At 62.1% G+C, this 56282-nt stretch carries 58 protein-coding genes and 2 pseudogenes (1 of these 60 running past the window's edge); 26 read left to right on the top strand and 34 right to left on the bottom strand.

What is annotated here, in order from left to right:
- Positions 1 to 505 carry the 5' portion of a helix-turn-helix transcriptional regulator gene (locus BUA54_RS14270; RefSeq protein ID WP_072857933.1) on the bottom strand. It extends 182 nt beyond the left edge of the window, so 505 of the gene's 687 nt are visible here — the first part of the coding sequence; it begins with the start codon at positions 503 to 505; its stop codon lies beyond the left edge, outside the window.
- A 74-nt stretch (positions 506 to 579) separates the two neighbouring features.
- Here BUA54_RS14270 and BUA54_RS14265 point away from each other — a divergent pair, with 74 nt between their 5' ends.
- Positions 580 to 1218, top strand: a complete 639-nt coding sequence (locus BUA54_RS14265) for a glutathione S-transferase family protein (RefSeq protein WP_072857932.1) — start codon at positions 580 to 582, stop codon at positions 1216 to 1218.
- Here the strand turns inward: BUA54_RS14265 and recQ are convergent.
- The 4 genes from recQ to BUA54_RS20865 all read right to left on the bottom strand — a co-directional run bounded on the left by recQ (position 1188) and on the right by BUA54_RS20865 (position 7913).
- The gene (gene recQ / locus BUA54_RS14260; RefSeq protein WP_072857931.1) at positions 1188 to 3218 is read right to left on the bottom strand and encodes a DNA helicase RecQ; all 2031 of its coding nucleotides are present in this window, start codon (positions 3216 to 3218) and stop codon (positions 1188 to 1190) included. The genes BUA54_RS14265 and recQ overlap by 31 nt on opposite strands.
- A gap of 215 nt (positions 3219 to 3433) precedes the next feature.
- Complete coding sequence (locus tag BUA54_RS14255; protein WP_143155440.1) at positions 3434 to 6313, bottom strand: methyl-accepting chemotaxis protein; 2880 nt, start codon at positions 6311 to 6313, stop codon at positions 3434 to 3436.
- Between the two features lie 20 nt (positions 6314 to 6333).
- Positions 6334 to 7503, bottom strand: coding sequence for an ABC transporter substrate-binding protein (locus BUA54_RS14250; RefSeq protein ID WP_072858046.1), 1170 nt, complete (start codon positions 7501 to 7503; stop codon positions 6334 to 6336).
- Positions 7504 to 7685: 182 nt separating this feature from the next.
- Positions 7686 to 7913: a hypothetical protein gene (locus BUA54_RS20865; protein WP_143155439.1), complete on the bottom strand. Its 228-nt coding sequence runs from the start codon at positions 7911 to 7913 to the stop codon at positions 7686 to 7688.
- Positions 7914 to 8134: 221 nt separating this feature from the next.
- On the opposite strand from BUA54_RS20865, the gene BUA54_RS14245 reads away from it, so the two are divergent.
- On the top strand, positions 8135 to 8902 hold the full coding sequence (locus BUA54_RS14245) for a carbon-nitrogen hydrolase family protein (RefSeq protein WP_072857929.1): 768 nt from the start codon (positions 8135 to 8137) through the stop codon (positions 8900 to 8902).
- Here the strand turns inward: BUA54_RS14245 and BUA54_RS14240 are convergent.
- The 7 genes and pseudogenes from BUA54_RS14240 to BUA54_RS14210 form a co-directional block, all read right to left on the bottom strand.
- Entirely contained in the window at positions 8858 to 9583 is a 726-nt protein-coding gene (locus tag BUA54_RS14240; RefSeq protein WP_072857928.1) for an aspartate/glutamate racemase family protein, read from the bottom strand. The two genes, BUA54_RS14245 and BUA54_RS14240, sit on opposite strands and share 45 nt — an antisense overlap.
- Positions 9580 to 10857 carry a TRAP transporter large permease gene (locus BUA54_RS20590; protein WP_072858045.1) on the bottom strand — a complete coding sequence of 426 codons (1278 nt, stop codon included), beginning with the start codon at positions 10855 to 10857 and terminating at the stop codon, positions 9580 to 9582. Before BUA54_RS20590 ends, BUA54_RS14240 begins: the two co-directional genes overlap by 4 nt.
- A gap of 204 nt (positions 10858 to 11061) precedes the next feature.
- Positions 11062 to 11505: pseudogene (locus BUA54_RS21565) on the bottom strand (TRAP transporter small permease); the annotation flags it as partial.
- An 82-nt stretch (positions 11506 to 11587) separates the two neighbouring features.
- Entirely contained in the window at positions 11588 to 12562 is a 975-nt protein-coding gene (locus BUA54_RS14225; protein ID WP_072857927.1) for a TRAP transporter substrate-binding protein, read from the bottom strand.
- Between the two features lie 163 nt (positions 12563 to 12725).
- Positions 12726 to 14372 carry a flavin monoamine oxidase family protein gene (locus BUA54_RS14220; protein ID WP_072857926.1) on the bottom strand — a complete coding sequence of 549 codons (1647 nt, stop codon included), beginning with the start codon at positions 14370 to 14372 and terminating at the stop codon, positions 12726 to 12728.
- 64 nt (positions 14373 to 14436) lie between these two features.
- On the bottom strand, positions 14437 to 15711 hold the full coding sequence (locus BUA54_RS14215) for an NAD(P)/FAD-dependent oxidoreductase (RefSeq protein ID WP_072857925.1): 1275 nt from the start codon (positions 15709 to 15711) through the stop codon (positions 14437 to 14439).
- A gap of 212 nt (positions 15712 to 15923) precedes the next feature.
- Positions 15924 to 17261: a FliI/YscN family ATPase gene (locus BUA54_RS14210; protein ID WP_072857924.1), complete on the bottom strand. Its 1338-nt coding sequence runs from the start codon at positions 17259 to 17261 to the stop codon at positions 15924 to 15926.
- 29 nt (positions 17262 to 17290) lie between these two features.
- Between BUA54_RS14210 and BUA54_RS14205 the strand changes: the two genes are divergently transcribed.
- From BUA54_RS14205 to flhB, 8 genes are read left to right on the top strand one after another with little or no spacing between them, the layout of a single operon-like run.
- Positions 17291 to 17734, top strand: a complete 444-nt coding sequence (locus tag BUA54_RS14205; RefSeq protein WP_245810688.1) for a flagellar basal body rod protein FlgB — start codon at positions 17291 to 17293, stop codon at positions 17732 to 17734.
- Positions 17735 to 17743: 9 nt separating this feature from the next.
- Positions 17744 to 18154 (top strand): flagellar basal body rod protein FlgC, encoded by a 411-nt coding sequence (flgC, locus tag BUA54_RS14200; protein WP_072857922.1) that lies wholly within the window; start codon positions 17744 to 17746, stop codon positions 18152 to 18154.
- A 7-nt stretch (positions 18155 to 18161) separates the two neighbouring features.
- Positions 18162 to 18488, top strand: coding sequence for a flagellar hook-basal body complex protein FliE (gene fliE / locus BUA54_RS14195; protein ID WP_072857921.1), 327 nt, complete (start codon positions 18162 to 18164; stop codon positions 18486 to 18488).
- Between the two features lie 3 nt (positions 18489 to 18491).
- A complete protein-coding gene (gene fliQ / locus BUA54_RS14190) occupies positions 18492 to 18761 on the top strand; it encodes a flagellar biosynthesis protein FliQ (protein WP_072857920.1) in 270 nt (89 codons plus the stop codon).
- Positions 18758 to 19582: a lytic transglycosylase domain-containing protein gene (locus BUA54_RS14185; protein ID WP_072857919.1), complete on the top strand. Its 825-nt coding sequence runs from the start codon at positions 18758 to 18760 to the stop codon at positions 19580 to 19582. The genes fliQ and BUA54_RS14185 overlap by 4 nt, the downstream gene beginning before the upstream one ends.
- Positions 19579 to 21660: a flagellar biosynthesis protein FlhA gene (gene flhA / locus BUA54_RS14180; RefSeq protein WP_072857918.1), complete on the top strand. Its 2082-nt coding sequence runs from the start codon at positions 19579 to 19581 to the stop codon at positions 21658 to 21660. Before BUA54_RS14185 ends, flhA begins: the two co-directional genes overlap by 4 nt.
- Positions 21661 to 21663: 3 nt before the next feature.
- A complete protein-coding gene (locus tag BUA54_RS14175; protein ID WP_178352756.1) occupies positions 21664 to 22419 on the top strand; it encodes a flagellar biosynthetic protein FliR in 756 nt (251 codons plus the stop codon).
- Positions 22420 to 22423: 4 nt separating this feature from the next.
- On the top strand, positions 22424 to 23542 hold the full coding sequence (gene flhB / locus BUA54_RS14170) for a flagellar biosynthesis protein FlhB (RefSeq protein WP_072857917.1): 1119 nt from the start codon (positions 22424 to 22426) through the stop codon (positions 23540 to 23542).
- Positions 23543 to 23545: 3 nt separating this feature from the next.
- Here the strand turns inward: flhB and BUA54_RS14165 are convergent, their stop codons facing one another.
- The 4 genes from BUA54_RS14165 to BUA54_RS14150 are packed head-to-tail and all read right to left on the bottom strand — an operon-like array spanning position 23546 to position 25938.
- Complete coding sequence (locus BUA54_RS14165; protein ID WP_072857916.1) at positions 23546 to 24175, bottom strand: MotE family protein; 630 nt, start codon at positions 24173 to 24175, stop codon at positions 23546 to 23548.
- Entirely contained in the window at positions 24172 to 24561 is a 390-nt protein-coding gene (locus BUA54_RS14160; protein WP_072857915.1) for a hypothetical protein, read from the bottom strand. The genes BUA54_RS14165 and BUA54_RS14160 overlap by 4 nt, the downstream gene beginning before the upstream one ends.
- Positions 24542 to 25489 carry a flagellar motor switch protein FliM gene (locus tag BUA54_RS14155; protein WP_072857914.1) on the bottom strand — a complete coding sequence of 316 codons (948 nt, stop codon included), beginning with the start codon at positions 25487 to 25489 and terminating at the stop codon, positions 24542 to 24544. Before BUA54_RS14155 ends, BUA54_RS14160 begins: the two co-directional genes overlap by 20 nt.
- Positions 25486 to 25938, bottom strand: a complete 453-nt coding sequence (locus tag BUA54_RS14150) for a flagellar basal body-associated FliL family protein (RefSeq protein WP_178352755.1) — start codon at positions 25936 to 25938, stop codon at positions 25486 to 25488. The genes BUA54_RS14155 and BUA54_RS14150 overlap by 4 nt, the downstream gene beginning before the upstream one ends.
- A 272-nt stretch (positions 25939 to 26210) precedes the next feature.
- Here BUA54_RS14150 and fliF point away from each other — a divergent pair, with 272 nt between their 5' ends.
- Genes fliF through BUA54_RS14125 form a run of 5 tightly spaced genes read left to right on the top strand, consistent with a single transcriptional unit; the run spans position 26211 to position 30863 of the window.
- Positions 26211 to 27899 (top strand): flagellar basal-body MS-ring/collar protein FliF, encoded by a 1689-nt coding sequence (gene fliF, locus BUA54_RS14145; protein WP_072858043.1) that lies wholly within the window; start codon positions 26211 to 26213, stop codon positions 27897 to 27899.
- The gene (locus BUA54_RS14140) at positions 27896 to 28543 is read left to right on the top strand and encodes a FliH/SctL family protein (protein ID WP_072857912.1); all 648 of its coding nucleotides are present in this window, start codon (positions 27896 to 27898) and stop codon (positions 28541 to 28543) included. Before fliF ends, BUA54_RS14140 begins: the two co-directional genes overlap by 4 nt.
- A 1-nt stretch (position 28544) precedes the next feature.
- Entirely contained in the window at positions 28545 to 28967 is a 423-nt protein-coding gene (locus tag BUA54_RS14135) for a FliM/FliN family flagellar motor switch protein (RefSeq protein WP_084114423.1), read from the top strand.
- Positions 28954 to 29784, top strand: coding sequence for a flagellar type III secretion system pore protein FliP (gene fliP, locus BUA54_RS14130; RefSeq protein ID WP_072857911.1), 831 nt, complete (start codon positions 28954 to 28956; stop codon positions 29782 to 29784). The genes BUA54_RS14135 and fliP overlap by 14 nt, the downstream gene beginning before the upstream one ends.
- 26 nt (positions 29785 to 29810) lie before the next feature.
- Complete coding sequence (locus BUA54_RS14125) at positions 29811 to 30863, top strand: flagellar motor switch protein FliG (protein WP_072857910.1); 1053 nt, start codon at positions 29811 to 29813, stop codon at positions 30861 to 30863.
- A gap of 12 nt (positions 30864 to 30875) precedes the next feature.
- Here BUA54_RS14125 and BUA54_RS14120 read toward each other — a convergent pair whose 3' ends face one another.
- The 11 genes from BUA54_RS14120 to BUA54_RS14070 all read right to left on the bottom strand — a co-directional run bounded on the left by BUA54_RS14120 (position 30876) and on the right by BUA54_RS14070 (position 41198).
- Positions 30876 to 31706: a DUF1217 domain-containing protein gene (locus BUA54_RS14120; protein WP_072857909.1), complete on the bottom strand. Its 831-nt coding sequence runs from the start codon at positions 31704 to 31706 to the stop codon at positions 30876 to 30878.
- Positions 31703 to 32137 (bottom strand): flagellar biosynthesis repressor FlbT, encoded by a 435-nt coding sequence (locus tag BUA54_RS14115; protein WP_072857908.1) that lies wholly within the window; start codon positions 32135 to 32137, stop codon positions 31703 to 31705. The genes BUA54_RS14120 and BUA54_RS14115 overlap by 4 nt, the downstream gene beginning before the upstream one ends.
- A 1-nt stretch (position 32138) precedes the next feature.
- Complete coding sequence (locus BUA54_RS14110; protein WP_072857907.1) at positions 32139 to 32543, bottom strand: flagellar biosynthesis regulator FlaF; 405 nt, start codon at positions 32541 to 32543, stop codon at positions 32139 to 32141.
- Between the two features lie 302 nt (positions 32544 to 32845).
- Positions 32846 to 33787 carry a flagellin N-terminal helical domain-containing protein gene (locus BUA54_RS14105; RefSeq protein WP_072857906.1) on the bottom strand — a complete coding sequence of 314 codons (942 nt, stop codon included), beginning with the start codon at positions 33785 to 33787 and terminating at the stop codon, positions 32846 to 32848.
- 108 nt (positions 33788 to 33895) lie between these two features.
- Complete coding sequence (locus BUA54_RS14100; RefSeq protein ID WP_072857905.1) at positions 33896 to 34273, bottom strand: hypothetical protein; 378 nt, start codon at positions 34271 to 34273, stop codon at positions 33896 to 33898.
- Positions 34270 to 34566, bottom strand: coding sequence for a rod-binding protein (locus BUA54_RS14095; RefSeq protein ID WP_072857904.1), 297 nt, complete (start codon positions 34564 to 34566; stop codon positions 34270 to 34272). Before BUA54_RS14095 ends, BUA54_RS14100 begins: the two co-directional genes overlap by 4 nt.
- A gap of 11 nt (positions 34567 to 34577) precedes the next feature.
- A complete protein-coding gene (locus tag BUA54_RS14090) occupies positions 34578 to 35678 on the bottom strand; it encodes a flagellar basal body P-ring protein FlgI (RefSeq protein WP_072857903.1) in 1101 nt (366 codons plus the stop codon).
- Between the two features lie 15 nt (positions 35679 to 35693).
- A complete protein-coding gene (locus BUA54_RS14085) occupies positions 35694 to 36722 on the bottom strand; it encodes a flagellin (protein ID WP_143155437.1) in 1029 nt (342 codons plus the stop codon).
- Between the two features lie 56 nt (positions 36723 to 36778).
- Positions 36779 to 38188, bottom strand: coding sequence for a flagellar hook-associated protein FlgK (flgK, locus tag BUA54_RS14080; RefSeq protein ID WP_072857901.1), 1410 nt, complete (start codon positions 38186 to 38188; stop codon positions 36779 to 36781).
- 14 nt (positions 38189 to 38202) lie between these two features.
- The gene (locus BUA54_RS14075; RefSeq protein WP_072857900.1) at positions 38203 to 39471 is read right to left on the bottom strand and encodes a flagellar hook protein FlgE; all 1269 of its coding nucleotides are present in this window, start codon (positions 39469 to 39471) and stop codon (positions 38203 to 38205) included.
- Between the two features lie 101 nt (positions 39472 to 39572).
- Positions 39573 to 41198 carry a hypothetical protein gene (locus BUA54_RS14070; protein ID WP_143155436.1) on the bottom strand — a complete coding sequence of 542 codons (1626 nt, stop codon included), beginning with the start codon at positions 41196 to 41198 and terminating at the stop codon, positions 39573 to 39575.
- Between the two features lie 237 nt (positions 41199 to 41435).
- Here BUA54_RS14070 and flgF point away from each other — a divergent pair, with 237 nt between their 5' ends.
- The 5 genes from flgF to BUA54_RS14045 all read left to right on the top strand — a co-directional run bounded on the left by flgF (position 41436) and on the right by BUA54_RS14045 (position 45086).
- Complete coding sequence (flgF, locus tag BUA54_RS14065) at positions 41436 to 42179, top strand: flagellar basal-body rod protein FlgF (protein ID WP_072857898.1); 744 nt, start codon at positions 41436 to 41438, stop codon at positions 42177 to 42179.
- 28 nt (positions 42180 to 42207) lie between these two features.
- Positions 42208 to 42993: a flagellar basal-body rod protein FlgG gene (flgG, locus tag BUA54_RS14060; protein ID WP_072857897.1), complete on the top strand. Its 786-nt coding sequence runs from the start codon at positions 42208 to 42210 to the stop codon at positions 42991 to 42993.
- Positions 42993 to 43652, top strand: coding sequence for a flagellar basal body P-ring formation chaperone FlgA (gene flgA / locus BUA54_RS14055; protein ID WP_084114421.1), 660 nt, complete (start codon positions 42993 to 42995; stop codon positions 43650 to 43652). The genes flgG and flgA overlap by 1 nt, the downstream gene beginning before the upstream one ends.
- Positions 43649 to 44419 (top strand): flagellar basal body L-ring protein FlgH, encoded by a 771-nt coding sequence (locus BUA54_RS14050; RefSeq protein ID WP_072857895.1) that lies wholly within the window; start codon positions 43649 to 43651, stop codon positions 44417 to 44419. Before flgA ends, BUA54_RS14050 begins: the two co-directional genes overlap by 4 nt.
- An 82-nt stretch (positions 44420 to 44501) precedes the next feature.
- A complete protein-coding gene (locus BUA54_RS14045) occupies positions 44502 to 45086 on the top strand; it encodes a hypothetical protein (RefSeq protein ID WP_072857894.1) in 585 nt (194 codons plus the stop codon).
- A gap of 9 nt (positions 45087 to 45095) precedes the next feature.
- On the opposite strand, the gene BUA54_RS14040 is transcribed toward BUA54_RS14045, so the two are convergent.
- The 6 genes from BUA54_RS14040 to BUA54_RS14015 all read right to left on the bottom strand — a co-directional run bounded on the left by BUA54_RS14040 (position 45096) and on the right by BUA54_RS14015 (position 50754).
- A complete protein-coding gene (locus tag BUA54_RS14040) occupies positions 45096 to 45752 on the bottom strand; it encodes a flagellar hook assembly protein FlgD (protein WP_178352754.1) in 657 nt (218 codons plus the stop codon).
- 27 nt (positions 45753 to 45779) lie between these two features.
- Complete coding sequence (locus BUA54_RS14035) at positions 45780 to 47009, bottom strand: flagellar hook-length control protein FliK (RefSeq protein ID WP_072857892.1); 1230 nt, start codon at positions 47007 to 47009, stop codon at positions 45780 to 45782.
- Positions 47010 to 47051: 42 nt separating this feature from the next.
- Entirely contained in the window at positions 47052 to 47771 is a 720-nt protein-coding gene (locus BUA54_RS14030) for a hypothetical protein (RefSeq protein ID WP_143155435.1), read from the bottom strand.
- A 182-nt stretch (positions 47772 to 47953) separates the two neighbouring features.
- Entirely contained in the window at positions 47954 to 48874 is a 921-nt protein-coding gene (locus BUA54_RS14025) for a flagellar motor protein MotB (protein WP_425434972.1), read from the bottom strand.
- 33 nt (positions 48875 to 48907) lie between these two features.
- Positions 48908 to 49342 (bottom strand): Ros/MucR family transcriptional regulator, encoded by a 435-nt coding sequence (locus BUA54_RS14020; protein WP_084114419.1) that lies wholly within the window; start codon positions 49340 to 49342, stop codon positions 48908 to 48910.
- A gap of 200 nt (positions 49343 to 49542) precedes the next feature.
- Positions 49543 to 50754, bottom strand: a complete 1212-nt coding sequence (locus BUA54_RS14015) for a hypothetical protein (protein WP_143155434.1) — start codon at positions 50752 to 50754, stop codon at positions 49543 to 49545.
- Here BUA54_RS14015 and motA point away from each other — a divergent pair.
- The 6 genes from motA to BUA54_RS13985 all read left to right on the top strand — a co-directional run bounded on the left by motA (position 50754) and on the right by BUA54_RS13985 (position 55511).
- The gene (gene motA, locus BUA54_RS14010) at positions 50754 to 51620 is read left to right on the top strand and encodes a flagellar motor stator protein MotA (protein WP_072857887.1); all 867 of its coding nucleotides are present in this window, start codon (positions 50754 to 50756) and stop codon (positions 51618 to 51620) included. The genes BUA54_RS14015 and motA overlap by 1 nt on opposite strands.
- On the top strand, positions 51617 to 51886 hold the full coding sequence (locus BUA54_RS14005) for a hypothetical protein (protein WP_072857886.1): 270 nt from the start codon (positions 51617 to 51619) through the stop codon (positions 51884 to 51886). Before motA ends, BUA54_RS14005 begins: the two co-directional genes overlap by 4 nt.
- A complete protein-coding gene (locus tag BUA54_RS14000; RefSeq protein ID WP_072857885.1) occupies positions 51883 to 52311 on the top strand; it encodes a hypothetical protein in 429 nt (142 codons plus the stop codon). The genes BUA54_RS14005 and BUA54_RS14000 overlap by 4 nt, the downstream gene beginning before the upstream one ends.
- A gap of 88 nt (positions 52312 to 52399) precedes the next feature.
- Positions 52400 to 52825, top strand: a complete 426-nt coding sequence (locus BUA54_RS13995) for a MarR family winged helix-turn-helix transcriptional regulator (RefSeq protein WP_072857884.1) — start codon at positions 52400 to 52402, stop codon at positions 52823 to 52825.
- A 23-nt stretch (positions 52826 to 52848) separates the two neighbouring features.
- The gene (locus BUA54_RS13990) at positions 52849 to 53970 is read left to right on the top strand and encodes an HlyD family secretion protein (protein WP_072857883.1); all 1122 of its coding nucleotides are present in this window, start codon (positions 52849 to 52851) and stop codon (positions 53968 to 53970) included.
- Positions 53967 to 55511 (top strand): DHA2 family efflux MFS transporter permease subunit, encoded by a 1545-nt coding sequence (locus BUA54_RS13985; protein WP_245810686.1) that lies wholly within the window; start codon positions 53967 to 53969, stop codon positions 55509 to 55511. Before BUA54_RS13990 ends, BUA54_RS13985 begins: the two co-directional genes overlap by 4 nt.
- A gap of 252 nt (positions 55512 to 55763) precedes the next feature.
- Here the strand turns inward: BUA54_RS13985 and BUA54_RS20585 are convergent.
- Positions 55764 to 56186 (bottom strand): annotated as a pseudogene (locus BUA54_RS20585) (hypothetical protein); the annotation flags it as partial.
- Between the last annotated feature and the right edge of the window lie 96 nt (positions 56187 to 56282).

Here is a 56282-nt window from a genome sequence, read left to right as displayed (position 1 = left end):
GCCAGATGCGCCGCTTCGTCTCTGCCCCGGCCCGGTCGCGATAGATCATGTCAAGTGCCACCTCCTCCCAACAGGCGTGACGCACGCGCGACATGTCGGCGACGGCCGCGGTGGACCGTTCGTATCTGCGCACCATGACGGCAGCGTGCTGTGCCTGCCGCTGCTGCCTGTCCGGCAGCGTCGCGATGATCTTGCCCAGCGCGGTATCGGCGGCGGCTGCCAGTGCGGCATCGCCACGATGCGGCACCTCGGCCAACCCCAGCATCAGCGCCTCGATTTCTTCTCGCGTGAAGGTCTGGGGCGGCAACGCCGTGTCCTCGGTCAGGGTGTAACCATAGCCCGGCGCCCCATCGATCAACGCGCCGCCCGCACGCAGGGTCTCGATGTCGCGATAGAGCGTGCGTTGTGACACCCCCGTTTCCGCCGCCAACCGCGTTGCGGTCACCGGCGCCGGCAAGCGGCGGAGGCTGTCGATCAGGCGAAACAGGCGGTCGGTGCGGGCCATGGTGATCCTGACGGAATCTGACAGGGGTGGTGCCGTAATATGACCGCAGACTTAATACACAAAGGAGAATTCCCATGCTGACACTCTACCACGCGCCGCAGACCCGTTCGACCCGCATTGTCCAGCTGCTGATAGAGATGGACATTCTCGACAAGATCGACGTGAAGGTCGTGGGCGTCGTCCGGCAAGGCCGCTTCGGCGCGCCCGATCCCGACAACCCCCATGCCGAGGGCAAGGTCCCGCTTCTGGTCCACGACGGCGCGGTCATCCGCGAAAGCAACGCGATCATCCTCTACCTGACCGACCTCTTCGCCGGCCCGATGGGCCCTCAGGTCGGTGATCCGCTTCGGGGGCCCTACCTGTCCTGGCTAGCCTATTACGGCAACGTGCTGGAACCTGTCATGGTCGCCAAGGTCGCCGAGGTCACGCATCCGGCTTTCGCCAACACGTTCCGCGGGCCCGAGGAACTCAAGAACCACTTGGTCGCTGCACTGACGGACAATCCATACCTGCTGGGTGGCAGCTACACCGCGGCCGACCTGCTGATGTCCTCGGCCTTCAGCTGGTTCCCGGCCTTCACGCCCGATGCGGACGTGGTGCGCAACTGGGTGGCGCGCTGTCAGGACAGGCGTTCGGTCAAGGCCGTGGCGGACTACGACGCCGCGCGCCTTCCTGCCGACGCCTATTCCGAAAGCACTGCCAGAAAGGCGTGACCGAAGCGTTCCGCGTGACGGTCGCCGATCACGCGGGCGAGCGTGTCCTCGTCGGCACCGCGAAGCTGCGCGACCTTGGCCAGTTGTGCGGCAGAGCACGACATCGGCTTGTCCAGCCCGTCCGCCCCCCGTGCAAGGTCCGCCTGCACCGCCAGCAGCCGGTCGTAGACCGCGCCTTCCGTCCGCCCCGCCAACTTCAGCCGCGCGGGGTGGACCTCTTCCACGGCACCGGCGATGACCTCCAGAAACGCACGACCGTAGCTTTCCAGTTTCTTCGCACCGACACCGCCGATGCGGGCCATCTGGTCCAGTGTGGCCGGCTTGCGCTCCGCCATCTCGATCAGCGTCTTGTCGTTGAAAATGATATAGGCCGGACCACCTGCAGCCTCTGCCAGCCCACGACGTTTCGCCTTCAGCGCCGAGAGCAGCGGTGCATCCTCCTCGCTGACCATCTGGCGCACGGCGGGACTGAATTTCGCGTTCTGAACGGTATCGCGACGCAAAGTGATCGTCTCCTCACCCCGCAGGATGGGTCTCGCCGCGTCAGTCATGCGCAGGGCGCCGTGACGTTCCGGATCGGGGCGGAACAGGTCACGCCCCATCATCTGCCGAAAGATCGCCTGCCACTGACGCTTGTCCCATTCCTTGCCCACACCATAGGTCGGCAGGCTGCTATGGCCCCGCTCCCGTATCTTGGCGGTATCCGCGCCCATCACGATGTCGATCAGGTGGCCCGCGCCGAACCACTCCTCCGTCCGCAGCGCGGCAGATAGCGCCATGCGGACGGGGGTCGTGGCATCAAAGGTCTCTGCGGGCTTGTCGCAAAGGTCACAATTGCCGCAGGGCTTCGGATTCTCTCCGAAATACCGCAACAGGTTCAGGCGCCGACACTCCAGCGCCTCCGCCAGACCCAACAAGGCATTCAGCCGCCCATGATCGGCAGCGCGCCGTTCCGGCGGGGCCAGCCCTTCGTCGATCTGCTGCCGGCGGTAACGGATATCCTCCGGGCCGTAGAGCGTCAGCGTTTCCGCCGGTTCGCCGTCGCGCCCTGCGCGGCCGATCTCCTGATAGTAGCCCTCGATCGACTTGGGCAGGTCGGCGTGAGCGACCCAGCGAATGTCCGGCTTGTCGATCCCCATGCCAAAGGCGACCGTCGCGGTGACGATCAGCCCGTCCTCCTGCTGGAACCGCCTCTCGACATTGCGCCGCGCCTCGGCGTCCATGCCGCCGTGGTAGTGGCAGGCAGAATGCCCCGCCTGCCCCAACGCCTGTGACAGCGTTTCCGTCTTGGCCCGCGTGCCGCAATAGACGATGCCAGCCTGCCCTTTGCGGGCAGCGGCAAAGCCCAGGATCTGATTGCGCGGATTATCCTTAACTGCAAAGGCCAGATGGATGTTCGGACGGTCAAAGCCGCGCAGGAAGATCGCCGGTGTCGCACCGGCAAAGAGTTTCTGAACGATCTCGACCTGCGTTTCCGCGTCTGCCGTCGCCGTAAAGGCGGCCAGCGGCACGTCCAGCACCTCGCGCAGTTCGCCGATCCGCAGGTAATCCGGACGGAAGTCGTGACCCCACTGGCTGACGCAATGGGCCTCGTCGACGGCGATCAGGGTGACGTTGGCCTCGCGCAGCATACGCTGCGTGCCGAAGGACGCCAACCGCTCGGGCGCCATGTAAAGCAGCTTCAGCGTGCCTGCTGCCAGCTGCGCCCAGACGGCCTCCGTCTCCTCTTCCGTATTGCCGGAGGTCAGCGCACCGGCAGCCACACCGGCTTCCTTCAATCCTCGGACCTGATCTCGCATCAGTGCGATCAATGGCGATATGACGACCGTCACGCCGGGCCGCACAAGGGCAGGCAATTGAAAGCACAGCGACTTGCCGCCGCCGGTCGGCATGATCGCCAGCGTATTTTGCCCCGCCACGACCGCATCGACGATCTCTTCCTGACCGGGCCTGAAGCGGTCGAATCCGAAAACATCGCGCAGCAGCGTGTCGGCCTGCATCGTTCACCCGTTCGTCTTGTGCCTGAAGCTGCACAATTTCATGCCGCGAATCAGTAAACAAGTCCCGAACGACGTGGCTTCCGATACGACAGCGCCCCCGAGAAAGCGCGACAGTACTGAACCGTCGCGCTGCAAACCATTCCGAAGAGGTCGATTACTGTCATGCTTTGACATGATAAAAATCGCTGGGCGCTTCCGCTATCGATGCAGTCCATCTACCCAGCGCGAGTTCCCGATATGTCACGGCGGCCCCCCTGCCGTTGTGGCGGAGAACCCAAGTTGGCCCCCGATCCGCGATGATTGAACCGTTCGAGACTGACGACCAGCGAAACGGCATCCTGGGTCAGGGTTTCGCTTGCGGCGGTTGTCTCTTCCAACCGCGCGGCGTTCTGCTGGGTCGATTGGTCCAGTTGCATCACTGCATCGTTGATGTCCGCCAAGGTGGTCGATTGTCTTTTGGCCGAGGCGGCAATGTCCGACACCTGCCCTGCAATGACCGAGACGGACTCCACGATCTCGCGCAGCGCCGTGCCGGTACGATCCACAAGCTCCACGCCCTTCCGTACCTGATTTCCACTTTCGGCGATCAGGTCGCCGATATCACTGGCAGCCTCGGAAGAACGCTGCGCCAGCGCCCTCACCTCCGACGCGACAACAGCAAATCCACGTCCGGCGTCACCGGCACGCGCCGCCTCGACCCCCGCGTTGAGCGCCAGCAGATTGGTCTGGAAAGCGATATCGTCGATCAGCTTCACGATTGCCGTGATCTTGCCGGAGGATTCGGCTATCTGGTCCATCGCCGCGACGGTTTCTTCAATGATGCCGCCGCTGAATTCCGCATTTCCCTTGGCCGCGGCGACTGAAGCATCGGTCTCGACCGCAAGTCGCGCCGATGATCCGACGGACGACGTCAGCTGATCCATGGCGACTGCCGTCTGCTGCAAGGTGGCGGCGGTACTTTCGGTCCGCCGCGACAGACCGTCAGCGGTGGAGGAAATGTCATGCGCCCCGTTCTTGATGCTCTCGGCATTTTCCACCACCTCGCGCAACGTCGAGGCCAAGGCACTTACTGTGGCATTGAAATCCCGCCGAAGATCCTCATAGGCACCCGCAAAGGGCGTCGAGATCTCCGTCGTCAAGTCACCGGATGCCAATTGCTGCAATGCCTTGGCCAGATTCGTCACGACAAGGGACTGTTCCGCCGCACGTTCGTCGCGTTCCGCCTGCGCCGCGCGCGCCAGTTCCTCCTGCCTTACCTTGGCGGCATCGTCGCGCGCGCGGTCCTCTGCCTCCCGCCGGGCCTGCTCGGCCTGAGCCTTGGCTTCTGCCGCGCGCTTCGCCTCTTCGGCGGCAATGCTCGCGGCGCGGTCGCGGGCTTCCCGCTCTCGCTCCTGCGCCTGCATCGCTTCGCGGTCGATCAGACCGTCACGGAAAACAGCAAGCGCGGCGGCCATTCGGCCGATTTCTCCGCCGGTCCGACCGAAGCCGGTTACCGGCGCCAGATCACCAGTGGCCAATCGTTCCGTTACACGCGTCACGCGCACCATTGGTCGGACGATCCAGAACCATGTCAGGATCGGAGATAGCAGCAGCAATGCGGCGCTGATTGCGCCGATCAGCAGCATTTCTTCACGGGCGCGCGTCGTTTCAGCCAACACGGCATCGCCCGATTCGACCATCGCCTGCATGGCCTCCGCACCCTGTGCCTGTGCTGTCGTGGCAATCTGCGTAAGTTGGTCACTGGCATCGCGGGACAGCGCCTTCGCTGTAATTACCGCATCAAGATACATGCGCCGCGTTGCCAAAAGGCCGTCCTCGGCATCGGCGAAGGCGATGATCTCGTCCAGCCGCGCCGCGAGGTCCGGCGTGACGATTTCATCCGACGCAGCTGCCGCGACTGCGCGTGCCTTTTCGCTCAACACAGCCTGAGCCGCCTCTACCGCGACCGCATCCTGAGCTGCCGCGCCCAGAAGGGCGCTCAGGAAAAGGGCCTGAACTGCGATTTCAATACGCGAGCTTTCGCCAAGGCGGCGCACATCGGTGTCGACCAGTTTGCGGATGGCCGCGTCTGTATCACCAGCGCGATCGCTAGCCATGATCGCCAAAGCGAACGACTGGTCATCGATCAGGCTTCCAAGCGCTGCATCGCTATCCTGGCGCAGCGCCAGCAGCCGTTGGGACAGGCCCGGGCGACGGACAAAGCCGCCGCGGACCAATTGTCCAAGTTCATCTCGGGTTCCCAACAACACGTCTTCGCCGTCGGCCAACCGACCGTTGTCCTTCAGTTGCGTCAGGGCGCGGTCCATCCGGTCGAACGCTGCAGTGACGACGTCACGCATAATTCCGGTCAAGGCAGCGTCCTGCTCTGCATTGATCGCCAAAGCGAGACTGGTCACCAGATTGAGGTCTGCCCGTACCCCAAGGATGGCCTGCATGTATCCGAATTCATCCTCAGTCAGCGTTTGAAGCGCACCACGGACCGTCGTGACCGTGTTTTCGCCTCCGATCGACACATCGAAGAATGCGTTGTCGGACAGTTCGGTCAGGATCTCGCTCGTGGTGACGGCAAGAGACTGGAATGCCTTGATCTGCTCTACCATACGCGCTTCGGCCTGGAACCTCTCGTCCAAGGCCGCGCCCATCCGGTCCACTGCAGCAGCAAGGTCGTCCACCATTTGCGGTAGGCCGTCCACCGTTTCTCCACCCATCGCGGCTACATCGGCGTCCAGTCCGCTCAGCGCTGTGTCGAAACGTTGTCCTGCCGTGTTCACGGCTGCGGCATCGGGCGCCTGCGACACGAGGATCAGTGCATCTCGTGCCGCCCGCGTCCCCTCGATTACCGACTGACTCGCGGCAATGCGCGGGACCTCGGTTGACATCAGGGATTGAACCGAAGCACCGAGCGACGCGAAGACCATTAGTCCGATAATCACGGCGGCCCCGGTCGCGATACCCATGGCGGCGAGGCTGCCCGTCACCTTGAACGCGATGCTGCCAAAGCGGCTGCTAAAGGTCTGTTTCATGTCGTTCCTCGAATCGTGCGAAAGTGCGCGGCGCATGTGACCACTGCCGGCACGAAGGTTGGCAGTGGTCATGGGTTAGAGCGGGGATGACGTCAGTTGCTTGCTTGTTTTTCAGGCACGGCGACGGTTTCAAAGTTGCCGTCATCCGTAATTCGCGTGAGGAAGACGGAGTCCATGCCCTGATTGTCGGACGGACCGTATGCAAAATCGAGCCCGTCCAAAGAAAAGCTGCCGAGGCCGTTCATGGCCGCGAGGAACCCTTCACGGGTCAGGTCCGGCCCGGCAGCGTCGAGTGCGCGCAGGGCGACGCGGCCGGCAAGATAGCCTTCCAGCGTGACGAAGCTGGGTTGAGCTGCCGGATCGACGGCGGCGATCGCCGCGTGATAGTCCGCAACGACTTTCAGTGATGCGTCCCACGGAAAGGGCACGACCTGGCTGATAATGACGCCGGCGCCATCGGGGCCGAGTTCCGCGGCCAGAGCGTCGGAGCCCACGAACGAAATGTTCACGAAGGTCGGATCGAAGTTCAGCGACTTCGACAAGCGAATGAATTCGGCGATGGGCTTGTAGGCCCCGACCATCACCACGGCCTCCGGCGCGGCCTTGCGAATGTCGAGCAGCGCAGATTTTACCGCCACGGTATTGCGGGTGTAAGTGCCCTGCGCCGCGAGGGTCATGCCCCGCCGGTCGAGGGCCTGTGTGACGCCATCCAGACCCACGCGGCCAAAACCATCATCCTGATACAGGATCGCGATCGATGAAAGCCCGAGACCATCGACAAGATAAGAGATCCAAGCCTCCGTCTCGGCCCCGAAGCTGGCCCGGACGTTGACGACGTTTTTCAGCGCGGGATCTCTCAGGAAACCCGCCCCCGTGAAGGGGGCGATGAAGGGCAGCCCGGCCTCGGTTGCAATGGGCTGCGCGGCCTGTGCCGTCGGCGTGCCCACGGCGCCGATGAAACCCAGATGGCTATCGTCCGCGATGACTTTCCGCACCAGTGCGACCGAACGGTCCGGTTCGTACCCGTCATCGAAGCTGTCCAGATTGACCATCCGCCCATGCACGCCGCCAGCCCGGTTCGCTTCTTCGAAAGCGGCGCGAATGCCTTCCCGCATGCCGGTGCCAAGCGCGGCCGCCGGGCCATCCAGAGCTGCAACTTGTGCAAAACTGACCTTGTCCGGCGCGATGCCGCTTTCAGCGTGCGCCTGATTGGCAATGGCCGCCAGGCCCGCCAACGCCAATGTTCTGATGAAGGGTGTCATGACTATCTCCGGGTCTGATGCGTTCCCGGCGAACTTGCGGAACAGAAATGAATTCCAGGTGAACATCAGCCGACTGATTTACGGCAAGCAACCCTCTCGGTGCGCGGGTGCGTTGCCGACGCGCGCATCATGTTCAGGTCGCGGACACGCTCTCGACCTGCCAATATCTTGACTTGAAAACTTTAGTGCGGTGCGCTCTTGCGGCATTCCACGGTCGGCCCTTCCGGCCCGCCATCCTCTGCCGCACCGTTTGGTGTCCGTGCGATCCGAGGAACCGGCAATCCGGATCGCCTTATCGCGACAATCGCCTGACGGGATCGCGCCGCCGCCAAAGCCCGCTCCGCCGGGCTCGCAGCGTAGATGTTATGCAGCAGCTCTGCCACTGCGTCTTCGAAATCTGTCGTCGTCATGGCTACCTCCGTCAACAGGACGTCGTGCAGGATCCTATGTGTATCGTGTGCGAGGATGATGACGGCGATACGACATGCCCTATGGATAAGATCGAAACGCGCAAGAGTCGGCCGGCACGCGCTGGCCCGGAGTGGCATATTGCACCAGTCGACGATTGCGGCACGTTATCCGCTGCACCATGATCACGGATGCCGCACCTACGGCAAGAAAGGCATCCCTGATGAAAATCGCTCTGTTGCAACTAGCCCCGCACGGTCCGATTGCCGCACCGCCAGACATGCTGCGACAGCGGCTTCGCGCGCTCGCCACCGCCGGTGTCGAACTTGCGGTCCTGCCGGAGTTGCTGCTGCCGGGCTACAACCAGCCGCAAGCTCACGCCACATTGCGGGCGGACGCACGGGACGCGATCGTCGCTCTTGCACAGGATGCGGGACTTGCGATCGCGTTCGGCTGGGCCGAACGCGTGGGCAACAGGGTCTACAACGCTGCCTCGCTGATCGACCAAAGCGGGAGGACCCTGCTGCATTACCGCAAGCTACAGCTTTTCGGCCCGATGGAACGGACAAGCTTTGCCCCCGGCACGCAGACCCCGGGGGTAGGCACCTTGAATGGAGTCCGCATCGGCTTGCTGATTTGCTACGACATCGAATTTCCGGAACACGCCCGTGCGATTGCGCGGCAGGGCTGCGATCTGCTGCTGGTGCCGACGGCGAACCCCGCAGGGTTCGAGCACGTGCAACGCCTGCTGGTACCTGCCCGCGCCTATGAAAACTGCGTAACCGTGGTCTACGCCAACTACGCCGGGGCGGACGGCGACATGACATTCGGTGGCGGGTCGGTGATTGCAGGGCCGGACGGCGGGGTGTTGGCGACGGCAGGGCCGGGTCCCGCCACGCTCATCGTCGACCTGCCGGTCGCCGACGCATACGATCCGAATCTGCTGTCAACCCAGCTGGCTGATTTGAATCTGCCCCGAACCGACATCTGACGGTACCAACAGCCGGGCACCGTCGAGGATCGTGAAGACCGGCCGCCCCGTGGCGCGCCGCAGCGCATCTGCATAGGGCGGCAGGTTGCCGCATTCCAGCACGATGGCCCCAATCTTTGGAGTGGCATCGACCAGCGCCCTTGCGACCGTAGCAACGGCCGTGGCTATGGCTGTCTGATCCAAAGTCACGGGTTGCGCGGACTTCGGCGCCAGAAAGGTCGCTGCGAAATCTTGATGGTTCTGCAATCCCGCGATCCGAATATGGCCCGGCTCGATCCCCGCTGCGGCCAGCGCCGCCGAACCGAGAGCCGGGGTAGAGGCGGTGACGATGCCCACAAGCCGCCCGCCTGTCGCGGCCCGGACCAGCGGTACAAGCGACAGGCTCGACACCAGCACCGGAATCCGGACCGCCGCTGCAATCTCTGCCTGTACGGTAACAAGAAAGCCGCAGGTCGAAGTCAGCAGCACCGCTCCTTCGGCTTCCAGCGCGCGGGCAGCGGCAATGAAGCGGTCGGTCAGGGCCTGCGAAGGACGTCCGTCCCGCACGATCTCGGTCGGTCCGGCCCCCGGCACGACGCGGACACGGGCAGTCAGATGGTAACTGTCCGGATGACCGGCATCGCCCAGGATGCGTGGGAACCGGGTATCGAGACTGAGGACCCCGATGAACCCGCGCGTCACGCCGGCACCGGGGCCTGCCGCAGCATGTCAGGCAGCCAAGTGGCGAGGCCCGGGAACAGCACCAACAGGACCACCATCAGCACCATGATCCCGAACATCGGCAGCGCGGTGCGCGCGATGTAGCCCATGTCGTGCTTCGTCATGCCTTGCAGCACGAAGAGGTTGAAGCCCACGGGCGGGGTGATCTGCGCCATTTCCACCACGACGACGATGAAGATGCCGAACCAGATCAGGTCGATGCCGGCGGCGGTGATCATTGGCTCGATGATCGCCATGGTCAGGACCACGGCGGAAATCCCGTCGAGGAACATGCCGATGATGATGTAGAACACCGTCAGCGCCGCGATCAGCGCATAAGGCGACAGGTTCCACGACGCGATGACCCCGGCCAAGGCGCGCGGCACGCCGGTGAACCCCATCGACAGCGTCAGAAAGGCCGCCCCCATCAGGATCAGCGCGATCATGGCAGAGGTGCGGGTGGCGCCAAGAAGGCTTTCCTTCAGGGTGGCGAAGGTGAGCGACCTTTGACCCGCCGCCAGCAGCAAAGATCCAACGACGCCGAAGGCCGCAGCCTCCGTCGCTGTAGCGATGCCTGCGTACATCGACCCGATGACGCAGACGATCAAAATGATGACCGGAATCAGCAGCACCGAATTCTTCAGCGCACCGATGAAGCCGATGCGTGGCTCCGGGTCGGGCGCATCCTGCGGACGGACCACGGACCATAGCGCGATGTAACCCATGAAGAGCCCGGCCAGCACCAGCCCCGGGATCACGCCTGCCATGAAAAGGGCGGTAATGCTCTGCTGAACGCTGACGCCGTAGACGATCAGCGTGAGCGACGGCGGGATCATCAGGCCCAGCGTCGCGGCCCCGGCGAGGGTGCCGACGATCATGTATTCCGGATAGCCGCGCGACCGCAGTTCGGGGATCGACATCTTGCCCACGGTCATCAGCGTCGCCGCCGACGAGCCCGAGACGGCGGCAAAGACCGTGCAACCCACGACGTTGGTGTGCAGCAGACCGCCGGGCAGCCGCGCGAGCCAGGGGGCGAGGCCCTTGAACATGTCCTCGGACAGCTTGGTGCGATACAGGATCTCTCCCATCCAGATGAAGAGCGGGAGGGAAGTCAGCGTCCAGCTCGACGCGCTCGACCAGACGGTGATCGCCATGGAGCTGCCAGGGTTGCGCGGGGTAAAGCCAATCATCCCCATGTAGGCCACGCCCATCAGTGCCAGCCCGACCCACAAACCGGTTCCCAGCAGGAAGAACATGACGAACAGAAAAATGCCGATCTTCAGCCCCGTGGCGTCGCGATCGAAGCCGGTCGTCGCATTTACGGCAGCATAGACCACAAGCAGTGCAAGACCGAACATCGCGGCCCGGGCCTTGGGCCCCGCCAGCGCGTCGCGCAGTCCTTCCGCCGGTGCCACGGGCGCATCGACCCCAAGGCCACGGCCCCATAGAACCTGCACCAGATTGTCGATCATCACGATGGCCAGCAGGCTCGCCCCCACTGCCATGCCCAATTGCGGAATCCAAAGCGGCGTGCCGTCCTGCCCCTGGCTGACGTCGTTGATCCGATGGCTCAGGATCGGTGCCTGTATGGCGTACCACGCAAAGAACAGTGCGATCGCGACGCCCACGGTATAGCACCAGATCTCGAACCCGCGGCGCCAGCGACCGCTTTGTTCCACGAACAGGCCAACGCGGATATGTTCATTATGGGCAAAGGTATAGGCCAGCCCCAGGAACGACGCCGTCGCCATGGCATAGCCGGCATAGCTTGCCCCGCCCGGCAGCAGCAGGCCCAGCCAGCGCGCAACCATCTGCGCGATGACCAGCAGCAGGATCGCGACCAGCGCCGCCGCTGCGGCCAGCCCGCTGATCCGGTAAAGGGAATCGAGACCGCCCCGCAGCATCGCCGTCATGGCACCGCTCCTGCCTGTGAAGTGAATGGTCCGCACCGGGCGCCCCCGCATGTCGCCATGCGGGGGCCTTCGGTCAGTTGGCGCCGTAGGCGTCGAGGATCGCCTTGCCGTCCTCGCCGGTCTGGTCCAGCCACTCCGCCGTCATCGTGTCGCCGATCCCCTTAAGGTCAGCCGACAGCTGCTCTCCGGGTTCGGAGACGGTCATGCCGTTGTCCGCCAGCGTCTTGACGAAGCCGTCAGACAGCTCTGCCGCCTTTTCGGCCCCGCGCGTCCGGGCCGCTTCGGCGGCTGTCGTCACACAGGTCTGAACTTCGGGCGACAGGGCATCGAAGGCGTCGGCATTGGCAAAGATCGTGTTGCGCGGCAGCCATGCCTTCACGTCGTAGAAGTTGCTCACATCTTCCCAGACGCTCTCGTCCACGCCGGTGGAGCCGGAGGAGATCATCGACTCGACGACGCCAGTTGCCAGTGCCTGCTTCAACTCTGCCGCTTCGATCTGGGTGGGCACCATCCCGGCAAGTTCGGCCACACGGGCGGTCGTGGCATTATAGGCGCGGAACTTCACCCCGGACAGGTCGCTCAGGCTATTGGCTTCCTTGTTCAGATAAAGCCCCTGCGGAGGCCATGGCACGGAATAGAGCAACGTCAGGTTCTGATCCGCCATGACCTTCGTCAGGGTCGGCACCGCCGCGGCACGCAACTTTTCCGACGCGTCGAACGACGTCGCCAGGAAGGGTACGGAATCATAGGCAAAGATCGGATCCTCGTTGGCATGGGCCGACAGCAGCCGCTCGCCGATCTCGGCCTCGCCCAGTTGCACCGCGCGCTTGATCTCGTCACCCTTGAACAGCGATCCACCCGGATGCAGCACGATCTCCAGCTCGCCGTTCGAGCAGGTCTTGACCTCGTCGGCAAAGGTCTGGGCGTTCTCGGTATGGTAGTTGTCCGCCGGATAGGCGGTCGGCATGTTCCATGTTTCAGCCAGTGCGGCGGTCCCGGCGGTCGTGGCGATCAGGGCCAGAGCGGACGCGAGTGCGGTGGATTTCATATCTATTTTCCCATGTGTTGGCAGCTTCCCGATGTGGCACTTTCCGCGCTCTTCCGGATGTCGAAGCCCGTTGTGATGCAGTGACGACCGAAACCATTCGGCCAGTCTCCGACCAGACTGTCCGCGATGATCAGGGGTCATGCAAGGCTCTTTCATGCCGGAATCAGGACGGCAGGACGACCGGACCCCAGTCCGCGTACATGTCGCCCGGCCCGGGGTTCGACGCCGGGCTGTGCCCACCGAACTGGGTCATGATGCCCCAGACCGCGTTCAAACCCGTCTGCACGGCCCCTTCGACCCATGCCGGTGTCCAACTGACACCGTCGCCGGCCAGAAAGAGACCGCGCTGGCTGTCCGGCAGGCGGTCCTGCATGAAGTGACCGAAAATTCGGTGGTTGTAACGGTAATGGCCGGGCAGCGCGCCCTTGAAAGCACCAAGGAAATTCTGGTCCGCCTCCCAACTGACGCAGATCGGCGTGCCGCGGATGTGGGACGCGATATTGACACCGGGATAGATCTTGGCCAGCGCCTTCAGTGCCAGATCGACACGCTTGTCCGCAGAGAGTGGCAGGACCTTCAGCGCATCGGTCATCCAGGCATAGGACAGGCAGATGACCGCAGGCTGGTCCGGGCCGTTGTCGAACAGGTACGTACCCCGCGTATGGCGGTCCGTCAGCGTCATCGACAACACCGGCCGGTCGGTGGCCGGATCGAGGTCGTGCCAGAACGGCCGATCCACCATCACGAAGGTCTTTGCCGACTGCATGTAGCGGGTCCGGTCCAGCGCCATCCACAGGTTCTGCGCCAGCAGATCCTCGTCCACCTCGATCGCGGTGGTCAGCAGATGGGTCTGGCACGTGGCCAGGACCGCGTCGTAGGACGCGACGTTCCCCCATTGGTCGGTCACCTGCAGCGCGCCGTCCGTCTGCCGCTGGATGGCTGTGACTCGCGACCGGGTCGTGCCGCCGTTCAGGCTGGCAAGGCTCGTGCCTTCCGGCCAGTGCGCGCAGGGCGGGGCTGCCTTCCACAGCCGCCGCAACACCTGATCCACGCCGCCCACCACCAGATGCTGGTCGTCATCCAGCCCCAGCAAGTTGACCCGCAGGATCTCCAGCATCGAGTTGGGAAAATCCGAATCCCATCCCCCGGTGCCGAATCCCACTTGGCCAAAGACCTCGCGGTGGCGAAAGCTCTGCCCGCGAAATGCCTCCGATCCGGCGATGAAGTCATAGAACGTGCGCTCGTCCCATTGAGAGACGAGCGGGTTCCAGATGGCCTTGATCGCAGCGGGGTCGCGGGCCCTCACGGCGGCCTGCAGGTCCGGAAACGCCGCCTGATCGGTCAGCGCGGCGTCATAGGCACTCGCGATTTCGCGGTAGAGCGGCGGCAGGTCGTCCAGATGCCGGGCAAAGAAGGTCTCGCCCTCCAGATCCACGACGGTAGACCCGGCGGCGATGCTCAACGGGTTCGGAAACGGCCGTGTCTCGCATCCCATCATGTCGAGATAGTGGAAGAATGCGGTCGAGGAGCGCGGGAAGCGCATGCCACCCAGTTCCGCCACGATCCCGTCGGCGCCGTCGAAAGCCTGCGACCGCAGACGTCCGCCAAAGCGAGACGCCTCGTAGACGACCGGGTGCAGGCCCAGCTTCATCAACTCGAAGGCCGCCGTGATGCCTGCGGCACCCGCGCCGATCACGGCGACCCGCGTGCTGTAAGCGTCCTTCGGTATGGAACCCAACCCGTCAGGATGGGCGATCCAGTCATCGTAGGCGAAGGGAAAGTCTGGGCCGAATGCGGTCAGGCGGGACATGGGATAGGGGCTTTCATTATGTCGGCCCCATGCGGTCTGCCCAAAAGCGGCGGCGGACGCAATGTCAGCGGCGGAACCGGGCGGGCGAAAACGGCGACAGATCCAGATCGCCGCTTCGCCCTGCCAGCAAATCCGCCACCGCCTCTGCCGTCCGCGGGGCAGAGACCAGTCCGATGTGCCCGTGGCCGAAGGCATGCACAACATCGGCGCACGCCCTAGAGCGCCCGATCACCGGACGCCCGTCAGGGGTCGATGGTCGGTTGCCCTGCCACCGTTCGACGCTCTGGATGGCGCCGGGCACCGCCAATGCGGGCCACGTGACCTTCAGCGCGCGCAGCAGGATGTCGGCGCGACGCCAATCAGGACTTGCATCCCTCGACGCAAGTTCGACCTGCCCCGACGCCCGGAATCCGCCTTGGGTCGGCGTATTCGCCATCTTGCCGTCTTGCGGCATGACGGGAATTTCCGGCATTGCGACATCGGTCTTCACCTCCACATGATAGCCCCGCTCGCTTTCAAGCGGGATCGGGTCGCCAACCTGACAAGCCAGATCGGCAGAGTGCGCACCGCAGGCAATCACCGCGCCGTCGCAGTCCAGCCTTCCCGCGTCGGTCAGCAATCCAACCAGCCGCCCCTGCCTTACGTCGAACCCTGTGGCGCGACCTTGCAAGAGCTCGGCCCCCTCAACGACCGCTCCATCGACAAGCGCCCTGACGTAATCACCGGGGCTGTGGCAATGGGCGCCGTCCGGCAGGAAAACGCCGAAACGATAGGTCGAAGAAAGACCCGGAGCGCGCTCCTGCAACGCATCTACGGACAGGATGTCCAAGCGAACGCCATGACGTTGTCGCAAGGACCAGACGGTGGAATCGGCCTCAAAGCTCCTTCGGTCGTGATAGGCATAAATCAGACCTTTCCGCTTGATCAGCTCCGGCTGCCCGATCGAAGTCGCAAGCGCCGCATGCCGGTCCTGCGCCCCGTCCAGCAGGGTCGCAAGGGCTGCGGCCGTACGTTCGACGCGAGCCCAGGTTTCGCCCGCCCTGACAAACCGCCAAAGCCAAGGCGCCAGTCGCGGCAGCGATGCCAAACGTATCGTCAGCGGCCCGTTGCTGTCCAACAGGAACCCCGGCACCTTTTTCCACAAGCCCGGCAAGGACACGGGAATGATCGACGCGGGGCTAAGAAACGCTCCGTTGCCATAGCTGGCCGCCTGCACGCCTCCCGGCTGTCCGGGATCGAGGATCGTCACACGACGGCCAACGCGAACCAGTGCCAGCGCCGTTGTCGCCCCAATGATGCCGGCCCCGATGACCGCGATATGTCGGCCACCATCGGTCACGTTTCGCCAATCCCGTCGACGATTTTACCGGCTGTCGTAAAATGCATAGGGACCCAAGTCATGATCTAGGTTGTTACTGCGCGGTCATTTAGCGCTTTGATATCGCTACGCGGTGGATACGGACAACGTGACAAAGCGATCTTTAGCACCTCAGTTCAATGCAGACATTGAAAGCGGCGAAGGTCTGAAAGACACGTCAAGCGGATCGCACATTACGGCCGGATACCCGCCTGATCCAGCAGGGTCGCGACGTCAGAGAATGCTATGTCCGGCGATGTCTGTTCGTGTTTGCGCTGCGACAGGAACGACTCGCAAGGGCCTGCGAAGGCAATCGAGCAGTCCAGTTCGGGATTGCTGCCGCTGCGATAGGCGCCGATGCGGATCAATTCCTCCATGTCGGCATGGGCGGCAAGCGCGCGATGCGCTGCTTTCAGCAGGGTATATTCGACGTCCGAATGACATTCGGGCAAAGTCCGTGAGACGCTGGCGAGCAGATCGATCGCCGGATAGCGCCCCCGCTCGGCGATGCGGCGATCGAGGACGATATGACCATCGGTGATGCCGCGCACCGCATCGGCGATGGGGTCATTCATGTCGTCGCCATCTACCAGGACGGTAAAGATCGCTGTGATGTCGCCCTTTCCCACGGGCCCCGGACCGGCACGTTCCAGCATCTGCGGCAGCTCTGAAAAGACCGTCGGCGGATATCCCTTCGTTGTCGGCGGCTCTCGTGAGGCGAGACCGATCTCGCGCTGCGCCATGGCGAAGCGGGTCACGCTGTCCATCAACAAGAGCACGTGCTGCCCTTGATCCCTGAAATGCTCGGCCACGGCCATCGCGGTCCATGCGGCCTGTCGCCGGGTCAGGGGCGGTTCATCGCCGGTGGCGACGACCAGCACGGCCTTTTCCATCCCTTCCGGACCAAGGTCCGAGGAGATGAAGTCCTGCACTTCGCGACCCCGTTCGCCCACCAGCGCCATCACGGCCACGTCGCATTCTGTATAGCGGGCCAGCATGGCCATCAGAGTGGACTTGCCGACGCCGGAGCCTGCGAAGATGCCAAGACGCTGACCGCGGCACAGGGGTGTGAAGATATCGAGCGCGCGCACGTGCGTCGCCAGTTTCGGCCCGATCCGCTTGCGGTCGAACGCGCTGGGTGGGGAGCCGCGCAGACGGCGCGGCACGTCGCCTTCGGGCAGATGACCCTTGCCATCGAGCGGCGCGGCGGATGCGCTGATGACGCGGCCCTTCCAGCTTTCATCCGGCCGGATGACATCGCGGCCGGGATCGACCTCGACCCTGTCCCCCGCTGCGACCCCCCGCCAGGATCCAAACGGCAGCAGCTCCGTCCCATGGGTTCCAAGACCGACGACCTCTGCTTGAACCGGGCCGGCAGAACCGTGAACGATGCACCGCTCGCCGATGCCGAGGACGCGCTGAAGACCAACCGCGGTCAAGGTGATGCCGGTGATGGCCTCGACTTCACCGTTGATGGCGGCTTCGCCTGCGTTACGCGCAAAGCTTGTCAGCTCGGAAAAGATCGCTTTCATGAATAAATCGCTTTGAGCTACGTCTATTATTGACTTATACAAGAATAAAAGCGGCGGCAGTAAAAAAAATGAACTTATCCAACATTTCTATTTTTGGCTTGGCGTCGGACCGGATGACGTGGCTTGCCGCACGGCAAAAGGTGACGTCGGAAAACGTGGCCAACGCTGGCACACCAAAGTTTCAGTCGCGCGACGTGACATCGTTTGCCGCGATGATCGATGGCAACCGGACCACCGGTTCCGGCCTCGTGGCGACGGACCCGCGGCATATTCCGGGGCTGAGCACGACTTCCGCTGCGGGCATTCGGGAAATGGACGACCCCACCGCAATCCATACCTCGATCAACGGCAATACCGTCAATCTGGAAGAGCAGACAATCCGCGCCGCCGAGACCAGCGACCAATACCGGATGGCCGCGCAGCTTTATCGCAAGAGCTATGACCTGCTCACGATGGCATTGACCGGAAGGTAAGGAGCACGCATGGATCCGCTTCAGTCTATCGCACGCATCGCGGCCAGCGGGATGACCGCCCAGACCGCACGCCTGCGCATCATATCGGAAAACGTGGCCAACGCGGATTCGACGGGCTCGACGCCCGGCGAGGACCCGTTCCGCCGCAAGACGATCAGCTTTGCCGAACTGATCGACCGCGATAGCGGCGCCACCCTGGTGGAAGTGGATCGGATCGGTCGCGATCAGTCCGATTTCCGGCTGGACTACGATCCGTCCCATCCCGCGGCGGACGAGGCCGGTTACGTCAAGCGGCCCAACGTCGAACCGATCATCGAGATGGCCAACATGCGCGAGGCCTCGCGCAACTACGAAGCCAACATGAACATGTTCGAAGCCGGCCGCCGGATGCGCGGCCAGATGCTCGACCTGCTGAAGTGACCCTGCCATGAGCGACCCCACATCCCTCGTCTCCTCCGCCGCCGTTCGCGGGGCATACCGGACGTCCCAATCGATCACGGGGGAAAAAGGTGCGGCCGCGACCGAAGAGTCCAGCCAAAACAATTTCTCCAACATGGTGCGCAGCGCGTCCGAAAATGCGATCGAGACGCTTCGCACGGGAGAGCAGACCGCACAGGCCGGCCTGCGAGGCGAGGCCGACACCCAGCATGTCGTCGAAGCGATGATGGCCATGGAGTCGACCGTCAAGGTCGCCGTTTCGGTGCGTGACCGGTTCGTCGAAGCCTATCAGGAAATTCTGCGGATGCCGATCTAGGCCATGAACGAAACGCAAGCCTACGACATCATTTCCGACACCTTGCTTGCTGTCCTGCTGGCATCGGCGCCAGTCCTTGGCGTGGCGCTCGCCATCGGGCTCGTGATCGCCTTCTTTCAGGCGCTGACGCAGATACAGGAAATGACGCTGACCTTCGTGCCCAAGATCGCGATGATCTTCGTCACGTTGCTGGTCGCGACACCCTTCATGTACGGTACGTTGAAATCCCTGTCCGACAACGTCTTCGACCTTGTCGAAAACGGCGGCTTATGAAGGGGCTGCGCCGTATCCTTCTGGCCGGGTTGACGGGGCTTTGTTGCAGCACCGCCGCATTGGCCGACGGATGGGGGCAGTTCTACGTCTCGTCCCAGCGTCCGACCGGGTCGACCCGCGGTGCGCCGATTGCCGCCGGCAGCGAGGACGGCATCTGCATCAAGGAAATTCTGGCCGCGCAAGCACGCCACGGCATTCCCGACAACATGCTGCTGGCCATCGGCCTGCAGGAGGCCGGCACGCGACGGAACGGTCAGTTCACGGTCTGGCCCTATGCCGTGAATGCCGAAGGCGAAGGCCGGTTGTTCGACAGTCGCGCCGCCGCACTTGACTGGATTGCAGAGCGACAGCGCGCCGGCGTGCGGTCCATCGACGTGGGCTGTATGCAGATCAACATGCGCTGGCATCCCGACGCATTCATGAACGCGGCCCAGGGCTTCGATCCGGCGGTGAACGTCGACTACGCCGCGCGCTTCCTGACGCAATTATATCGTCAGACCGGCAACTGGATGGCTGCTGCGGGGTCCTACCACTCGCAGGAACCGCAATACCGCGACATCTACCTGTCGCGACTGCACAGCAACATCGCCGCCGCCAACGCAAGACTTCCCGAATTCATCGCCATCGCTGGCGGGTCTCCTCCCCGCCGCGCCGCGCCGTCCCCGCAACGCGATGACGGCGGGAACATCGTCGTTGCCCGCGCGACGTGGGGGGCAAGCCTTGGTGGCGCGTCGAACGCACGCATGTCGCTTTATTCGACACAGACGATACAACCGATCCTGCCGACCTATACTTCCTCGCTGTTCGGGCCCGCAGGATGAGCGGGAAGTCCACCATCCTGCCGCAACTCGGCATCTTCCGCGGCAACAAGGACGTCGGCTTTGCAATCGGCATGGCCCTCGTGCTGTCGATCCTGTTCCTGCCGCTGCCGCCGGTGTTGCTGGACCTTGGCCTTGCCGTGTCGCTGTCGCTCAGCGTGCTGATCTTCATGGTGGCACTCTGGATTCCATCGCCGTTGCAATTCAACTCCTTCCCGACGCTGCTGCTGGTCACGACCATGCTGCGCCTGTCGCTGAACGTCGCTTCGACCCGCCTGATCCTCAGTCAGGGGCACATGGGGATGCAGGCCGCCGGCGACGTCATTCAGGGCTTCTCCAAGTTCATCATCGCCGGCAACTTCGTGATCGGCGTAGTGATCTTCGCGATCCTCGTCATCATTAACTTCGTCGTCATCACCAAGGGATCGACCCGTATCGCAGAGGTCGCGGCACGGTTCTCGCTCGACGCGATGCCGGGCAAGCAGATGGCGATCGATGCCGACATGGGTGCCGGTCTGATCGACGAGGACGAGGCCCGCCGGAGGCGCAAGGAACTGGAGGACGAGACGTCCTTTTTCGGCGCCATGGACGGTGCGTCGAAATTCGTGCGTGGCGATGCCGTCGCCGGGCTGATCATCACGATGATCAACGTGATCGGCGGCATCCTCATCGGCGTCGTGCAGCGCGGCATGTCAGTCGGGGATGCGGCCAGCGTCTTTACCTCGCTCACCATCGGCGACGGACTTGTCAGCCAGATCCCGGCCCTCGTGGTGTCGCTGGCCGCCGGTCTGATCGTCACCAAGGGCGGCACGCGCGGTGCGGCCAACGAAGCGGTGATGCAGCAGCTGTCGAACTTTCCCAAGGCGCTCTACATGTCGTCGCTTCTGCTCTTCGGGATCGGTTTGCTGCCGGGCTTTCCCTTGTTCGTCTTCACCCTCCTTGCGGCGGCGATGAGCGGCCTCGGCTATTTCATCCAGATCAACGCCGCCAAGGCGGCCGACCAGAAGACCAAGGCCGACGCCCTCGAGGAACAGAAGAAGGCGGCACCAGAGTCCGACACCAACCCGATGCGCCTCGACGATCTGCGGCTGGTCCTGGGCGAGGGACTTGTCGGACTGGCCAATCGGCCCGATGCGGTGCTGCCCAGCAAGATCAAATCCCTCCGCAAGCACTTCGCCGAGAAATACGGATTCCCCCTGCCATCGGTCCGGATCAAGGACGACCCCAGCCTGCCAATCAACAGCTACGTCTTTCAGGTGCACGGCGTCGATGTCGCCCGCGGCGATATCCGTTCCAACCAAATGATGGTCATTAATCCCGACGGCATCCCGCTGCAACTGCCCGGAGAGCGGACTAAGGAACCGACCTTCGGCCTCGATGCGCTGTGGGTCGACAATGCTGTGGCAAAACAGGCCGAGGACCGGGGCCTGACCGTGGTGGACCCCGAAAGCGTGATCACCACCCACCTGACGGAAGTCGTGAACGAGAACATGGCGGAGCTGCTGACCTACAGCTGCACCAAGGAGGCGATCGACGGTCTGGATCGCAACTACCAGAAACTCGTCAGCGATTTACCCGTCCCCTCGCCCGCCATCATGGTGCAGAAGGTCCTGCAGGAACTGCTGCTGGAGAGGGTGTCGATCCGGAACCTGCCGCTGATCATAGAGGCGATGGCCGAGGCCACCCGTCATACGACCAAGCCTGCCATGATCCTCGAAAATGTCCGCCGCCGCCTGTCGAGCCAGATTTGCCAGGGCTTGCTGGATGATCAGGGCTTCGTCCCCGTCATCACCCTGTCGCCCGCATGGGAGGTGGAGTTCATCGAGGCCATCAAGAGCGTCGGCGATGACCGCAGCTTCGTCATGTCGCCCAAGCGCGTGCAGGAATTCGTGCTGCAGTCGCGCCAGCAAATCCAGCGGTTTGCCAGCGATGACGTCTGGCCCGCCATCATGGTCAATCCAGAGGCGCGATCCTACATCCGTTCGATGCTTGAACGGGTCAGCCCGATGACACCGGTGATTTCCAATGCGGAGATCCACCGCAAGGTGTCATTGCGGACCGTCGCCACCATCGGATCGTAGCAAGTGGATCTGTCCACCCTGCTGACCGGCACGGTCATGGGCTACTTCGCCGTCTTCGCGCGGATCGGGTCCGCCCTTCTATTCATGCCGGGATTTGCCGAAACCTCTGTTCCCGTCCGCCAGCGACTGCTGTTCGGCCTGATTCTAAGCGCGGCGCTTTTCCCCGCCTCCGGCGTCGGCCCCATCGCAGAGGATCGCCCCATCGCACTGCTGTCACTCTTCGGTGCGGAAATCACCGTTGGCCTATGGATCGGACTGGTCGGACGGACGCTGCTGTCGGCCTTGCAGTTCGCGGGCTACCAGATCGCGCTGATGTCCGGCCTCGCCAATGCCCTTGCCCCCAACACCGGGGCGATGGAAGGCGCCACCAGTCTTGCCGCCATGCTGATCGCGGGGGCTACGGCACTGATCTTCATCACCGATCTGCACCATGTCATCATCCGCTCATTGCTGATGTCCTATCAGGTCTTCGCGCCTGGACGCTTCATGCTGGCGGAACTGACCGATCAATTTGCCCGCGCCGTGCAGGTCAGCCTCTATCTCGGGCTGTCGATCGCCGCCCCGTTCTATATCGCCGGGCTGGTCCTGAATATCGGAATGGGGCTGGCGAACAGGATGATGGCAAGCCTCCAGGTGTTCTTCATCGCGCAGCCTGCCTTGATCTTCGTAGGGCTGGCGCTGATGGTGCTGGCGACCCCGACCATGATGCGCGGTTTTCTGGAACCGTTTGCTGATTGGCTGACGACCTACGAGTTCTGATCAGATGTCGGAAGACGACAAGAGTTCGAATACCGAAGAACCGACCGACAAGAAATTGCGGGACGCACGCAAGAAGGGCGATGTGCCGCAATCAAGAGAGACGGGCACCACCATGGTCGTCTTCGCTCTGCTGATGATACTCGTTTTCATTCTTCCCGCCTCGGCCAGCCGCATGGTGGCCGCCTTGCAGAACACACTGCAATCCGCAAGCTTCACTCAGATCGGAACGGACAACGCCGGGTTGGCAGATACGGGCATCGTGCTTGGGCAGTTAAGCCATACGCTGGGCATGGCGATGGTTCCGATCGCATCCGTCATGGTGCTGGCGGCCCTGTTCGGCGTCATGGTGCAGGGCGACACGGTCGTCGCCGCCGAGCGGATCAGGCCGAAACTGTCGAAGCTGAACCCTTTGGCCGGGTTCAAACGTCTGTTTTCGGTCGATGCCTTCGTCGAGTTCCTGAAGAACACCGCCAAGGTTCTGGCAATCTGCTTCATCACCTATCTCGCCGTCCGGGACATTGCACAATCGCTGGCGCAGACGCAGCGCTTCGTCCCCGAAAGCCTTGCCGTTCTCGCGCTGGACAAGGTGCGCTGGATCTTCCTTGTCACCACCGGGATGCTGATCCCGATCGCGGTCGCTGACATCATCTGGAAGCGTTACCAGTGGAAAAAGAAGCAGATGATGAGCCTGAAGGACATCAGGGACGAGAACAAGGACAGCGAGGGTGACCCGCAGATTCGCGCGCGTCGCGCCGATTTGCGACGGGCCCGTGCGCGACAGCGCATGGCGCAGGCAGTGCCGACGGCTAGCGTCATCCTGACCAACCCCACGCATTACGCCGTTGCGCTCAAGTACGAACAGGGGATGGACGATGTGCCGGTCTGCGTCGCCAAGGGTGCGGACCTGATGGCAAAGCGCATCCGCGAACTGGCGGCAGAGCATGACATCCCGATGATCGAGAACCGTCCCCTCGCCCGCGCCCTGCACGCCGCCGTCGAGGTGGATCAGCGCATACCGGTGGAACACTGGCAAGCCGTCGCCGAAATCATCGGCTACGTGATGGACATGCGTCGCAATGTCCGCCGCAAGCCACCGGCCGGGTCCACCCTGCGACAGGACTAGCGCCTAACGCAGACGCAGCCCTTCGAGGTTGCGGTCCGCGGGCAGCTTGGATCGTTCGAGAAGGATCTTCGTGATCAGCCGCGCCCGGACCAGACTGAACGATCCCATGATCTGCGCGGCGTCACGCTCTGCCATGGCCCCGATCACCTCGACCGCCGTCTCGATGTCGATTTCGTCCATGATACCGGCGGCAACCTGCGGTTTCATGTTGCGATAAAGCTCGACCAGTTTCGCCATGTCCTGGTCTTTGGCGCCCTGAATGACACCCAGCTGTGCGGCAATTTCGTCCCGCGTCTTGGACAGGCGTGTCTGCTCGGCCCGCAGACTTTCTTCTGCCAGCGCAAGGCGCGCCTGTTCGTCCGCGATCTCCTGCCGCTGCGAAATCAGCAGCGCGCGTTCCTCGGCGATCGCGTCGGCGATCACCTGGCTTGGCTCGCAGACATTGCTGTCGATGATGTCGCCGGTGGGTCGTCCGGTCATAGGCAGATCGGCACCGACTTCCGGTGCTGGTACCTCGCTGTCAGTTGCGGCCTCCGCAATCGCGGCCATCGGCATCAGGTCAACCGACAGCTTCATCATGCCCGCAACACCAAGGCCGAGGACGATGACCTTCGGAAGCGAAAGAAATCTCATTTTTTACGCTCCTTGGTGATGTCGAAGAATGTGCGGACAAGGTCGGATTTGCCCGGCACCGGCGTCTGCCATTGCACGGGATCGTTCGCGCGCAATCGGGCCGCGCGCTGCTGCGCCGGGGTCAGTTCCGCCGAGGCGGCAGTGCGGACCGTTTGCGGAACCACTTGCGCGGCAGCCACTGCCTGCCGTGCCGCTTCGCTCAGATCGCGCATATCTTCGACCGACCGGGTCGTCCGGTCGACGGCATTGGAAAAGGCGCTGACCATGGGTTCCATGTCCCGCAGCGTCGCCATCAGCTTGCGCATCCGACGGTCCAGAACCACGGCATAGGTCAGCGTCCCGACCAGCAGGGCCATGATGACGATATCAATCACTGCCGACGTCATCCTGCCCTTCCTTCAATTCCGCCTTCGGCAGCAGTGATCGAATGACGCGCAGCGCCAAGGCGCCGTTGTTCCGCTGCCCGAAGGAGGCATGGAACATCGGCTGTGCGTTGACCATGCCAAAGACCGGCGTGTCGATCGTCATCCCAAGGTCGATCACATCGCCCACGGACCAGTTCAGCACTTCGTGCAGGGGAAGCGAAATTTCCTGCATCATACCGGTCACCGTGACATTCGTCCCCGAAATCTGCGCATTCATGTCGCTGCGCGAACCGCTGTCGCCCCCAAGCCGACCCCCAAGGAACGGTTGACCCAGCTTGGCACTGACATCGTCCAGCGTGCCATAGGGCAGGACGAGGGTGATATGGCCGCTGCGATCCTCGAACTGCAGTTTCAGCCTGATCCGAAGCGTCGCCGTGCGCGGCGCTGCCAACAAGATCGACCGGGGGTTCGATTCAAGCGTCTGGGTCTCGAAGCGCACGGGAATGATGTCGGAAAAGCTGGTCGCAAGCGTCGTCAGGCAGAGGTCGGCAAGCTGCCGTCCCAACTTCTGCTCAATCGCCGTCAGGTTACGGGGTGTCCAGCTGCGAGAGGTTGCACGCCGCCCTCCCAGCATGATCTCGAGGACGGAAAACAGCAGGTCCGGTTCGATTACGCAGGCCAGCTGGCTGTCCCAGGGATCGGCCGCCGCGACGGCGATCAGCGACGGCGACAGGACCGCTTCCATCGCATCCTCGTAAGGAAGGTAGTCCAGCGCGGCCAGCTCGATTTCCGGCGCGATGGTGCAATATGCCTTCATCTGGGGCACGAGCGCAAGCAGGAAGCGATCGACGATGATTTCAAGCGTCGGCAACCGCTCGAAGTTTTCGCGCGCGTGGCGGATCATTGCCTCCTCCAGCGATTCCGCCGCGATGTTCCTTGCCTCGTTCATTGCACCACCATGTCCGCGATCAGGATTTCGACAGGGGCATCCGTATGGCCGACGGCGCGGGCACGGCGCAGCAGTTCGGTCTTGATCATGGCGAGCCCCTGGCTGCCGCGGATGTCGGCAACCTCCAGCTGGCGCAGGAAATCCTGAAACGTATCGCGCAGGTATATTTCGCGGCTGACCAGACGGTCCGCACCGTCCTGCGTGTCGTCGAACACCAGCAGCATGTTTAGCTTCAGGAAACGACTGGTTTGGCGCCCGTTTGCGCCGGTTTCCGTCACGTTAACGATCAGTTCCGGAAAGGGCATGACCGGCATCTGCCCCACATCAGCGGCGGCCTCGACCGGACCGCTGGCGTCTTCGCCGTGCGCGGGCGCTTCCCCATTGTCACCTTCATCGGCGGCAGAGTCAGCCGCCCCCGCATCCGGACCCAGACCGGCAAAATGCATCATTGCGTCCGTCCCGACGGCAAGCGTTGCCCCGGCGATACCGGCAAGACCGCATAGAAGACCGACAGCAAGGATTACCAAGACCTTTTTCATAAGCTAAGCTTTAATAACAACCGCTGAGCATCGCTACCACCAAGAACAAACAAATTTAAAAGCGGACCATACTGCAACAGTAACATGAATAATTGCGTCCGATGACAAGCATAAAATTGAATATGCTTGCAATTTACGCCGCGACGCGGGAACTTCGGCTCAAAACAGCGATGCGAGGGTGCGTGCGTCAGATTATCGACAACCTGAAAGGCCTGGGTCCGCAACGTCTGGCCGTGCTGGGCGGCGTCGGCATTGCCGTCATCGCTGTGGTCATGATCGGGATGCGCACGATCTTCGCGCCGACCTATGTGCCGCTTTACAGCCAGCTGTCCCCCGGCACCGCATCGCAGATGATGCAATCGCTGGAACAGGCAGGGCTGACGGTCGATCTGTCGCGTAACGGCGACACGATCTCGGTTGCCGAAGACGATATCGCGCGCGCCCGGATGGCGCTGGCCGACGCGGGTCTGCCGGGCGAAGGCGTGCCGGGTTGGGAGATCTTCGACAACATGTCCGGCATGGGCATGAACACCTTCATGCAGAACGTGAACCGGCTGCGCGCGCTCGAAGGCGAACTGACCCGGTCCATCCAGACGATCAACGGCATCAAGGCCGCGCGCGTGCACCTCGTTCTGCCGGAACGCGCCGCATTCTCGAGAGAGCGGTCTCAGGCAAGCGCCTCCGTCATCGTGCGCACCGCTGCGAACACGACGCTGTCGCGCGATCAGGCGCAGTCCATCCAGGCGCTCGTCGCTTCCGCGGTGGCCGACCTTGACGCCCAGAACGTGACGATCCTCTCCGCCACGGGCGAGACGATCCTTGCCAAGGAAAATGCGGGCGGATCAGACTACTCCTTGCAAAGTCAGCGTGGCGCGATCGAAGAACAGCTGGCGCAGAAGGTTGAAGCCATCCTGAACGCCCGGGTCGGGACAGGCAATTCGCGGGTGCGCGTCAGCGTCGATCTGACGACCGAACGCGAACGGCGGGTGACCCAAAGCTTCGATCCGGATCAGCAGGTCGCCCGTTCCACCGAAACACGGGCGCGGAATTCCAGCGAAGCCGAAAACGCCGCAGGCACCGTCGATGTCGGCAACAACATTCCGGCCGAACTGCGCGATGCAAACGCAGCGGGTGGCGGCCAGTCGACGCGAAACGAGAACGACGAGATCGTGAACTACGAGATCGGCTCGGTCGAAAGCGAGCTGACCCGCGAACCCGGCGATATCGAACGCGTGTCCGTAGCGGTCCTCGTGAATGGAAGCTACGGGACCCTGCCCGATGGATCGCAGGGGTATATCGAACGATCGCCCGAGGAAATGGCGACCCTGACACGGCTCGTCACGACCGCCGTGGGTTTTGACGAAAGCCGTGGCGATCAGGTGCAGGTCGACAGCCTCGAATTCCTGAATTACGAAACCGACTTCAGCAGTTTCCCCGGGCGTGGTCTGGGCACGATCCTTGCCGACAACGCCATGGCAATCCTGCGCGCCCTGTTCGCGCTCGCCTTCATCGCGATCGTCATGCTGTTCGGCGCCAGACCACTGCGTCTGATCCTCGACGCGACCTCTCCCACGCCAGCCTTGGCCGGTGCAGGCGGCGACGCATCCATGCTGGCCGGCCCCACGGGCAGCGCGCCACGCGCCATCGGCGCGAGCGGTGCACAGGACCGGTTGCCCGCGCCGCAGGCCAGCATGTCGCGCGAGCTCGTCGTGGCAGGGCAGGATGGATCGCATGAGATGGTTCAGCTTGCCTCTGTCGACGGGACGGTGCGTCAAAGCCAGATCAAGACTGCCGTCGTTCTGGCGCAAGAGGATTCCGATGCCGCCCTCCGGGTGCTGGGTCAATGGCTTGCAGAAAAGGATGTCAGATGATCTCTGCCTTGAAGCTTCGCAATTTCGACGACAACGGCTCGACATCCTCCCACGACCCGGATCAGCCCTCCCGCGAGGATGTCGCGAAACTTGTCGCAAAAGCCAGGGAAGAAGGCCGGATCAGCGGCTATCTGGCAGGCGCCGAAGACGGTCGCAACGAAATGCTGCGGACCACCCAGGCGACGCAGGCAGAGATCTGGGACAATCTTGCCCGGCAACTGGCCGATCTGGCCGCCACATCCGCCGCCCAGCAAGAGGCCCTGGTCGGGCAAATCGTCGGCTTCACGCTCCAGACCTGCGAGATCGTCTTTCCGGAACTGATCGAAACCATGTCGGTCGCGCGGGTCAGGAAGATGGCGCTGCAGTCGCTGAAGATGGCCATCGGTTCCACCCGTATACAGGTCCGACTTTCGCCTGCGACGCTCGCCGAAGTCGGACCGGAACTGCAGGCACGGGCGAGCTACTACAGGTGCGCCAACGCGCTGGACCTGAAGGCGGACCCTGACCTTGCCGATGGCGATGCCCGGATGACATGGGACCATGGCAGCCTCGACTACGGGTTCCGCAAGATCTGTGACCGCCTGCTGACCGAATTGCGCGAAACCCACAAGAGAGCAGTAGAAGCTCAGACCAGGAATGACTGACATGCAAAAGCTTGACCGGAAAGATGCCGAGACCGGCGCGCAGACCGATGCGGACGCGACGACATCGGCACCACAGGAAAGCGAAGCGCCCCTTGCAGGCGAAAGCGCGGTATTCCCTCATCTCGACGCCGACGACATCGAAAACGCGCTGACGGCCCTGCCTGAAGAAGGCAGCGCCGGCATGAATGCGATGCTGAACGTTCGTTTGGACGTGCAGGTCGTCCTCGGTCAGGCGCGGATGCCGATTTCCCGCCTGCTGGAACTGACCCGCGGATCGATCGTAGAGTTGAACCGCAAGATCGGTGCACCCGTCGATCTGATGGTCAGCGGCCGTCTGGTGGCGCGCGGCGATCTCGTCAAGGTGGGTGAGGATCGCCTTGGCGTGTCCCTGACCCAGATCGTCAAGGATTATGTCCCTGAATGACGTGCTGAAGCCCCGCTTCGCATGGGCGATGCGTTTGCTGCTGGCGGGCACCCTCGTGCTGGCCGGCGTCGGCATGGCGCACGCTCAGGATGGCGGGTTTCTAAGCACGTTGTCCGACGCCATCGGCAACGCCGATCCCGGAAGCGACGAAAACGCCAACCTGTCCGGCAGGATCATTCAGTTCATCGCACTGGTCACGGTGCTGAGCATCGCGCCCGGACTGCTGGTCGTGATGACCAGTTTCACCCGCTTCGTCATCGTGCTGTCGATGTTGCGTTCGGCACTGGGCCTGAACCAGACACCCCCCAACATTGTCCTGACATCGCTTGCGCTGTTCATGACCTTTTTCGTGATGCAACCGGTCTTCGAGGATGCCTACGACGGCGGCGTCGTGCCGCTTCTCGAAAACACCCTTGCCGAAGAACAGGCCATCGCCCGTATTGCAGAGCCATTTCAGGCTTTCATGTTCGTCAATACGCGGCCCGTGGACTATGCCTTGTTCCAGAACATCGCCGCGGGCGACGACACGGAACCGGTCCTGCCGGAGGTTGCGTCGGAAGCATCGTTCCGCGTCCTTGTCCCCGCCTTCATGATCTCGGAGCTGCGACGCGCCTTCACGATCGGTTTTCTGATCTATCTGCCGTTTGTCGCCATTGACCTGATCGTCGCCTCCGTCCTCATGAGCGCCGGCATGATGATGTTGCCGCCGGTCCTGATTTCGCTTCCGTTCAAGGTCATCTTCTTTGTCCTGATCGACGGCTGGTACATGCTGGCCGGATCGCTCATTGAAAGTTATGCGCCGCTGGCAGGCGGCTGACGTCCCTCATCGATAAGGATTGCCCGATGTCCACCGACACGCAGACCGAAGGACGCAAAGCGCCAGGCACCGTCAGGAAACTGCGCGGTCCGACAAAGGCCGCCATTACCTTCCTATGCCTAGGCGAGGAAGCCGGCTCTGCCCTCATGCAGAAGCTGAGCAGTGCGGAAATCGAGCGTGTCACCATGGCGATGAGCCGGCTGGGGCCAATTCCCGCCAGCATCGTCGAAGATGTCCTGAGCGAGTTTACCGAAGGGGTCATCAGCGGGTCGAGTTCTGTCGTCGGATCGATCTCTGCCGCTGAGTCGATGCTGCGCAAGTTCCTGCCGGACGATCAGGTCGCGACGATCATCAAGAACGTTCGCAGCAATACCCGAGAGACCGAGATCTGGCGCAACCTCGGCGCATTGAACGAGACCGTCATCGCGAACTATCTGAAAGGCGAACACGATCAGACCGCGGCGGCCATCCTGAACAACATCGACACCGGCGTCGCGGCAAAGGTCCTGCCGCTGCTGGGTCCGGAACGGATGCAGGATATCGCTGAACGCATGATCGCGATGGAAGCGGTTCCAATGCATATGATGCAGCAGATCGAAGAGACGCTGAAACAGGACATCATGTCCGATACCGTCCACAAAAGCTCTGCCGAGACGCATCAGCGCATGGCGGACCTGTTCAACAAGCTGGATGTGCAGGCCTTCGCACAACTGGCGATCGCCCTTGATCGCCGCCTTCCCGAAACCTTTCAGTCGATCAAGCAGCGGATGTTCGTTTTCGAGGATCTGATCAAGCTGAACATGCAGGATCTGGCGCAGGTCATGCGCGGCCTCGACGGCAATACCCTGCCACTTGCGATGCGCGGTGCGCAAAAGGATCTGCGCGATCATCTGATGGCCTGCCTGCCGCAACGCTCGCGCCAAATGTTGATGGACGAGATGGAAGCGACCGGCCTCGTGCGTGGCCGCGACGTGCGCACGGCTCAGGCCGCGATGGTGGACTATGCCAAAAGCTTGGCGGACGAAGGCATCATCGAACTGCCGTCCAACTCGGACGAAGAGGATGACGAGCTGTTCTAGGGGCCTGCGCGGTCAGCGATAGGCGTTGTATCCCGTGCGCGCGATGGACGGGATATCGATCGTGACGATGGCGTAGCTGCCACCCTGTCCCGCCGCCACGGCACCCTGCATCAAGGTCAATGCCGGGCTGCTTTGCTGCGGGCCGACCCCCTCGATCACATCGTAAACTGCCGCGAATCGGGAAATGAGCTTGTCGACTTCCGCCGGGTCCTTGAACTTCGCGATGTCGAACTTCTGTGCAAAGATCTCGGCCTGCCGATCGATATCGACGCCGATGACGGCATCTGGCACGCCAAGCGCGCGGCGCATGAACTTGCCAAGATCCCTGTCCTTCAACACGTCGAACCAGCTATTGATCCCGGAGGCCTTGGCCTTGAAATCAAGGGCCAGACCCGCGCCCTCGTTATCCTCGGCTGCATTGTTCAGAACGATGCGTTCCTTGAACCGGTCAATCATGTTCGCCTGCCAGTCGGGATCGGCAAGGTTCGCACTCCCCCCGCCGCCCGGCGCGAAGCCCAGGGTCTTGTACATCGTCTTGATGTTTTGATCCGTCAGCCGGTTCACCAAGGCCCCGCTGTCGCTAATATCGCTTTCCAGCGTCTTCCGGATCAGTGCCTTGCCAAAAATCTGATCTTCGAGGTCGAAAGCCCGCATCACGAAGGTATAGACCTCCGTGTCCGCGATCAGTTCCTTTGCGGACCCGATCGAACCGATCCGCTCGCTGAATGCGGCGATCTGGCGCGCACTCAACGCGTCTCGTGCCACCAGATCGATCTGCTTGTCGCGGGTGGCCTCGAACAACTTGATGCCAAGCTGCGTTCCAAGCCCCCCGAGAGAGATCATGCCTGCGCCATGGCCTGCTGCTGCGGCGGCGCGACACGGTGCACGGGGCGCATCTTCAACAATTCGGCCTCATAACGCAGGACGACGCGCATCTCGCTCATCGCCTTGTAGTAATCGCCGGTGCTGACGTAATTGGCGGCGAACATCACGCGGTTGCACATCTCGGACCCGAAGCAGCAGGCCAGATCGGCCAGACCTTTCTGGATCGCCGTCACAGCCTGATCCCGCGTTTCCGGCCGGATCAAGGCCGTCTGCATCAGGAAATAGACCTTGGACACCGGCGTCGCCTGCGCCTCTGCTTTCAGCAGATCGGACTCCCGCACGATGTCGGCACGGTTCTCGACCGTCAGCGCCTGACGACGATCCCCGTTCCGAATGACGCAACCGTTCACGACGACACGTTCATGTGGCTTGAGTGTCAATTTCAACATCTCACACCTCCCGCACGGCGGGTGCGGCCTGACCGGCCAGCCCGGCTGCGATGTTTGCGTTCACGTCGATCAGCGCCGACAGACGTCCCTGCCCTGCCATCAAGGCAAAGGTCTGGCGGTCGACCCAGAGCGCAAGGGAGATCAACGATGCCTTCAGGGTATCCGGCATCGCATTGCCGGGTTCGGCAAGATCATAGCGCAGGGCCGCCCAGAACCGCTGGTTTTCATAAAGGCTGTCGCGCAGGCCGGCGGCAAGGATCGACAATCGGCCCTCGCTCGACTCGCTGGCATCGAAGCCCTTTCCCGTACGGGTCAGATCGTAGGTCACGCGCGAAAGTATGCGACGCTCGATCTGCCGAGGCGTCTCGCTTTCGCGGATCGTCTTCTTGTAGGCGGCTAAGCTCATCGATGTGCCTCGTTTCTTGTCTTTTTATGTTTGGGGCCAGTCTGACCTGACAACCCTATTGCCCGCAATTGAAATTGGAATCGAAGACCTGAATTTTTCTCTGTTGCGCTGAATGTTCAATGAATTGCGCTTCGACAGATAAGGAGGCCATGATCAACACTTCGCAATTCACGATTCGCGCTGTTGGTCCAACTAGAACATTCAGAGCTTCAATTCCTGAAAGCAGAAAACCATTTTGTCCCTGCCTTCAGTGACCCGGCCCCGATTGAGTGGGGCCGGGCCATTGTGCGGTTCGCCTTGGCTTAGCGGAACAGGCTCAGGATGTTCTGCGGGGACTGGTTTGCGATGGACAGCGACTGCGACGCCAGCTGCTGCTGCACCTGAAGCGCCTGCAGACGTGCCGCTTCCTCTTCCATGTTGGCATCGACCATCGCGCCGACACCGCTGTCGAGGTTGTCCGTCAGCTTGGTCAGGAACGCCTGCTGGTTTTCAACGGACTTCATCCCGACGCCCAAGGTGGTCGAGGATGTGATCGCCTCGTCAAGCAGACTTTCAACGGCCGTCAGCGAGTTTGCGAGGTAGGTCTGACCAGCAGCTTCACTCGTACCGGCGGCCGCGTCGAAGCCGGTCTTGAAGGCTGTGGCGATTGCCTCGAAGTCAGAATAGGTCCGGGTCAGATCGACGCCGTCCACTTTCATCGTGGTGGCCGCAACACCAGATGCGCTACGCGTCAGACCCGTTACGACGGACAAAGAACGCGCCCCCTCGGTCGTAACCGCCGCGGTGCCGATCGTGCCATCGGCAGCAATGGCTGACGCGGTTGCGACCGTGTTGCCGGACCCGATCAGGTCGTCACCGTTAAAGGTCGCCTGCTTGATGGAGGCATTCATTTGCTTGACGATTTCGTCCAGCTCGTTCTTGACGTCATCGACGCTGCCATTGCCGCCTTGAGCAAAGGCAACCCGCTCGGAAAACTGGCGCGCCAGGTCCTTGAAAGAATCGGCGCCGACGTGAGCGGTGGCGAGCGAGTTCTTGGTCAGCGTCAGGCTTTCGTTGATCGACTTCGTCATGCCGCTGTCGCCCTTCATCGTTTCCGAGATGGCGAAATAGGCGGCGTTGTCCTTGGCGGAATTGACCTTCATGCCGGTCGAAATCCGATTCTGGGTTTCACCAAGGTTGTTATTCACACTCCGCAGCGTCTGCAGTGCGTTCATTGCGGAGTTGTTGGTAAGGATCGAAGACATCGTGTATTCCAGACTATTCTTAGTACATCATGTCGTCATTCTGACGACTGCAGTATTTCTACCGCCTGTTCGAACCATCAATTAAGTTTCAGACAAAATTGAGGCAATTTAGAAGTTCTTGTCGACCATTGTGTGGCCTATTGCAGAATTGTCACGCTTTGCGCCGGTCGGACCGTACAGCCCTGCAGCGCTGTGCCGTCTGCGCGTGTGGGTGACCTCCTGAATGATTTCGGCAGTCGCCAGTTGGGCCTGTTGCAGCTGCTCGCTGCCCCGTACGATCAGATCCTTCAGGCCCCGCAGGACCTCCTTGCCGACCGCATCCGGATCATCCTGCAGCTGTTTTTCCAACAGCGCGCCAAGACGTGCCTTTTCGCTAGAAAATGTCACCACGCGGTCGAAATCACCGCTCTCAATCGCGGCGATTTCTTGCCGGAGGACCGATCCCAGCGCGTCGATGGCAGTCAGTACCTTGCGTCGATCGGTCATAGATCCCGTCCCGTGCCGTAACGCTCCATCGCCGAGGAGATGTGTCTCGCAATGCCTGTAGAGCTTTGATCAGCGATGCTTTGACCGATGGCATTGGACAGAAAGCTGCGCCACGTCTCTTCCGCATGCCCGCCGCCAAAGCTGCCGATGTCGATGGTCGACAGCATTTCATCGACCATCTGCCCCATGAACATCGCCTCGAAATCCTTTGCCGATTCTGCGACCTGCTCGCCGTTCGCATCAGCGGCCGGTTTGATGGCTAGCGCCTTCGGTGTCAGGGGGGATATATCCATTCTTCTTCCGCCTAGATGATCTCAAGATCGGCATGCAGGGCCCCGGCCGCCTTGATCGCCTGCAGGATCGAAATCGTCTCTGTCGCGCCGACCCCGATGGCGTTCAGTCCATCGACAAGTCTTTGCAGGCTGACGGACCCGTCGATCACCGCAAATTTGGCGTCACGCTTTTCGACGCCGACGGTCGAATTGGGAACGACGACGGTTGTGCCGCCGATCGACAGCGTCTCCGGCTGGCTGACGTTGAAGTCGTCACGCACCGTGACGGTCAGCCCGCCCTGACTGACCGCGACGCGGTCGATGCGGACATTCGCGCCGATCACGATGGTGCCGCTGCGTGCATCGATGATGACCTTGGCCACCTGATCGGGCTCGACGATGATCGGCTCGATATAGGCCATCATCTCCATCATCGAGACCTTGCCGCTCAACTCGATCGCGATGGTCCGCGGGTCCATCGCGGTCGCGGCCCCCGGCAGTTCAGCGTTGATGGCGCTTTCGACCCGCTTGGCGGTGACGAAATCGGGGTTCCGCAAGGCCAGCAGGACGCGATCAAGATCGTTGAATGCAAATTCGACTTCGCGTTCGACGATGGCACCGTTCTCGATACGGGCCCCGGTCGGGACACCCTCGACGATAGAGGCGTTGAGACCCTGCGCAGCATAACCCGCCACGGCGATCGGGCCCTGCGCCACGGCATAGATCTCTCCATCTGCGGCGGACAGCGGTGTCACGATCAACGTACCGCCGCGCAGGGACGAGGCATCGCCGAGAGAAGACACGACGACGTCGATCGTGGAGCCTGCACGTGCGAAAGGCGGCAGATCGGCGGTCACCATGACCGCGGCGGTATTGGCCGTCCGCATCTGGTCTTCCGTCAGGTTGCCGATGCCAAGGCGCTCCAGCATCCCCTCGATGGCGCGCTGCGTGAACGGCGCATTGCGCAGGGAATCGCCGGTCCCGTTCAGCCCCACGACCAGACCGTAGCCGACAAGCTGGTTCGAGCGGACGCCTTCCACAGTCACGATATCCTTGATCCGTACCTGCGCCATGGCGGGTGTGGCCAGGGCCAGGATCAAAAAGGTCAGAAGAAATTTCAGCAGCGCGGTCATCGTGGGCACCCCCGCCTACAGGTAATTCAGGAAGGACAGACGCGAGAGTCGCGCCGTCACGGCGTAGCTTGATTCAAGCTGGGTCTGCAGTTGGGTCAGGCGGGTGGCCGCGTCATATTGGTCCGTGCCTTCCAGAAGCAACTGTTCCTTCGCCAGCAACGTGCCGCGGCTTTGCTGCGTCTCCGTTATGGTCGACAGCCGGGACCGCAGGACACCGGTGTTGGTTTCAAGCTCTGTCGTGCCGCTGATCCCGTTCGCAATCGCGTTGCGCGCCTCGTCGATCCAGGCGGCACGGGCGTCCGGATCGCTGATCTGGCCCGCATCGACTGCGCTGACCATCGCAAGGCCGCGCATCAGATCGCGCATCGCGGTGGCATTCGCCTGTACCGGCTGCGCCATCGTTTCGGTTGTCGATACCCTTACCGTCAGCGGCGGGTTCACCTGACCGTTCGCATCGCGGGTCGGAGAACCGTTGTAGAAACTGGCCTCGAAATTGCGCGAGGGGTTCGTACTGTCGCTATCGGAAAAGACGGCCTTAAGGGCGGCGATCTTCGACTGCACGTCGGCCAGGGAATTCATCGGGCCGCTCAGGACATCTTCGACAATCCCGGCAGGCGACAGGCCCGTATCGGGATTGACCTCGGTCCAGCCTTGCAGGGGGCTAACGTCGCTGCGCGTTCCGCTCATCAGAAAGCCAGAGGAATCGCTGACCGCGCTGCGTTCGATCAAGGTATCGATCGCGGAACGCGCGATCTCTGCCAGGGATTTCGATCCCGTGCTTGTCAACGCCACGAATGACTGGTCGAGCACATCCTGCGCCGCCGTCCGGATCGATCCCAGCGAGGTTTCCACCGCCAGAAACCGGCCGTCAAGCAGCGTGTTCGACGCAATGAACCCGTCATTTCGCTGGATCTGCATGCGTATGGCGATGGCATCCGCCGATTTGTGGCCCAGCGCGTCGAACGGCTGCGCCTTGAGGCCGGTCGTCACTTCCCTGGACGCATCAGAGATCTGATCCGCAAGTCGGCTTGTCGTCTCTCGCATCCGCAGTCCCTGCAGCGCGGTCGACACAGATCGCGAAATTTCAGTCACTGTTCATCTCACACGGCATTCAAAAGGGTGTCGATCATGTTCGACAGACTGTTCAGCACCTGCGAATTGGCGCCGTAACTCTGTTCGATCTCCAGCAGCTTTTGCAGTTCGGTGTCGATATTGACGCCTTCCACCGTGCTGCGGCCGTCTTCGAAGGCGGCAAGCCGGATACCCGCCGTCCCGGCCGCGCGATCGGCGATGACGCGGATTGTGTGCTGCGCGCCGACCATATTGGCGGCCATGTCGCCCAATCGCGCCGAACTGCCCAGACCGGCGTCCGTTGCGATCGGGCGTGCCGTGTCGAAGGCCGTGATGAAGGCATTGATCTGCGCTGTCGCACCGGCATCGCCGGGCGTTGCGGCGGACATGCCGTCCCGCAGCCGCCACAGGGCGCCGCCCGCGTCCGGCCGTACGGCCGCGTTGATGCTAAGCCGACCCGCCAGCCCATCGCGTTGCGCCGGATCGAAGGCGGCGCCGGCATCGGTGAACAATCCCGGCTGCCCGGCCATGAGAGAGCTGTCCGCCGCCTCAAACCCCTCAACCAGTCCGCGTGCCAGTTCGTCCTGCTGAAGCTTCATCTGCGGAATGACCGTCGACAGCATCTGGCTAAGACCCGCAAGGCGGCCTGCCGTGATGCCCCTCACCCCGGGCCTGTCCGGCGTCAGATCCGTGCCGTCCGCAATAATCGCGCCGCTTTGGCGATCGACGGACAGACGGGCTGCATCGGTCCCATTGACAAGTTCCGTGCCACCGGCAGTGAACAGGCTCAGCGTCCCGTTCGCCTCCCACCGGGATTTGAAATCCATCTGGCTGCCGAGTGCATCCAGACGCTGGTTCATTTCATCCATCAGACTGCTGAAGCCAGACGTTCCGGCGGTTTGCCCCAGCAGTCGTGCGTTCAGGTTCGCGATATCCGACAGCGCGGTATTCACCTCGCCCGCGGCACTCTCGAAACTGGCCCCCGCCTGCGTCCGACTGTCTTCAAGTGCATTGGATGCCGTGTTCAGGCTGCGGACCAGCATGTCGGCACGCGCCAGCACATCCGCCTGAACGGACGGATTTGACGGATTGTTCGCCAGAAGATCAAGGCCCGCCTGAAACGTGGCCATCCGCGCCGCCGGTGAAATCTCGTCTGCAATGTCACCCAACGTCGACAGATATCCGCGCAGCACCTCGCCGCCGACGCTGGCTTTCCCCAATGCGGCGCTTGCATCTCGCGACATCGCCGCAAGTCGGTCGTCGATCTGTCGCACCATGCGCAGATCGACCGACTGCCCGCCACCACTGACCTGCGTGCCCTCGCGCCGCGTATAGCCGGCCGTGCTGGCATTCGCGATATTGCTCGCGACAAGATCGGCCCGCGCTTCGGTGACGCGCAGGCCGCTGCTGGCAAGGTTGAAGGCCGAGGAAATGCTCATTCAAGCGATCCGGATCAGCGCTTGATACGCAGGGTTTCGTCCAGCATCTCGTCGCTGGTCGTGATGATCTTGGCGTTCGACGAATATGCACGCTGCGTCTGGATCAGATCGGTCAGCTCTTGCGCGATATCGACGTTGGCCCCTTCCAGCACACCGCTGCCGACGCTGCCGACGCCATTCGACATCGCCTTGTTCAGTGTCACCGATCCGGACTCGAGCGTGGCGACGTAGGCGTTTCCATTGACGGACTGCATCTGGTTCGGATTGGTGACATTGGCCACCGGAATCTCGAACAGCGCACGACGTTGACCGTTGTCGAAGACACCATAAAGGACCCCCGTGTCGCTCATTTCGGCCCGCACGAGGCTGCCGGTTTCCGTCCCATCGTCGGTAAAGGTAGCGGGCGTCTGGTCGCCGGAGAATTGCGTCATGCCGTCGAAGCTGCCCGGCGCACCCAGCGAGATACTGATCTGCTGCGGCGTCGCGCCATTATTGATCGTCAGGTTCACGGTGCCGGTGGCCGGATCCAGCGGCAACCCGTTCGAGACGTAGCTGGCCGGGCTGCCGGCATTCGCGCCGCTGTCGTTGTAGTTGACCGCGGCGCTGCCATAGTTCGTCCCGGCATCGTCAGCGATACTGACTGTCCATTGGTTGGGCGTCGCGCTCGGCTGCCAGGACAGGTTCAGCTTTTCCGACCCGCCCAGCTGGTTCACGTAGCGCATCGTCGAAATGAACGGTGCACCGGGCGTCGCAAGACCCGTTTCCTGCGCGGGCATATTGCCCGCGGCGGCGATCACCGTGCTGGGAGAGCCGGCAGCCTGATAGCTCGAAATGTTCACCGTGCTGAGATCGCCGAAGCCGTTGCCGCTGACCGGGCCGGTCGCCCCGGCCGCATCCGTCGGAAAGCCGCTCAGGAAATAGCCTGCGGCATTGCGCAGGTTGCCGTTCTGATCCGGCGTGAAAGACCCCGCTCGGGTCAGGAAATAATTCGATTCGGCAGGATCGTTCACGTTCCGCGACACGACGAAGAAACCATCACCCTGCACGGCCAGATCGGTAGAGCGTCCGGTGCTGACCAGCCCGCCGTTCGACGACACATCGGCCCGCGTCGTCGACAGCACGCCGGCCTGCTTGCTGTTGGTGTTCTGCGTGACGAACTCTGAAAACGTGCGGCGATAGCCAACCGTGTTCGCGTTGGCGATGTTGCTCGAAATGTTTTCGACCTTGGAGGAGTTGGCCTGCAACCCACTGACCCCGGTTTGCAGGGCGCTGGTAATGCTCATGACTTACATCCATCTGCATGCGTTATTCTTGACCTATACTTAACGATCTGCGCCGCAAGGATAGTAAGCAAGAATAAAAAATCCTTCAGTCGTCATAAATGTCACTCGCTGGCCTCACCTGTCCCGACGCTTTTGACGGTTTCCAGAACGCGATCCGCATTGGCCATGCTCAGGCGCAACATCTCGGTGCTCAGGCCTTCCGCAGCCGGCGCAGGCCCCAGCAACCCCGTTGCAAGCTCCTCCCACGCCGGCAGATCGGTCAGCGTCGGAAAGGCCGCGGCCGTCCGGCGGACCGTATCCATGTCACCGGCCTGATAGGCAGCCAGCGTCAGACGTGTCGCATCGGCGAAGGTGAATTGCGCCGGATAGGTCGCCCGTAGATCGTCCAGCGCTTGCTTTGCAGCATCCCATCTGCCGCTTTCATAAAGCCCGACCGCACGGTCGCGGCGGGTGTCGATATCAAGCGCCAGACCGCGGAGTTGCGTCATCTGATCCGATCGTCCGGCCTTGCTGAGGGCTTGGATCAACAGACGTTGCATCTGCGGGTCGGCATCCGGGCGATCACCGAAGCTGATCAGCAGGTCGACCGCCGCATCTGCCTGCCCGCCCGCCAGCAGGGCCTGCGCTTCGTCCCGGCGCAGACGGTCGATGACGTCAGGATCGAGCACAGACTGGCCCATGCTTCCCGCGCTTTCGGCAATCGCCCGCAGGCCGCGAAATTCCCGCGCGGCAATTGCCGTCATGCCCGCACCAAACAGCGATTCGGGCAGGGCAATGGCGCTTTCGATGACACCCTCCTCCAGCCCCCAGTGCGACATGATGGCGGCATGACCCTCGATAAAGGCGTCCAGCGGCATGTCCCCCGCGGCACCCGCCCGGTAAAAATCGCTGATGACTGACAGCGCGTGCTGCCTGGCCTGTTCCGCTTCTTCCGGGCTGTCGGCCGTGGTCATGACGCGCTGCAGTGCCCAGAGCGCCGCTTGCGTATCGCCCAATTCCGCCGCATAGCGCGCCAGAAGCGCCGCGCCCTGGGTGGCATAGCGATCGCCGCTCCACGACCACCGTGCTGTTTTCAGCAAGGCGACGGCATCCTCCAATGGGAGGGTCTCGGTGCGACGGCCAAGCTCGACGATCGCCAATCGCGCCCGGTAGGCATAGACATCACCGCCCTGCGCAGCCTCGGCATAGCCATCGAAGGCCGTCAGCACGTCTCCGGATTGTTCCGATGCCCGCGCCAGAAGGAAGCGGTAGGCGGCGGAATCCCGCAACATGGGATGCCTTGAAAAATCGGATGCCAGTGCCTTGGCGGCATCCCAATCATCGGCAGCCAGAGCCGCTTCGAGAAGATCGGGTAAAATGGCCGCCGCGATAGGGTCGGAAAGCGAAGACAGCCCCGCAACCGCCAGGGGTAAAAGGTCGGCATCCATATCACCCGACCGCGCCAGCGCTGCCGTGCGGAGGGCAACGCCTTGCGTCCACCCCTCGGACGCCGCAATGGCAGGGAAAGACTCCGCAGTCGCACCCAAAAGGTGCAAGGTTGTCGCGATGCTATGATGGCGCGCCAACGATCGGGCATCCAGCCCCTCCGTATCGACGGCAGCCAGATAGCCCGACGCTTCGGGCAGCATCATCTGCGCCAGATGCAGCTCTGCAAGGTCGAGGTATAGCGCGGCACGCACGGCGTCGGCTTGCCCCTCGGAGGTGACCGGTGCGGACAATTGGACCATGAGCGCGCGCCGCTCTTTCAGAAGATCGCGTGCACCCCACCCGGTCAGATCCAGGTTCCCGAATGCCGTTGCGGATTCGCTTGCGGCGGGAGAGGCCAGCAGCGAGGTCATGGCAAGAACGGCGCACAGTTTTCTCATATAGGATGAACAAATTCAGTTTATACTTGATATTGTCCATCACATAATGCACGTAATCGACAAATAATCCATGCTATATTTGCCATTGCAGGGCTTGAGATGACTGAAACCAGCTATATCGGCCTGTCCCTTGCAGCGACGTTGCAGCGTCAGCTGGACATCACGGCGAACAATATCGCGAACGCGAACACCGCCGGTTACAAGGGCGAGCACGTTCTGTTCGAAAGCTACCTGCAGAAGGACGTGCCGATCGGTCAGGACGCTGCATCCTTCGTCAACGACAGCGGGTCCTATATCGACATGCGGGCCGGGGCACTGTCCCAGACGGGCAATCCACTCGATGTGGCACTGAACGGCGATGGCTGGTTCGGATATCGCACGCCGGAAGGTCAGCAGGCCTATGGCCGCGATGGCAGCTTTACGCTCGACGCGCAGGGCAATCTGTTGACCACCTCGGGCGCGACGGTCCTGAACGAAGGCGGCGCGCCCATCGTGCTGCCGACCGACGGGATCGGAGAGCTGAGCATTTCCGAAGATGGATCGATCTCCGGCATCGGCACCGGGCCGCTCGACAAGATCGGCGTCTTTCAGATTCCAGATATCCAAAGCTATTCGCGGATCGGGTCGAACATGATGACCGCCCCCGAAGGCGCCGCCGCCCCCCGACCGGCAGAAGGGACGCAGGTCGTCCAGGGCGCGCTGGAACTGAGCAACGTCAATCCGATCCGCGAGATGACCAGACTGATCGACGTGCAACGCGCCTACGAGCGGACCAATACCCTGATGGGCAATGCCGACACTTTGCGCAGCGACACGTTGCGCCGCATATCTCAGGCCGTTTGAGCCTTTTTGACATGGAAGGACTGACACGATGAAGGCACTCGGCATCGCGGCGACCGGCATGATGGCGCAGCAGACCAACGTGGACGTCATTTCCAACAACATCGCGAACGCGAATACCACGGGCTTCAAATCCAGCCGCGCGGCCTTTCAGGATCTGATCTATCAGTCGATGCAGCGTGAAGGCGCGTTGACGTCCGAAGCGGGCACGGCCCGCCCTGTCGGCATCGACATCGGTCTTGGCGTCCAGACCGTCGGCACCGTCCGCCTCAATACACAAGGCGGCATGCTCGCGACAGAGAATTCGCTGAACGTCGCCCTCGACGGGCGCGGCTATTTCTCTGTCATCATGCCCGATGGCAGCCAGGCCTACACCCGCGACGGGTCGTTCCAACTGTCCGCCGAAGGCGAAATCGTGACCATGCAGGGCTATCAGGTCGATCCGGGCATCGTCGTTCCGGAAAACACCACGTCGGTCGAGATCAGCGAACAGGGGCTCGTCATGGCCTATGTCGAGAATGATCCGGTGCCGGTCGAACTCGGCCAGCTCAGTATCGCGACCTTCATCAACGAGCCGGGCATGCGACCGGTCGGCAACAACCTTCTGCTGGCCACGGATGCCTCCGGCGAGGCGCAGACCGTGAACCCGGGCGATCCCGGTGCCGGACTCGTGCGACAGGGCTACCTCGAGGCATCGAACGTGAACGTCATACAGCAGATCACCGACCTCATCTCGGCACAACGCGCCTACGAAATGAACTCGAAATCGATCGAGACCGCCGACCAGATGATGACCTCGGCTAACCAGATTCGTTGATGCGCGTTCTGGCGATCATAGGCCTGTTCCTTCTGGCGCTGGCACAGCCCGCGCTGGCTGCGCCCGTCGACATTTTGATCGAAGAGCGTGCCCGCGCGGACTATGCCGCGGACCTGCCGGACGATTCGGCGTTCGAGGTCATCCTGGCAGAGCAGCCGCAGGCCGACGTCGTCACGCTGGCGGAGTTCTGGATGGACGTGCCGTCGGGCAAGTTCCTCGTCAATGCCGTGCTCAGCACCGGGACAGTCCAGCGGCTCAGCGGTCTTGCCGTCGTCTCGATCCCCGTGCCGGTGCCGAACCGCCGGATCCTGCCGGACGAGATCATCGGCGAGGACGATCTGGTTTCCGCAAATCTGCCGATGGGTCAGGCCCAAGGCTACATCGTCACTGCGGTGGACGACGTGATCGGCAAGCAGGTTCGCCGAATGCTGTCGCCGGGTCGACCGATTCAGGCGCAATCCGTCATACAGCCCTTGGTCGTCTCGCGAGGCGACCGCGTCGACATCGTGTTCAGCGACGGCCTTCTTTCACTGTCCTCACCCGGGCGCGCCCTGGGCGACGCCCATCGCGGGCAAGAGGTCCGTATCGTAAATCTGGTCAGCAACAAAACGGTCACTGCCGTCGCCACCGGCGACGGAACCGTGGAGATCCTTCGATGACATTCCTGTCCCCCCGCGCCGCTGTGGTCGCAGCGGCATCCGTGCTGGCATTGACCGCCTGCAACCGCGCCGAACAGTTCGACCGCACGCCACAGACCTCGGAACTGGTCGTCGATGCCGTCGCGATTCCGGAAGTCGCCCGGATTCAGGTGCCGATGCCCGCGGTTGTGGCCGTCAGTCCCCGGACCGGCAGCGCCAAGGCTTCCCTGTTCTCGGCACGACAGGAACCGCTGTTCGCGGATCAGCGTGCTGACGACGTCGGCGATATCGTGACGGTCCTCATCAAGATCAGCGACAGCGCCCGTCTTCGCAATTCGTCCGACCGCCAGCGCGACGGCAGCGGTTCCGTGGGCTTCCCCACCTTCTTCGGCTACGCATCGAAAATCGCAGCGATCCTGCCGGGGATCAGCCGCAGCGACCTGCCCACCGGCGATATCGTCGACGTCAGTTCGCAGATGCAAGCCAGCGGGTCTGGCGCAATCAACCGCAACGAGGAAATCGACCTCAAGGTCGCGGCACTCGTGATCGAGAAGCTGCCAAACGGTACGCTGGTCGTGGCCGGACGTCAGGAAATCAAGGTCAACGACGAATTGCGCGAACTGCGCATGGCCGGCATCATCCGCCCCGCCGATATCCTGAACGACAATACGATCTCCTACGAAAAGATTGCCGAGGCCCGCATCGCCTACGGTGGCCGCGGCAGCCTGTCTCGCACGCAAGAGCGTAGCTACGGCGAAGACGCGATGGATGTGATCCTGCCTTACTAATCGCAATACGGCCACATATTCAGGCCACGACTGCCGCAATCGCTGCGTAATCCAATCGATGTCTTCTTAGGAAAGGTCGATTGTGAAAAAAATTGCAATCGCGGTCGTGGCCCTCCCCCTGACGTGTTTGGGGACGGGATACGCCGCGGGTCTCGCGATCATTCCAGCCGTTCCCCCGCCGGCCGCCGCGCAGGACAACGTCGATCATGACCTCTCGTCGGACGTGGCGGCGGATGGTACGGAAGGACACGCCGCCACGGCACATGACGCGTCGCCCGTTGCTGCGCCTGACGGACATGCCAAAGGCGAAACCGACACCCTGAACCCCTATCTTCTGGCAGAAGATCGCAGGGTCATCCGCCTTGGGCAGATGACCGTTCCGGTCGAGAAGCTTCACAGCGTGACCTATGTCGTTGCGGATTTCGCGCTGAAGCTCGCCGACATCGAAACCGCCGATCGCTATGCCCGGGTGGAAGAAGCGACACGCCTTCGCGATGCGCTTCTGACCGCGATGAACGTCGCCGCGGAAAGCAACGTTCTGCGCGGCGTCGCGATCGACAGCGATGCCGTCTCTGACATGCTTCTCGGACTCCTGAAAAAGAACTTCGAGGGCGTCGACGAGGTGCTGTTTGTCTCGCTTTACAAGCAGGACGTCGCGCGGATGTAACGTGACGCCTTACAGCACCGATCGCACGACCTGAGACAGGACATTCTCGCCATTGCTCAACTGCAGTTCCGGTCCGCGCGCGGTGAAGTTCACGCGCTCGACCGCTGCCTTGGTCAAGGCGGTCGCCGCGATCGGATCACCATTTGCGTCCATGGCGGCAACCTCGACCCTGAAAATCCCCGGCGGCGTCGGCAACCCAACCGCGTCGCGGCGGTCCCATGCCACGTCGATCGCCTGACCGTCGACGATGGATGGTCCGGTCAACTCCCTGACCAAACTGCCCTCTTCGGAATAGATCCGGATCTTGACCTCTGACGCGCCCGGCTCGACCTCGTAGCTAAGCGGGAATTCGGTTTCGGTCATGCGCACCTGACTTGAAGGAACCACGACATCGCGGCCGATCATCTGCATGTCGGACATTCCGCCCATGGTCGCCAGCATGCCGCTGATGGATTCAAGGTTGGCATTGGTCGAGATGCTCTGCTCGACCTGCGTCAACTGGGCAAGCTGCGAAACGAACTGCGTCGAGTCGACGGGCTCCAGAGGGTCCTGATTCGAAATCTGGGCGGTCAGCAGTTTCAGGAAACTGCTGTAGCTTTCCTTGAGCTCGACCGAGGCTGTCTGTGATTCCGATTGGGTCGTCGTGCCGGTCAGGCCGCTGGCCAAAGTGCTGCTGATCATCGCCCTTGCCTTTCAGGTCAGAATATCGAGCAGGCCAGAGCCGCCGGCCACCCGCGTCGCGGGGGCAGATGCAGCATCCACATCCTGTTCGATGGATAGATTGGTCCGCATCGGAGCCGGGGTCCTTTGCTGGCTCTGCCGGCCGCGATCGTCGAAGGTCTGGAAATCCAGATCGGCGGTGTCCATCGAGATTCCGCGCGATTGCAAGGCATCGAGAAGCTGGTCCTTGTCGTGCCGCAGAACGTGAAGAACCGACGGCGAATCCGCCGTCATGGCGATCTGCACGCGTCCTGCTTCGGTCCGTACCACCTCGATCTCGATATCACCCATGCCATAGGGGGACAGAGAGAAGCGAAACTTCGCATCGCCCAGATCCGCTGTGCGGATCTGCTGGCCGACATGCTGGCGAAGCTGGTCGTCGGGTGACGGTGCGTGATGCGGTGCAGCCATCGGGGTCGGGGCAATCCGATGCATGTCCTGCGGCACCTGGACTTGCGGCAACGCCGTAACAGCAACATCGCGCGGCAAACTATCCGGCACGGTGCCGGCGGTATTAACCGCAACAATCCTAGGCAAAGCAGCCGCAGGCTCCGGTTGAGGCCCTTTCAGACCCTCCGCACCTGACACCTCAGAAGATTGGATGGCAGCCAAAGCCTGAACATTTTCCGACGTCGCCGGCTGCTGTGTCGTCTCTCCGCGCGATACCCCTGCTGCGCCCTGTTCCGTCGGCTTAGCAACCGAAGGCGCGACCGCCATCTCTCTCGCGACCGCAGGTACTCCGGCAAAGGCAACGCTAAGCTGCGTGACAGTCGTGGGAACGGGAAAGGCCTGCGACACGATATTCTGCAGGTCTATTGCCAGCTCTGGGTCGGATAATTGCGACACCGTATCCAGATCCCCGAAACCGGCAGACCCCGTTTCACCAAGTGCGGCGGCAAACGCGGCCAGGACTTCCTTGGGCTTCACATCCTCGCCGGTCGATTGAAGGTCGGCGATCGTTTGGGTCAGCAATGCCATCAGCCCTTCGGCTGTTGTCACGTCGAAGGAGTCCGAAGATACTTCGCTGGTTTGGGCTATGCCATCCAGTCCGGTTGCAACCGGCGCAAGCAGGATCGGCGCCGGGTACGTCCCAGCCGCCTGCTGCACCAGCGCCGCGAATTGAAGCGTTTGGCCGGGTTGCAATGCAGTCGCACCATTCGCTGCTGGCTGCACGGGTGCGGCCGGCAAGGCGAAGGACATCATGGTGTGCCTACGAGCAAACGGTCCAGTTCAGTCGCCAAATTATCAGGAAATGCCGACATTGCCACGCACCGTCGACTGCGAGACATAGTCGAGACCGTCGTTCACCAGCAGCTTGAGCCGCAGGGTACATTGGTTCAGCATCAACTTCGAATCGAACTTCATCAGCGCCGCCAGCGACTGCGCCATCTTGTTCACGACGCTATGCTCACGCCCCTGCTCGCACAGGTTCGCAACTGGCGTATCAAGGAAGAAGTCGTCCGCATCTGCTGGATGCCCCCAATACTTCGCAAGTACCGCAGTCAGGCCAGCGCGGAATGCAGCGGGGTCGAGGCCTAGCTGCGTGATTGCGTCCGCCTGCACAGCCTTGCAATAGGCCATTCCCAGGGTGTGAAGCACGCTATCCTCTTCCGCAAGCGGGAACACACCGCGGCAGACGACATGCAACAGCATCTCTCCGACGATCGTGCCGACAGCGTGAGAGATATCGGAAAATGCGTTTTCATTCCGGATGATGACGAGCGAGCCGTAGGGTACGCAGGCGTCCAGTTCTTCCGCAAGGACATCGCCAAGAGTGATGCCCGGAATGCATTCAATGTCGTCCGCCATCACGGATGGGTGACCGGACCAACCCTGAATTTGAAATACTGACGTTTCGACCGGGACAAGCGTCTTGATCAACAACTTCAACTGGTTACAATCGTCTGCGCGATCTACACAGCACGCACCTTTCCAGATGCTCTGCGTAAGCTTCTCTTCCTGCATTTACCGCCTCGTTCCGGACATTCTGTCCTTGTTAAACCCAAGCTATAATTTTTTATTTTTGCTTGGAACTTGCTCACGCACCAATCGTTAATTTGCAGGTCCGAATGCGTCAACAGCCTTGTCGGGAATGCCGAGCTTTGTCAGGGTTGTTGCAAAATTGCAAAATTGAATGACAGCGGCGTTCAGTCCGCATCAAAGACCAACCTGATCGAGATCCGTCGATTTTCCGGCGCCAGAAGATCGACCGTATCAATCGGTTGCGTGTCAGCGACTCCAGATATGCGCGCAAACCGCGCCGGGGCGATCCCGGCAGCGATCAGGGTTCGCCGCGTCGCATTGGCGCGATCCGCCGACAACTCCCAGTTCGTATAGCCCGCGTCACTGCCATAGGTGGCGGCATCCGTGTGGCCGACGATTTCGACCGGCTGATCCTGTGCCGCGATGACATCGCCGATCGCTAATAAAAGCTCGCGGGTCTTCGCACTGACCACGGCGCTGCCCCTGTCGAAAAGCGACCGTTCATCTTGGTCCAGAACCTGAACCGTCAACGCACCGGCCGACTTCTCCAGACGGATATTGCGGGCCAGATCGCTGAGAGCAGCGTCCGAGTTGATCCGTTCCGCGATCTCGTCGGCCATCCGGTCGATCTCTTGCTGGCGCTGTTCAGCGGCCTTGCCAGCCGCAGCGTCGGCAGGGTCCGACGGCTCCTCGCTTTCCAGATATTCGACCACGACCTCTGGCGGGTTGTCGCGAAGCCGGCTGTCGAACACCATCATCGGATTGTCGCGCCCGAAGCTTGGTACCGCGACCGAACCCGTGACATCCTGGGCCCCGGTCAGGATCCCGGGCGCAACAAGCGGCCGCAGGTCGTTCGCCCCGTCGGATGACGCGCCATTGTCGGACAGGGTCGGCGTAAAGTAATTGGCCAGACCGCGCAGCTTTTCCTCGTCAGAGGCGGCAAGGATCCAAAGCAGCAAAAAGAATGCCATCATCGCGGTCATGAAATCGGCATAGGCCACCTTCCAGCCGCCGCCATGATGCGCATGCCCACCGTCCTCATCATACCGCTTGATGATGATTATGGCGTTCTTCTTATTGCTCAAAACCACGTCCTCACATAGGCGTCAGACAGCCTTTCAGCTGATTTCGGCGTTCCTGTCAGCGGATTCGCGGCTGTATGTCCCAAGACCGGACTGCCGGGCATAGTCGGCCTTGCGCTTGCTGTAGCTTGGCGCGACCAGCGGCACATCTGCATTCAGATTGAACATGACGCGGTATTCTTCTTCGCTCAGGCCATGTTCGGCGCCGATATGCCGCTTCAACATCTTGAATCCCTTGCCACAGCACAGGCAATAGATCGTGTCCGGCGTCATGGCCTGCTCTGTCGGAATGGCGGGGACCGCCAGCAGTCTGCCGGCCTGCGTCTTGGCCGCCTCCACCGGGCCAGCCTGAAGCCGCGCGACCAGCGTGATGATATCATCGATCGAAACATCGGACCGGCTGGCGAAGCCGGCGACGATCGTGGCAATCGCGTCCTCGTTCAGGACGTTCTTCATGGAATGAGTTGGCATAGCGTCAACATCCTCGAAAAGTTCAGTGTGCCTTCTGCAACTCTCATACCGACCGAAACCGAATGCTCAGTCATACAAATTACAAAGACATGATCCGCCTTCGTTTGCCTTCGATAGCACGATTCGGTCTATCTTTGAAACAATACAAGTATAGCCAAGCATCTTTCCGCCCAGCTGTGCTGAATTGAGCGTTTGGCAGATCAAGGCCGGACGTGTGCAACGACGCCCTGCTCCACCGGCCGGGCGGCATCCCGGGCCGCGGTTTCGGACGCCACCGCCTGGGTGAACACCATGCTGAAAAAGCTGGCCACCGTCAGCCCGGCGACGGCGATCAAGGGAATGTGGAAATTCTTCTTCAGCTTTGCCCGCAGGCCGGTCTGGCGCGGCAGAATCGCGAAATCATCCTCCGGCTCATCCGGCTTCGCATCGACCTCTGCCGGGATCAACGCGCCGAATTCGACGAACACGCCACGCGGCATCACCGCGACCTGCACCTTGCGGCGGCCGCAATTGTCCGCAAACCCTGCCGGAAAAAGTTCGATGGGGATATCGATGATCATGTCATCCTTCGGATGCCAGCGCGCCGGCAGGATGTTGCGCGGAATGTAGATCGATGAAAAGTCGTCTCGCAGGGCAATTTCCCGCACAAGCGTCGGCACCGCAGGCAGGGGAAAGTCGACCTTCCTTGCAATCCGGACACGACCACCGACAAGCCACATCTCCAGACTGACGTAATGACTCTCGTCGCCGGAAAGCTCCTCGGTCGACAGATACCCGGCAGGAGGGCTCGACTGGGGTGCGCGCTTCTTCGGCGCGTTCCTGGAACCGAACGCAAAGATCTTGTCCGTCCGCACCCGCGCGGCAAGGCTGTCATCGTCGACGCGTCGGGTCCGCATCAGCTTTTCGAAGTCCAGACTTTCCTCGCGGGCGAAATTGTAGTTGATCAGATAGTCCTCTGCCGTCTCGCGCAGACTGCTGCTGTCCTGGATGGACTTCAGCAATGCGTTTTCTTCCGAGAACAGAAGTCGGCGCGTCGGGTATCCTTCAACCTGCGGGCTGACAGCGAAAGCCCCGACAGGGCGATCAAGGATCTCTGTGACACGCCCAAAGATCCGTGGCTCTTCCTCGTCGTGGAACACGACGAATTCGCACAGGCCCGTCGCATCCATGCAAAGCAGCAAGCGCATCTCTTCTGGCCAACCGGGCGACAGAAGCGCCAGTTCTTCCGGATCGACAAAGTAAACGAAGGCATCCGGATCGGGCGCCGTATCTGCCGTATCCAACTCCGCACCCTCGTCTGGCAAATGACTATGCATCAGATAAATCCATGCTGTTTGGAATATAATACTTGCTTCAGGCGTTATACTCAAGGATAAACTATGGATAGTTTCTGCAGAGAGGTGAAGAAACAATGACACTCCTTATCGGTCTCGTCATGGTCTTCGGATTGGTCTTCGGCGGCTTCATGATGTCCGGCGGCAACATGGAAATCGTGCTTCACGCTCTCCCCTACGAAGGCATGATGATCGGCGGCGCGTCCCTCGGGGCATTCGTCATCGCCAATTCCTTCTCTGTCCTGAAGTCGTCCATCGGCGGGGTCGTCCGCGTCATCAAGGGCCCGCGGTGGAAGGCCAGCGATTACAATGACCTGCTGAACCTGATGTACGAGCTGGCCCGTCTGTACAAAAACAAGGGCATCGTCGCGATGGACGAGCACATCGAGAATCCGGAAACCAGCCCGATCTTTCAGCGCTACCCCAAGCTGATGAAGGACCATTTCGTCACCGACCTGATCAGCGACAGTTTTCGCATCATGTCGATGCAATTCGACGACCGACATCAAATGGAAGACGTCATCAACCGCAAGATCAAGCGCCACCACCACGAAGTCCTGATTTCGGCCCGCGCGATCCAGAGCATGGCCGACGGTCTGCCTGCGATCGGAATCGTCGCCGCCGTTCTGGGGGTGATCAAGACGATGTCGTCGATCGACAAGCCACCGGAAATTCTGGGGGCCATGATCGGCGGCGCGCTGGTCGGAACGTTTCTTGGCGTGTTCCTGGCCTATTGCATGGTGCAGCCCATCGCCGGCCGGCTGGAGCAGATCGAGGAGGAGGACGGCGCGATCTATACCGTCATCCGCGACATCATCGTGGCCATCGTTTCCGGCTACGCGCCGGGCGTCTGCATCGAACTGGGCCGCGGCAATATCCCGACCATGAAGCAACCCAACTTCTCGAGCGTCGAGGCATCGCAGCGGGAATTGCCGGCGGTATGACGGTTGCACGTCTCGGCTTGATCGCCGGCGTCTGGGTTCTGGCGCTTCCGGCCTTCGCCGCCGGGTCGGACCCTGCCGTCGACCACGCTCCCGCAGCGGCGGCAGACACAGCCGACCCGACGGCACCGCCCCTGCCGACATCCATGCAGCGCCATGGCATCGCGGGTCACGTGCCCCCACCGGAAGGCATAGCGATACTCGATCCTGCCATTCTGGCGGCCATGCGAAGCCGGCTGGTCATTTACGCACGGGAGCCCGAGGAATGACGAACCGCCGTCGCGACGGCCTTGCCGTGCTTTCACGGCTGAAACGACACGAGATTGAAGCGGTGGCGCAGCAGATGGCCGCGGTCAACAGCGCACTTGCACGGATCGAGGCCGAGCGGAAAGACCTGCTGGATCATATCAACGAAAGCGGAGAGAGCGACGGGCTCGAAGGCGCACGCCTCCGCTCTGCCTTCATTCGAAACGTCTCTGAAACCATTCGCGGAAAAGACGCCGAAGCGACGCGCCTTCGGGAAAGCAGCGCCGGCGTGCATCAACGCCTGAACGATCTCTTTTCCGATGCGAAACGCCTCGACATGATTGCCGCTCGTCGGGCGGAGCAGCGCAAGCGTCGCCGCGATCAACGGGAGACAGCAGCCCAAAACGAGGCGTTTCTGGCGATCTGGATGCAGGACCGTATGTCCTGACAGAATTGCTTCGGCGGCTTTTTCGGCCCCGTCACCTTTACATCATACGAACCTTTACTATATCGGTCCGTATGAATGAAATACTGGAATGCAGATCGTGAAACGCCTTGGTCTTCTGCTGCACGAAACGGCCGCGGCGATGAAGCGGGAATTCGAACGTGCGGCACGTCCTCATAAACTGACGCTGACGCAATGGCGGGTGCTGGGCCATCTGCACCGCGAAGGCGACGCGCGACAGACGGATCTTGGTCAAGCCATCAACGTCTCTCCGATGACGATCAGCGATGTCGCCGAGCGACTGGAACTGGCGGGACTGCTGCGGCGAGAGATCGACCCCGACGACAGCCGCGCGAAACGGCTTGTCCTGACACAGGCCGGAACCTCCGTCGTCCTGAAGATGCAGGCCGTAGCCGACGGCGTATTCGACAAGGCGCTGGCCGGCATCCCGGCCTCCGATGTCGATACCCTGACCCGCGCACTGACCCGCATGACTGAAAACCTCGAAAACCGCTGAACGTCCGACCAAGGATCAAATCCATGAGCGCTGCCACAAATCGCATCAAGCCCGTCCCGACACCTGCGCAGGACGCCACGATCACGACGGTCGACGGTCAGCAGTCCCCCCCGGCCGAAAAGCCCGGCCGCAAGGGTGGCCGCCGCCTCCTGATGCTGGCCCTGCCGCTGCTGCTGGTTCTGGCGGCGGGTGGTTACTGGCTCATCGGCGGGCGCTACATCACAACCGACAATGCCTATGTCCACCAGCCGATGGTTGCGATTTCGTCGGACGTTCCGGGGCGCATCGTTGCGGTCGACGTGGTCGAAAACGAACATATCCCGGTCGGCGCATCCCTGTTCGCAATCGACCCCGAACCCTATCAGATCGCGCTGGACCAAGCGAATGCGGCGCTGGCCAGCGCGCGGCAATCCGTGGGGCAGTTGCGCGCTGCCTACCAGACGGCCCGTGCGCAACTGGACGCGGCCCGCAGCATTATGGAGATCAAGCAACGCGAATTGGAACGCCAGCAATCGCTCGCGGATCGGGGTCTCAGCACGCCTGCCGCGCTGGACGAGGCATCGGTCGCGGCGCAATCTGCCGAAAACAGCGTTCAGGTGGCGCAAAGCCAGCTCGATGCCGCCGCCGCCGGACTGGGCGGCGATCCGGACATCGATACCGATGCAACGCCCGCGGTCCGTGCGGCGCTGGCCAGTCGTGACGCAGCGGCGCGCAATCTGGACAATACCCGGATCACCGCGCAGGTGCCGGGGATCGTCGCACAGATCGGCAGCCTGAATGTTGGAAACCACGTCGCCGCCGGTGGTCAGATCGCCACCCTCGTGCAGTCCGACAACACCTGGATCGACGCGAACTTCAAGGAAACGCAACTGGGCGGCATCGTCGTCGGTCAGCCCGTGACAGTAGAGGTCGATGCCTATCCCGATGCCGAACTGCACGGCAAGGTCGAAAGTATCGGATCGGCCACCGGGTCGCAGTTTTCGCTGATCCCGACGCAGAACGCGACCGGGAACTGGGTCAAGGTCGTGCAGCGGCTTTCGGTCCGGGTGTCGCTGGACGACACCGGCGATGTTCCGCTGCGCAACGGCATGAGCGCGACGGTCTCCGTCGATACCGGTCATTCGCATCTGGACGACCTGCGGTGAAACCGCCCGTCACGCTTTCTCGACCCAATATCGAGGTCAAGGCCCGCGGCTGGCTGACTGCGTCGATCATGCTGGCGACCATCATGCAGGTGCTCGACACCACGATCGCCAACGTCGCTCTGCCGCACATGGCCGCCAGCCTCGGCGCCACGCAGGAAGAGATCACCTGGGTCCTGACGTCCTACATCGTCGCCTCGGCCATTGCGACGCCGCTGACCGGCTGGGTCGCGGACCGCATCGGGCGGCGCATGGTCTTTGCGGGCGCGATCGCCGGCTTCGTCGCCTTCTCGATTCTTTGCGGCCTGTCCACCAGTCTGGAGGAGATGGTGCTGTTCCGCATCTTTCAGGGCTTCTTCGGTGCGGTCCTGATCCCGCTGGCACAGGCGGTCCTGCTGGACATCAATCCCCGCGAAAGGATCGGCCAGGCGATGGCGATCTACGGTGCCGGGATCATGGTCGGGCCGATCATCGGCCCCACGCTGGGCGGTTACCTGACAGAGGTTTTCAATTGGCGCTACGTCTTCTTCATCAACATTCCCGTAGGACTCTTGGCGCTGGGGGGCGTGCTGGCATTCATGCCACAACAGGAGACGCGCCGGCGCCGGTTCGACCTGTTCGGCTTCGCCGCACTGGCGATCGCCGTCGGCTCCCTGCAGATGGCCTTCGACCGGGGTCAGGCTGTGGACTGGTTCCAGTCCGCCGAGATCTGGCTCTACACCGGTCTGGTCCTGTCGGGGCTCTGGGTCTTCGTGATCCACTGCATGACCGCAGACACCCCTTTCATCGACCTTCGGATGTTCCAGGATCGCAACTTCGTCATGGGGCTGATCTTCATCTTCGTGATCGGGATGACGATGTTTTCCGGCCTGGCCCTTTTGCCACCTCTTCTGCAACGCTTGATGGGCTATCCCGTGATCGAGACCGGTCTGGTCATGGCGCCGCGCGGCGTCGGGACGATGCTGTCGATGATCGTCGTGGGCCGGCTGGTGGGGCTTTTCGACCTGCGGGTGCTGATCTTCTTCGGCCTCGGCCTGACCTCCGTCTCGCTTTACATGATGTCCGGCTTCGATCTTCAGATGAATGCCAATCCGATCATGATGACCGGAGTCATGCAGGGCTTCGGTCTGGGGTTTGTATTTGTCCCGCTGTCGACCCTGGCCTTCGCCACGATCTCGACGGACCTGCGCGGCGACGCCACCTCGATGTTCAGCCTCGTGCGCAACGTGGGATCCGGCGTCGGCATTTCGCTCGTGACGACGGTCCTCGCCCGCATGAACAGCGTCAACCACGAGGACATGGCCGCGAGCCTGACGGCCGCGGCGCCGCAGGTGCGGATGCAATTTCCTCAACTGCTGACCGGCGACCCCCTGTCCGTGACGATGATCGACGGTCTGGTTGCCCAGCAGGCGGCGATGATCAGCTATCTCGACAACTTCCTCCTGCTGCTGATCCTGACCGTCGCGGTCTTGCCGATCGCGCTGTTCCTGCGCCGCCCGAAGACGCCGATCAACGGCAGCCATGACCCCGCGGTGATGGAATAGCGGTCGCGGAGCAAGTGGTACTATGAGCTACCCCCGAAATGCGAACGCTGACACAAGCTACGACCGAAATCGCCGACGATGCACGACACCCGCGCGCGTTTCTCGAGTCGTCCAATCCATAGAAGCGCCATCGGCCGCCAAGGTATCCTTTGACGGCTATTGCTGAAATAGTGCCCAAGCGACGGCTTCGGTCAGATTGATGAGAACGCCATCATTCGCGCGATGTCGCCGGTCCGGATCAGATGCCCTCGGGAACCCCCACGTCTTGCGCGCGTTTGTCAGGCCGACTAGCAGATCGGCAATCACCTCGTTCTCATCGCTGAGCAGCGGGCTGTAGCGATAGCACGTCTCATCTACAGGGGCTTACGCGGCCCCACCGGGGGCCACGGTCCCCTTCCGATCACCGAATGTTCGACAGGCAAGTGCGATGCTGACCCCTCGGTGTTTTACGGCCTTGGCGGCCATCTCGCGTCGCTGAGATGGCCCGGTCACTTTTTTCCCAAGGCTTCCTTCAACAGATCAGCCTGCATGCTCAGATCCGCGAATATGCGCTTCAGCCGGCGGTTCACATTCGGCGGGGAAACAGTCCCCCGGACTGTTTGCTGATCCGCCTCATTCCAAGCTCTTCATTTGGCTGATCATGGACGCATCCATGCCGCCATACTTCGCGCGCCAATTAATGGGATGGATGTCTCTCCCGCCATCAGCAACGTTGCGGGTGTGACGCAGCAGAATGGAGAGGGAAATGACAGTCGCATTCCTTGGAATAGA

The organism is Loktanella atrilutea (genome assembly GCF_900128995.1).
Lineage (GTDB): Bacteria > Pseudomonadota > Alphaproteobacteria > Rhodobacterales > Rhodobacteraceae > Loktanella > Loktanella atrilutea.
The sequence above is the reverse complement of the archived record's forward strand: the minus strand, read 5'-3'. Positions and strand labels throughout refer to the sequence as shown.

Bases quoted from the DNA above. Each gene is read 5' to 3' on its own strand.
- BUA54_RS14265 (WP_072857932.1), top strand. From the start codon at position 580: ATGCTGACACTCTACCACGCGCCGCAGACCCGTTCGACCCGCATTGTC.
- recQ (WP_072857931.1), bottom strand. From the start codon at position 3,218: ATGCAGGCCGACACGCTGCTGCGCGATGTTTTCGGATTCGACCGCTTC.
- BUA54_RS14255 (WP_143155440.1), bottom strand. From the start codon at position 6,313: ATGACCACTGCCAACCTTCGTGCCGGCAGTGGTCACATGCGCCGCGCA.
- BUA54_RS14250 (WP_072858046.1), bottom strand. From the start codon at position 7,503: ATGACACCCTTCATCAGAACATTGGCGTTGGCGGGCCTGGCGGCCATT.
- BUA54_RS20865 (WP_143155439.1), bottom strand. From the start codon at position 7,913: ATGACGACGACAGATTTCGAAGACGCAGTGGCAGAGCTGCTGCATAAC.
- BUA54_RS14245 (WP_072857929.1), top strand. From the start codon at position 8,135: ATGAAAATCGCTCTGTTGCAACTAGCCCCGCACGGTCCGATTGCCGCA.
- BUA54_RS20590 (WP_072858045.1), bottom strand. From the start codon at position 10,857: ATGTTCTTCCTGCTGGGAACCGGTTTGTGGGTCGGGCTGGCACTGATG.
- BUA54_RS14225 (WP_072857927.1), bottom strand. From the start codon at position 12,562: ATGAAATCCACCGCACTCGCGTCCGCTCTGGCCCTGATCGCCACGACC.
- BUA54_RS14220 (WP_072857926.1), bottom strand. From the start codon at position 14,372: ATGTCCCGCCTGACCGCATTCGGCCCAGACTTTCCCTTCGCCTACGAT.
- BUA54_RS14210 (WP_072857924.1), bottom strand. From the start codon at position 17,261: ATGAAAGCGATCTTTTCCGAGCTGACAAGCTTTGCGCGTAACGCAGGC.
- flgC (WP_072857922.1), top strand. From the start codon at position 17,744: ATGGATCCGCTTCAGTCTATCGCACGCATCGCGGCCAGCGGGATGACC.
- fliE (WP_072857921.1), top strand. From the start codon at position 18,162: ATGAGCGACCCCACATCCCTCGTCTCCTCCGCCGCCGTTCGCGGGGCA.
- fliQ (WP_072857920.1), top strand. From the start codon at position 18,492: ATGAACGAAACGCAAGCCTACGACATCATTTCCGACACCTTGCTTGCT.
- BUA54_RS14185 (WP_072857919.1), top strand. From the start codon at position 18,758: ATGAAGGGGCTGCGCCGTATCCTTCTGGCCGGGTTGACGGGGCTTTGT.
- flhA (WP_072857918.1), top strand. From the start codon at position 19,579: ATGAGCGGGAAGTCCACCATCCTGCCGCAACTCGGCATCTTCCGCGGC.
- flhB (WP_072857917.1), top strand. From the start codon at position 22,424: ATGTCGGAAGACGACAAGAGTTCGAATACCGAAGAACCGACCGACAAG.
- BUA54_RS14165 (WP_072857916.1), bottom strand. From the start codon at position 24,175: ATGAGATTTCTTTCGCTTCCGAAGGTCATCGTCCTCGGCCTTGGTGTT.
- BUA54_RS14160 (WP_072857915.1), bottom strand. From the start codon at position 24,561: ATGACGTCGGCAGTGATTGATATCGTCATCATGGCCCTGCTGGTCGGG.
- BUA54_RS14155 (WP_072857914.1), bottom strand. From the start codon at position 25,489: ATGAACGAGGCAAGGAACATCGCGGCGGAATCGCTGGAGGAGGCAATG.
- BUA54_RS14150 (WP_178352755.1), bottom strand. From the start codon at position 25,938: ATGATGCATTTTGCCGGTCTGGGTCCGGATGCGGGGGCGGCTGACTCT.
- BUA54_RS14140 (WP_072857912.1), top strand. From the start codon at position 27,896: ATGATCTCTGCCTTGAAGCTTCGCAATTTCGACGACAACGGCTCGACA.
- BUA54_RS14135 (WP_084114423.1), top strand. From the start codon at position 28,545: ATGCAAAAGCTTGACCGGAAAGATGCCGAGACCGGCGCGCAGACCGAT.
- fliP (WP_072857911.1), top strand. From the start codon at position 28,954: ATGTCCCTGAATGACGTGCTGAAGCCCCGCTTCGCATGGGCGATGCGT.
- BUA54_RS14125 (WP_072857910.1), top strand. From the start codon at position 29,811: ATGTCCACCGACACGCAGACCGAAGGACGCAAAGCGCCAGGCACCGTC.
- BUA54_RS14120 (WP_072857909.1), bottom strand. From the start codon at position 31,706: ATGATCTCTCTCGGGGGGCTTGGAACGCAGCTTGGCATCAAGTTGTTC.
- BUA54_RS14115 (WP_072857908.1), bottom strand. From the start codon at position 32,137: ATGTTGAAATTGACACTCAAGCCACATGAACGTGTCGTCGTGAACGGT.
- BUA54_RS14110 (WP_072857907.1), bottom strand. From the start codon at position 32,543: ATGAGCTTAGCCGCCTACAAGAAGACGATCCGCGAAAGCGAGACGCCT.
- BUA54_RS14105 (WP_072857906.1), bottom strand. From the start codon at position 33,787: ATGTCTTCGATCCTTACCAACAACTCCGCAATGAACGCACTGCAGACG.
- BUA54_RS14100 (WP_072857905.1), bottom strand. From the start codon at position 34,273: ATGACCGATCGACGCAAGGTACTGACTGCCATCGACGCGCTGGGATCG.
- BUA54_RS14095 (WP_072857904.1), bottom strand. From the start codon at position 34,566: ATGGATATATCCCCCCTGACACCGAAGGCGCTAGCCATCAAACCGGCC.
- BUA54_RS14090 (WP_072857903.1), bottom strand. From the start codon at position 35,678: ATGACCGCGCTGCTGAAATTTCTTCTGACCTTTTTGATCCTGGCCCTG.
- BUA54_RS14085 (WP_143155437.1), bottom strand. From the start codon at position 36,722: ATGCGAGAGACGACAAGCCGACTTGCGGATCAGATCTCTGATGCGTCC.
- flgK (WP_072857901.1), bottom strand. From the start codon at position 38,188: ATGAGCATTTCCTCGGCCTTCAACCTTGCCAGCAGCGGCCTGCGCGTC.
- BUA54_RS14075 (WP_072857900.1), bottom strand. From the start codon at position 39,471: ATGAGCATTACCAGCGCCCTGCAAACCGGGGTCAGTGGGTTGCAGGCC.
- BUA54_RS14070 (WP_143155436.1), bottom strand. From the start codon at position 41,198: ATGGTCCAATTGTCCGCACCGGTCACCTCCGAGGGGCAAGCCGACGCC.
- flgF (WP_072857898.1), top strand. From the start codon at position 41,436: ATGACTGAAACCAGCTATATCGGCCTGTCCCTTGCAGCGACGTTGCAG.
- flgG (WP_072857897.1), top strand. From the start codon at position 42,208: ATGAAGGCACTCGGCATCGCGGCGACCGGCATGATGGCGCAGCAGACC.
- flgA (WP_084114421.1), top strand. From the start codon at position 42,993: ATGCGCGTTCTGGCGATCATAGGCCTGTTCCTTCTGGCGCTGGCACAG.
- BUA54_RS14050 (WP_072857895.1), top strand. From the start codon at position 43,649: ATGACATTCCTGTCCCCCCGCGCCGCTGTGGTCGCAGCGGCATCCGTG.
- BUA54_RS14035 (WP_072857892.1), bottom strand. From the start codon at position 47,009: ATGATGTCCTTCGCCTTGCCGGCCGCACCCGTGCAGCCAGCAGCGAAT.
- BUA54_RS14030 (WP_143155435.1), bottom strand. From the start codon at position 47,771: ATGCAGGAAGAGAAGCTTACGCAGAGCATCTGGAAAGGTGCGTGCTGT.
- BUA54_RS14020 (WP_084114419.1), bottom strand. From the start codon at position 49,342: ATGCCAACTCATTCCATGAAGAACGTCCTGAACGAGGACGCGATTGCC.
- motA (WP_072857887.1), top strand. From the start codon at position 50,754: ATGACACTCCTTATCGGTCTCGTCATGGTCTTCGGATTGGTCTTCGGC.
- BUA54_RS14005 (WP_072857886.1), top strand. From the start codon at position 51,617: ATGACGGTTGCACGTCTCGGCTTGATCGCCGGCGTCTGGGTTCTGGCG.
- BUA54_RS14000 (WP_072857885.1), top strand. From the start codon at position 51,883: ATGACGAACCGCCGTCGCGACGGCCTTGCCGTGCTTTCACGGCTGAAA.
- BUA54_RS13995 (WP_072857884.1), top strand. From the start codon at position 52,400: ATGCAGATCGTGAAACGCCTTGGTCTTCTGCTGCACGAAACGGCCGCG.
- BUA54_RS13990 (WP_072857883.1), top strand. From the start codon at position 52,849: ATGAGCGCTGCCACAAATCGCATCAAGCCCGTCCCGACACCTGCGCAG.